Below are 47,714 nucleotides of genomic sequence, written 5' to 3'. Positions count from 1 at the left end.
GTGTTTTGTTTTTTAGTTCTTGGTTGTCTTCCACAATTTTTTGAGAACGTTTCAAAACCTCCAAAATCTCATCGATGCTTACGACTTCTTCTTTGGTGATAGAAGCCACCAACATCCTAGCCGTAGAAGTACCAATTATGCTGCTAATGGTATTTTCCACATAACTCACCAATTTAGGATCGGCAATAGAATCTTTGAGGTCGATGTGGTTTTTTCGTGCAAAGTCCTCCAGTTCTTCTTTGGCCTGCATACTGCCAATAAAACTCACCAAAAGCTCTATCAAATGCTCATTTCGTGCTTTTCCTTTCCAAAGCAGAGATTGACCGTCTTTGTTAGAATATTTGAAAACATCAACAAACAACAAGGCCTGTTTGGCCTCCGCCGGGGTGACTTCTGTGCACATAGAAACCACAAAAAACATGATTGAATTGATCAGTAAGCTCCAAAAAGTGGTATTGGAAATGTCATCAAAGCCCTGAATTTTAAAATGTGCAAAAAACTCAAAAAAAGCAGAAACGGAGCTATTAAGGTAATTACCCGTTGCGTCGGTTAGTAAAGAGGGTAAAATAAGCGAAAACAACCAAATAATGAAACCCGATAATAGCCCAACCAAAGCACCAGTTTTGGTGGCCCCTTTCCAAAAAATACCACCCAAAATTATTGGGCCAAATTGACCAATTGCCACAAATGCAATCAAACCAATAGATACCAATGAAAAATAACTGGCCACGGTTTTGTAATAAAAAAAGCCGAGAAGAACTGTCAAAATAATAGCTCCTCGACGAATCCAAACCGCAAAATTGATGATACGAAAAGTGTATTTTTCTTTAAATCTTTTGTTTTCCAATAAAGCCGGTAAAACCAAACTATTGGTGAGCATGGTGCTGATAGCAATAGTTTCTACGATAATCATACCCGTTGCAGCGGAAAAACCACCGATATAAGCAATAAGTGCAATGACATTGGCAGAAACACTCAAAGGCAGCTCAATCACGTAATTGTCAGCTAAAATACTTGGATTGCCTGCGAAAACTGAACTGCCTGTCAGTGCAATAGGTATCACAAAAATATCGATTAAAAACATATAAAGTGGTAATAACCAAATGGCCTGCTTTAAGTTATTTTCGTTTTGATTTTCGACCACCGCTACCTGAAATTGCCGAGGCAAAAACATAAATGAAAAAGCCGAAACCAAAATATGCATAAACCAGTTTCCGTATCCTGGTTGCTTCTCAAAATCGAAGGCTTTCTGGATTTCTTTTTGATAATAATGTTTCTCAAAAACATCGGCAAAACCATCATTAAGCCAAAAAGTGATGAAAATACCTACAACCAAAAAGGCCAAAAGCTTGAAAACGCTTTCAGCCGCGATGGCAAAAATCATTCCTTCATGGGTTTCGTTGGCTTGGACCTTTCTGGTACCAAAAAGTATGGTAAAAACCACCAGAAGAATAGAAATATAAAAAGCAGGCTCCTGGTAAAAATAGACTCCATGGGCCATTCCAGACAATATCTCAAAGCTCTTGGAAATGGCCTTGATCTGCAAACCGATATACGGAATACCTGCCAACAGCGAAATAATAGTAACCCAAACTCCCAAAGAACGATATTTGCCATATCTGGCAGAAATGAAGTCAGCGACACTTGTGATATTGTGCACATGTGAAATACGTACGATTTTACGTAAAACACTCCAGCCCAGCAACATCACCAAAGTCGGACCTATGTAAACCGAAAGGAACTCGAGGCCGGTTTGATTTACCCTACCTACACTTCCGTAAAAAGTCCAGGCAGTGCAATAAACCGAAAGCGACAAAGCATAGACATAGGGATTGTCTATCAGGCTTCTTTTTTTACTTTTGAAACGCTCGGCCACAAATGCCAAGTAAAATAAAAAACCCAAATACAAAACAGATACTACCGAAATCAGAAATCCATTCATTTATTTCGATTCACGAAAAACGCCGCTAACAATATTATTATAAACCAAATAATAAAAACTATTACTATTTTCAAAGGAAAACCAACTATATATTGGTCATTTTGAATAATCGAAATGATCGGAAAATTCAATAAAACTAATAAAAGTATGAAAAGTAAAAATAGCTTTTGTTCCTTGGTTTTATTTCCCATTTTTTTTAAAATCGGTTTTGGTGAAGAATATATGCCAACGGACAATCGTCTCAATTGGCATATATTGCTGTATTTAACCCTAACACAATTTGATTTTCAGACTCTGAAAATTCAGATTGAATTTCAAATAGAATTAATCTTTTTTGAGTCTTTCAAGTCACTACTTGTTTTGCTCAAAATATTATCTTTCGTCTGTTCCGTTGTACTCTCCCTGAAGGCAGTACATTCCAAAAAATCCCAAAGCACCGGCAATCATTGGGCAAAGCACCACCGTATAAATCACAGCAGGGATTACATTTTCACCACCTTTATTCCAGAGTGTTACGGCCTGGTTTACAATAAGATAGTAGACTGCAAAAGCTCCCAATGCTATCCACACAATTCCTAAGATTTTCTTTATAACATTCATTTTATTTAAAGTTTTTGGTTCAAAAATATTAATCGTTCACCTTATTGTCGTTTCCATCTAAGTAGATAGTACCAATTACAAAACACACCCCTGCAATAATAATGGGATACCACAGACCCTCTAGATATGGCTTATCCACAGGCATTATTTCTAGGCCAGCTTCTTTAGCCTTGTCGTTGATAGATTTGGCATTGGTTACCAAGAAAGTAGCTATGGCAGGCAGTAGACCTCCAAAGATTCCATTGCCGATATGGTATGGAAGTGACATGGACGTGTACCTGATTTTAACAGGAAACATTTCTACCAAAAATGCAGCTACTGGACCGTAAACCATCGTAACGAAGAGCATCTGAATAAATACCATCAGCACCAAAAACCACTTGTCCGAATCATTTATCGTTACGGTTTTCTTGGTGTCTACCAAAGGTTTACCATCTTTCATATCCATTGCACCGTTGTTGAGCGTCACTGTCTTCACTTCTTTATAAGTGGTGCCGTCTTCAAAAGCCTTGGTAATTGTGTACACTGAATCCACTCCACCATTTTTATTTTTAGCATTTTCTTTCAATTCTGCAACAGAAGTACCTTTTTCTACAATTTCCGACTTCAGCTTAATATCTGCTGTTTCGTACATTTTAGAATAGATGGTTCTATAGGATAGAATTGCCACCAACATTCCGGCCATCATGATCCATTTACGGCCAATTTTGTCAGACAACCAACCAAAAAACACAAAGAAAGGTGTACCCAAGCATAATCCCCAAATCAGAATGCTATCCACCTGCTCTTTAGGTACGTTCATTACTTTTTCGATAAAAGACATGGCGTAAAACTGGCCAGTGTACCATACTACACCCTGGCCCATCGTTACACCCAAAAGTGCCAAAAGAACAAACTTGAAATTTAATTTATTTCCAAAAGATTCTTTCAGAGGATTAGTAGAAATTTTTCCTTCTGATTTTACTTTGGCAAAAAGAGGAGACTCATGCATATTTCTACGAATCAAATACGAAACGCCAACCATCAAAACCGAAGCAAGGAAAGGAATTCTCCACCCGTAGTCATCAAATGCCTCCTTTGAAAGCGATGCTTTGGTGATAGCAATTACAATTAATGAAATAATTAAACCAGCAGTGGCAGTAATCTGAATCCATGAAGTCATATAGCCTCTTTCTTTGTCAGGAGAATGCTCTGCCACATAAGTAGCAGCACCGCCATACTCGCCACCGAGTGCGAGACCTTGTAATAATCTTAGCAATAAAACCAACAATGGAGCGGCCATACCGATGGTTTCGTAAGATGGAATAAGGCCAATGAGGAATGTAGCACCACCCATTAAAAGTAGCGTAACCATGAAAGTATATTTTCTACCAATCAGGTCACCCAAGCGACCAAAAAACAAGGCACCGAAAGGTCTAACTATGAATCCTGCCGCAAATGTTGCTAATGTTGAAAGGAAAGAAAGGGTTTCATTTCCTGGCCCCGAAGGGAAAAACTTTGTGGAAATGATAGTGGCAAGACTTCCAAAAATATAGAAATCGTACCATTCTATCATTGTTCCTACAGATGATGCCCCAATTATAGAGAACATCGAACTTTTCTTAGTAGATGACATAATGTTAAATTTTAGAGTTTAATAAATTTTTTAAAGGTTGATAATTATAAATACACTTGTAATTGCATAATGAATTCGCCCAAGGACTTTTTATTGCCTGAAGTCACCTCTACACCTGGCCTAATGGCATATTGCGTGGTAATTTTAGCATGATGTCCATCTATTAGCCAATTGGCACCAATGTCAAAATTTGAAACTGCGGTAGGCAATGCTTCGAAGTTTTTCATGGTATATGCTGTGAACGGTTGAACTCTCAACTTAGGTTTTTCTTTGGTTTTAGGCAGAAGTAAGCCCGCTTGTGTATAGAAAATAGAGCCTGTACCAATCATTGGCTGAGCATTGCCAGCTCCCGACAAAAGCTTATCGCTGCCTTTATAGTTGGCATCTGCAACTCCTACGTTCATAATTCCAACATTTCGAAGGTAATTTGGTCCGAAGTTATAGTTAAATAAGCCAGTATACGCAGTGAAGGCCATGTTTCTTTCTTTTTTACCTACAGGAAGATCCAAAAATGCATCTACCGCAACCAAATTTATATCATGACTACTGAGTGTACCATTAAGTTGAGACTTTGTTCCTTTTGGTTGACTATAAAAACCTGCACCTAAGTTAAATACTTTTTTTGTACCTAAATATGTCCCAACTTTGAAAGGCAACAAATTAGACTCCGTATCCCAGAATTGATACTCTAGATAACCTGTTTTCACCCATTTGCTGTTACCGCTATTATCCACTGCCGTTGCTTTACTAGCATCCGTTGCGTTTACGGGTGGTGTATTTGTTGAAAAAGGCTTGTTAATAGCCAATCGATATTCAAATTTATTCAATTTACCTTTCGCAAATATTCCAAATTGCCTAACAAATTGGTCCGCCACATCTACAGTGGCCCAGTTAAAAATAGGCGAATCTATGGTCATAAAATTCAAGGTTGAGGCCTGCGTCATTCTTGAAATACCCATAAAATAATGTAAACCAGCACCAACAGATAGGCTTGAATTCTTGTTTTCTTTGCTGGGTAATACCAAATGATACTCATTCCAGGCATCATGAAAAAATATTTGGGGTTTCTTACCAGCACCATAAGGGCCTGTTCCTGTTGTACCTGAGCCACCACCATTCACAAAAGTTTGGTTGTTGATTCCCCAGTGAGCTATTACCATATACCGTTTACTCAATTGGGCATAGGCTAAAAAACGTAGTCGGCGAGCACCAATATCAACACTATTCGTGGCAGCCTCACCACCGACTGTGGTACCTGGATTCATCTGAGAAGATCTGAACCAAATCTGGTTCCAGGTTATAAATCGGATGAACTTGGATCCGTCTTGGTTTACATTAATTTTCATCCCAGAACCATATTCAGGTGCCCCCTGCCCAAAGGAGGAAATTACCGTGGTGACGAGCACCGAAAATAGGATAATTAATTTTTTCATAGAGTTTAAATTTATTGGGGTTTTGTTGTACTTTTCGATGACAAAGATTAGCGTTCTATTTCTAGAATCGAAATTTCTATATAGCTAAGCTAAATTGATATAGAAAACAACAAAAGTGGACTTACAGTAGCATTTGAGCGAAAAAACAAGATTATAAATTACAGCAAAAGAGAAACTACGAATTATATTTGGCAATTTTATAAATACCCCAAATTAGTAGAGTATGAGGGTACAAAATAAATGCACCAATTTAGAAGAGTGATATAGATTAGTTAAAAGTAATCCTATTCCATTGAATGACCATAAACTTATCACCCAGTTCAGTTATAAGCATACCTTTGCCTTCCACATTCTGAGGTCGTGACACAAACTCTCCTAACTCCTTGTGATTCAGGATTCTATAAGTAGGAGTAGCTAAGTTTTGTTTCGGTACCTTTATTTGATATTTCTTAACCCAATTCATCACCGAAACATGACTTATGCCTAACAATCGTTCTATTTCCCTATAACTTACACCTTCTATGTAGAGCTGAAGAGCCTTAACCACATAGTAGCTGTCGATACTTTTACCCATCTTTTCGACGGTAAAGTTATAAAGACAAGTCCTACATTTGTAACGCTGTTTACCTTTAATAACACCATTTTTGGAGATATCGTCGGAGTCACATTTGGGGCAAGGAGGGAAAATACTGGCCATCTATACTTTTTTAGCAAATATATATCTTTTTAGCAAAATTTAAACTATTTATATATAAAATATAATTTTTCAGCGAAATGATTACCCTTGTGAATTTATAAAATGCACAAACATTGTTCTATTTTAGAGCTTAGGAATTTTAATATTTCAAAATGTGTTAGTTAATCTTAATCCGAAAATTTTCTCCAAGCCCTTATGAAACTACTTTTCCAGTATTTATCAAAATATAAATTAGGTGTAATTCTGGCATTTTTATTGGCCGCCATCAACCAGAGTTTTTCGTTAATGGATCCGTTTTTCTTTGGAAAACTGATTGATGGCTTCGCTAAAAACCCAAATCAATACTCGCAAAGTGAGTTCTTAAAAGGCTCAGGTCTAATCATCTTGGCCATTATAGGCGTTGCTATGGTAAGTAGAATAGCCAAAACACTTCAAGATTATGTCATGAACAGCGTCATCCAAAAATTCGGAGCGGATGTATTTATTGATGGCTTAAAACATACGCTGAAGCTTCCATTTCAACAATTCGAGGATCAACGCAGCGGCGAAACACTTTCGATATTACAAAAAGTAAGGTCTGATTCTGAGAAATTCATTACGGTATTTATCAATGTGGCCTTTACTTCTATTGTGGGAATAGTTTTCGTTATTATTTATGCCATAAATCTTAATCCAGCTTTGGTGGCGGTTTATTTTATTGGAGCATTTGCTTTAGGTACGTTAACCAATATTTTAAGCAAAAAAATCAAAGAAATACAAAAAACAATTGTTAAAGAAACTACTGCACTGGCCGGTACAACCACCGAATCCCTCAGAAATATTGAGTTGGTTAAAAGTCTTGGCCTAGCTGACCAGGAAATCAATCGTTTGAAGCTCAATACATTAAAAATCCTGAAACTTGAACTGAAGAAAGTACGAGGTGTTCGTTCGATAAACTTCGTTCAAGGTACTTTCGTTAATTTACTCCGACAGATTATTCTTTTTATATTATTGTTTCTAATTTTTAAGAACGAACTTACTGTTGGACAACTACTTACACTACAGTTTTATTCCTTCTTTATCTTTGGACCATTACAAGAACTTGGCAATGTAATACTGGCCTACCGAGAGGCAGAGGCCTCTTTAAATAATTTTCAGAAATTACTGAATACGCCCGTGGAAATGAATCCTGAAAATCCAAAACCATTGGGAATTGTACAGAAATTGACCTTCGAAAATGTGAGTTTTAAACACTCAAGTGCCGAAAATCACGCCTTGGAGGAAGTAAATTTCGAAGTCAAAAAAGGTGAAACGATCGCCTTTGTAGGGCCATCAGGATCGGGAAAGACTACTTTGGTAAAATTGTTAGTTGGGCTATACAAACCAAACGAGGGAAAAGTTTTCTACAACAATATAGACTCCGACCAATTGAACATTGATGAGCTCAGAAATCAAATTGGCTTTGTAACCCAAGATACACAGTTATTTTCAGGCACAATTCGGGAAAATTTACTCTTTGTAAATCCAACTGCCACAGACGAATTGATGTTGGATAAAATGCAAAAAGCTGCCTGCCATAACCTTCTAAAAAGAGCCGATAATGGACTCGATACGGTCATTGGTGAGGGCGGAATGAAGATTTCGGGAGGAGAGAAACAAAGACTTTCTATAGCCAGAGCCTTGTTACGCGACCCAAAAATATTTGTATTTGATGAAGCGACCTCGGCGTTAGACTCTTTGACGGAACAAGAAATTACCACTACCGTGAGAGAAGTAACTGAAAACGGTGATTACATAACGGTAATGATTGCCCACCGATTAAGCACCATTATGCATGCCGATAGAATTTATGTTTTGGAAAAAGGCAAAATTATCGAAGTGGGTAAACATGAAGATTTGCTCCTAGAAAAAGGGCTATACTATGCTATGTGGCGTCAACAAATAGGTGAAAGACAAGACCTTAGAAAACAACCAGCAATGGCATGAGCAAACCAGTAACCATTCTGACAGGCTTTCTTGGGTCAGGAAAAACCACATTTCTGAACCAAGTTTTAGAACAAAAACCGTCAATAAGATTCGCCATTGTTGAGAATGAATTTGGCGAGGCGGGAATTGATGGCGAACTCATTATTAAGCCTGATAATGAGATATTTGAATTGAGCAACGGTTGTCTTTGCTGCTCATTAAACGAAGGTATTTATGACATTCTGAACGAACTCAGCCATAAAACAGAGCAGTTTGACGAACTCATTATCGAAACCACGGGCATAGCTGATCCAGCCAATGTAGCGAGCCCGTTTTTCTCCCATTCTGAAATCAAGAAGGATTTTCCTGTAAAAAGAATCGTCTGTTTGGTGGATGTAGAACTTATAGAAGACCAACTTACTGAAACAGAAGAAGCTATCAAGCAATTGGCTTTCAGTGATATTATTTTGTTGAACAAAACAGCCAAAGTTTCTAAGGTTTATTTGGAGGAGGTAAAATATAAGTTACTGTCTATCAATCCATTCATAAAGTTTTTCGAAGAGAACGGCATGGTCTTTCCTGTGGCCGAAATATTTGAAACAGTTAGGGATGCAGATTTGAAAATCGAAGAAAACGAAAACAAACCTCACTCTCACGAACACAAACATGGAAAAATTAAATCATTCACTTTCAGATTTCCAGAGCCCTTCAACGACAAAGAACTGCAAATGAGACTATTCGGATATTTAGTATTCGAAGCCAAAGGATTGTATAGGATAAAAGGCATTATCAATGCTAAAGATGTGAATCACAGATTGATTTTGCAATCTGTAGGCCAAAGTCTCAACATTTCTGGCGGAAAAGCATGGCAAAATGATGAAATCCGAGAAAGCAAAATTGTGTTTATTGGGAAAGATTTGGACAAGGCATTTTTTGAGGAAATGCTTAGAGGCTGTATGGCGGAAAAATACTAAATGATTCAAAATCCAACAAACATTCTCATAAGACTGAAAATATAATCTGACACAACGAATGATATTTACATTTAGACTTTCAAACCATTTCTAATATAATTTGACCCCGCTGGGGTCATTTTTATTTATTCATCTTTCCTTTTTTAACATAATATGACCCCACTGGGGTCATTTTTCTAATGTAATGAACCCTCTGGGCTTCGGTATTTGCCTGAAAAATTTAAAAATAGAATTGTTAAAAACTGACCCCAGCGGGGTCATATTTTGTTAGCACAGATTGAGATGGAAGCATTTTTGACCCCAAAGGGGTCAGATTATTTATGAATCATGTTTTTCCATTTATTAAAAATTCACAAGATTTTATATTTTTGGATATCTAAAAATATAATCTACATGGCAGATACCTATAGCAGAGTTTATTTACACATAGTTTTCGCTGTCAAAAACAGAAAAGCACTTTTAGACAAACTTTGGAGAAATGAGCTTTTCGCTTACATGGCATCCTCACTAAACAATAGAGGACATTTTTCATTAGCAGTAAATGGCTATAATGACCATGTTCATCTATTTTTTGACTATAATTGCAAAGAACTCATTTCAGACCTAGTTCGAGAAATTAAGAAATCTTCAAACGAGTTTATCAATACAAATGGTTTTTGTTCCGTAAAATTTGAATGGCAAAATGGATACGGGGTCTTCTCGAATGGTTACCGTGAAAAAGATATCATCATTAAATACATCATTAATCAAGAAAAACATCATTCTAAGAGAAGCTTTAAAGACGAATACTTCTCCCTACTCAATACCTACGAGGTGGAATATAAAAACGAATACGTTTTTGAGTTTTTTGATGAAATTGACTTGAAGAATTAATATTTCATTTGCCGACAAACAAATCTAAAAATGTTTTTGCGAATTCTGATTTAACCACATCGCCTTTACCCAAATCAAAATCATGACTCAGGCGGTCGCTATTGGCAAGGATTATTAATGTTAAATTTTTCTCTAAAACCTTTAAATAAAGGGCGGAAAATGAGCCTGGGTGGTGGCCATAATGCCAGACGAGCGTCTGGTCTTTATATTTCTGTGTAAACCAACCATAGCCATAAGGTGAGAGACTTCCGCTGCTTAATTTATATGGCTGAAATTGTAAATTCTTGGCTTTTTCCGAAACCAAAAAGTTGTTATTGATGGCTTTATCAAAAATCAATAAATCATTTACCGATGATATTATTCCAGCACCAGCGTTTAGTTTTGGATTGGGAAACTCGGCTCTTACAAAACCCGATTCTGTAGGATTATACGGCAAAGCAATTTTATTTAACATTCCCTTTTTCGATTTGTCCAACTGAGAGGATGCGGTGTTCTTCAGATTTAGTCTATCGATGATCATGCTATCTACCAAATCGTCAAATTTAGATCCAGTTGCGGTTTCAATAGCTACCGAAAGCATTCCAAACAAAAAACCATTGTATTTGTATTGGTCGCCGGGCATATTTTCAGAAGTATGCGTCAAGTGATGCCTTAGAGTAATATCGTTTCTTTCGGGATGGTAATTTTCTAACATAAAGGTATATTCGGGCATTTCTTCTCTAAAATAGCCTAAAATCCGTTTGCACCGTTCCTCATATCCTGGATACAAATCCTTTATTTTTGCGTCTAAACTCAGCTTATTCTCCTCTACCAAACGCATCATTACAGCTGCTGCGAAAGGCTTTGTGATGGAAGCTATGCTATAAGGCGTGTTTCCATCTGGCTGAATTTCCTTTTCAATATTAGCAAACCCGAAGCCTTTAGAGTAAACAACAGAATCATTGTGCGATATACCGACAGACATACCTGGAATCTTGTATTTATCCATCAATGGCAGAATCTGATGCTCATAATCTGAAAGATTCTTGACTAATTTTTGATTCTGAGAAAAGCAAGAATTGAAAATTACCCAAAGTACAAGTATCCCTTTTTTCATGTACTATGAAAATTATTTCTTCCCCAAGTATTCGTCTGTGAAATGACCTTTCTGCTTTTCCTTTGAAAATTTTTCAGCGTTATAGGTTGAGCTTTTGCCTCTGGCTATCGAGAGCGTTTGCCAATTTTCGTCCAAAAGCATTTTGCCAATAAAAACTATTTGCCCAACATGATAGGGATAATGTGCCAATTGGCGATTGATGGCCTCCATTACTGTGTGACCCTGATTTCTGATGTAAATAATTTTGTCTAAATCTTCATCAGAAATACTATCTAATGCGTAAAAAAGGCAATTCCAGCCTTTGTTCCAAACCTCAAGTAATTGCGTTTTGGATTCTATTTCACCTTCGAATTCTCCTTCTCGGTTTCTCCATTCTTTTTCTCCGTCAGTAGTCAAAAAATCGGTCCAACGAGAGAGCATATTCCCAGTTAAATGCTTGACAATAATGGCGATAGAATTTGATTCCGCATTATACTGCCAATTGATTTGAATGTCAGAAATCTGATCAAAAGTCTTTTCTCCGAGCAGTTTGTAATACTCAAATTGCTTTTTTGTTGAATCCAAAAATCCGTTATTCATACTTTATAAATTTACCTCCCGGTCCCAAAGACGCTAGGCCATTAATTTCAAGAGCACACTTTGAATTATTCAGTTCAAAATACCTTTTTCATTCTGAAGTTTTTCAAATGAACTCCTTTTCTAATATTTCTATTGGTCTTCACTACGTGATAGCCACTTTTTTCAAAGAAACCTCTCCCAGACACACTTACGTCTGCATATAGTTCCGACAAATCATTCAATTTTGCCTCATTTTCAATGTTTTCTAACATTTGCTTCGCTATTCCCTTCCCAAATTCATCTTTCTGAACAAACATCAAATCTACATAATCCATGGGCCCGAGCGAACTAAAACCCACCAATTTGGTATCCCGATGTGCCAATAAAAAATATTCGCCCTTTATTTTGTTCAACCACATCGTTCTATTTTCTGTCGATGAGGCCCAAACTTCCTTTTGTTCTTCATTATAGTCCTCATTTGCCAAAACATTCGCTTTAAACAAACTCAAAATATTCTCTAAATCCCCTACCTCAGCCCTTCTAAATTTCATATTTATGATTTTGTGTACTTCCCACCTTAAAATAAGTGATAAAACACAAAAATGATTCATTAATTTTGCATTATCGTTCAGATTGGAAATTAATCGCTTAGAAATTCTGTTTCAAAACAGATGAATAAAGAAATGCAAAAAAATACGAAGTTTGAGGTGATGGCTCCGGCGGGTTCGTGGGAAGCCATGATGGCCGCTATAAAAGCAGGTGCCGACTCGGTATATTTTGGTGTGGAGCAGTTGAATATGCGAGCTCGCCAAACCAATAATTTTTTGGTGGACGATTTGCCCGAAGTGGCTCGAGTATGCGGCGAAGCTGGAGTAAAGAGTTACATCACCATGAACACCATCATCTACGATCATGACATTTCTTTGATGCGAAGGATTGTAGATAAAGCCAAGGACGCGGGCATAACAGCCGTAATAGCCTCAGACCTGTCGGTGATGAATTATTGCCGCAAAAAAGGTATGGAAGTGCATATTTCTACGCAATCCAACGTAACTAATATCGAAACAGTTGAGTTTTTTGCCGACTACGCCGACGTCATCGTGATGGCCCGTGAGCTTACGCTCAAGCAGGTGGGTGACATGGTGAAAGCCATAGAGAGGAATAAAATAACAGGACCATCGGGCAATTTAGTACAAATAGAAATCTTCGCTCACGGAGCACTTTGTATGGCGGTTTCGGGTAAGTGCTACTTGAGCTTACACTCTCACAATGCCTCGGCCAATCGTGGTGCTTGTATTCAAAACTGCCGCCGAGAATATACTGTAACCGACGAGGAAGGAATAGAGCTACAAATTGATAATGAGTACATTATGTCAGCCAAAGATCTTTGTACAATAGATTTTCTTGATAAAATACTTGAAGCCGGTGTAAGAGTTTTGAAAATAGAAGGCCGTGGACGTGCTGCTGACTATGTTTACACCACTACCCAATGCTACAGAGAGGCCGTAGATGCTTTTGAAGAAGGTACTTACACCCAAGAAAAAATAGAAGTTTGGAAAGAGAAACTTAGCTCAGTTTATAACCGTGGATTCTGGGACGGTTACTATTTAGGCCGTAAAATGGGCGAATGGAGTAATGTACATGGATCTGTGGCCACCACAAAGAAAATTTACATCGGCAAAGGCGTTAAATACTTTGAAAAAATAGGTGTAGGTGAGTTTTTGATGGAAAGTCACGACATCAATATTGGTGATAAATTGATAGTAACAGGTCCAACGACTGGCTTGATAGAAACTACGGTAGAAGAAATCAGGTTGGGTTCTGGAGAATCCGTAGAGAAAGCCATGAAAGGCAATACCATTTCGTTGGCGATAGGCGAGAAAATACGCCCTTCAGACAAACTGTACAAGATTGTAGCTGCCGATGCCTAAGATGTTTCATTACCGCCAACGCTGCATAGGTTGCAATGCATGCGTAGAAATAGCCTACAACCGTTGGCGGATGTCTAAAAAAGACGGAAAAGCAGTTCTCCTTGGCGGAAAAGACAAAAAAGGCATCTACCAAGTGGAGCTTGATTATGATGAAGTTGACGAAAATAAGCGGGCTGCTGAGGCTTGTCCTGTGAAGGTTATTCAGGTTTTGGAGTGAGAAGCCTGATTTTTATTCAATTCTTTAAAAATCGGTGGTGAAGATATTTTGGCTAAAGCCAAATATGCTAATTCCAAAAATGAGAATGGGCTAAAGCCCATTCCAATTGAAATTCCCCAGATGAATGGCTAGGAATTGCATCGGGCTTTAGCCCGATGGCAGAAATGATTTTTCAAATGACTGGCTTTAGCCAAAATTCCATTTTAAAATATATCCTACACCCCAAACTGCCTCAAATGGTGATCTAAGTGTTTATAAAACATATTGTTCCATTCTGTACTGGTAAGTGGCCCAAAAGAATGTGATTCTTTTCCTTCAAAATGTTCAGCACCCAGTTCTTGGGTTTTAGTGATATAGGCTTTTAATCTAGCTTTTTCAGCTTCAAAATTTTTCTCGTCTTTTATCAAAAAAGCTGGGGCCGTTGAAGAGTTTTTCCTAAAGGGGGTTTCATTCACCACAGCATTTTTGATTATCAATTTCATGATAAAACGCATAAATGCATTCGGTTTTGGATGAATGTTTTCGAAGGCCATTTCGTAAGAAACATTGCAGTGGGCCAGCATCTTGTCTACTGACATTTTGCCCCATAGTGGTTGGGTAGAGGGTGTAAGCTTGTCTATTCGTGCAAATAATTCGTCAGTAGCAGTTTTGTCGAAGATGTTTTTGAGCATTGGAGTTTATTTTTTTATAAAGTTAAGAAAAATCACTAAATCCTCCACCGAAAAGACTTATTATCAATGGCCCGCATCGTGCAGAGTATACCTTTCAAATGGTCGAATTCATGTTGAAAAAGTTCAGAAAGGTCATTTTCGAATAGAGCGGTTTGCTTTTCCCAGTTTTCATCTAAATACTCAATCTCAATGGATTTGTGCCTTAAAACCTTCACAAAAAGATTGGGAAAACACATACAATCATCCCAAACTTCAAACATTTCCGGGCTCTTATTGGTAATTTTTGGATTAATGAAAACCATTGGTTTATCAATGTTCATATAAATCAAACGTTTCATTATACCCAGCTGTGGTGCTGCGATTGCCCTGCCAAAATTATACTTAGCTCTAATATCCTCCATCACATCGTGTAAATCTCGCACCCACTCATTTACCAAAGGTAATTCATGCGGTTCTACTTCCTCAGAAATCTCGTAAAGTAGCGGATTTCCTAAAACCAACAAATCGTTGACAGTTTTCATATTTTATTTCTAACTTTAAACTTTCGCAATCTATAAATTAGTGGCAAAATGTCTTTAAAAAAACTCAAGTTTCTCTTTACCCTTGTTTCCTTCTTTGTGCTTCAGGATGCCAATTCTCAAAGTAAGAATATCCTGATTTACAATGCCAATGTGATAGATGTAAAGACTGGAGCAATCAAACACAACAAAGCCATATTGATTGAAAATCAAACAATTAAAGGAATTGACACTTTCAAAAAATATAAAAAACTGGCCTCAGAAAAAATAGATGCCAAAGGCAAATTTGTGATTCCCGGCCTTTGGGATATGCACATACATATCGAAGGGCAAGACTTGGTGGAAGACAACAAAGCACTATTTCCAGTTTTTATAGCCCATGGCATCACGACTGTGAGAGATGCCGCGAGCGACTTGGGTCTTCAGGTTTTAAAATGGCGAGATGAAATAAACGATGATAAACTTCTTGGTCCAACCATTTATACCGCAGGCCGAAAACTAGAAGGTTTGAACTCTATTTGGAAAGGCGATTTGGAGATAGAAAATGAAGCACAATTAACCCAAATGCTGGATTATTTAGACAGCCTTAAAGTAGATTTTGTAAAAATTACAGAGAATACGTTGAAAGGTGACCTGTTCCTTAAAAGTGTAATTGAGGCCAAAAAACGAGGCTATTTGGTAACGGGACATGTACCTTACGACCTTACTATAAATGACTTGGCTAACGAAGGTTTTTCTGCCATTGAACATGCCAGCTATTTATTAAGGCTTGGAAATGATGAAATTACCGCGAAAACAAGTATCCTGAAAGGAACCCTAACAAAAGCCCAAGCTGAAAAAGACTTTCTGATTAAATTTAACCAAGAAAAAGCAACCCGAGCCTATGCAGAATTGGCAAAGAAAAACGTGGCCGTTTGCCCTACATTGATTGGTGGCAAACAGTTGGCTTATCTAGACGAAAACAATCATAAAAATGATGATTTCCAGAAATATCTAACTAAGCGATTCATGTCTAACTATCAATGGCGAATAGACCGTATGGCAAACGAAACAGCAGAACAAAAGCAACAACGAAAAGAACGTTATCAATTGATTGCGAAGCAATTGCCTTATGTACAAAAGTCTGGCATGTTGATAATAGCTGGTAGCGATTGTGCGGCATTGAATACCTTTGTATATCCTGCTGCTAGTTTGCTAGAAGAATTAGACTTGTTCCAAAAAAGTGGTATGAGGCCTTTGGAAATTCTACAATCAGCCACTATGAACGGGGCAAAGTTTATGGGCAAATTTGAAAAATCTGGAAGCATAGACATTGGAAAAGTAGCAGATTTAGTGATTTTAGACGAAAACCCCTTGAATGACATCAATGCGGTCAACAAAACCTTTGGAGTTTTTACGAAAGGACAATATTTCGATAAAAATGCACTTAATGAAATGCTCAATCAAGCCGCCAAAAAGAAAACAGAATTGGATAAAAGCAGGGAATAATTTATCCTAAATTTGTGCTGATGATAGACGAATTCAAAACCCTAAAATCTAATTCAGAAGGCCTTTTTAAAGACAAAGGAAGTAAGTTTTTTGCTTATGCCTTTCCAATTCAAAGTGAGGAAGACGTTCGATTTTATTTAGAAACCGTTAAAGCTGAACATCCTAAAGCCCGACATGCCTGCTATGCCTACAAACTTGGCATAGACGAGACCAATTTCCGAGCCAACGACGATGGAGAGCCTTCGGGATCGGCCGGAAAACCGATTTTGAACACCATCACTTCATTCGAACTAACAGATACTTTAGTGATCGTCATTCGGTATTTTGGCGGAACACTTTTGGGCGTACCTGGCTTGATAAATGCCTATAAAGAAGCTACCAAAGAGGCTCTTTCGATAGCAGAAATAGAAACCAAAACCATCAATAGCTTAGTGAAAATCAGCTATGATTTTGACCAAACCAATGCCGTCATGCAAATGGTGAGAAAACTTGAACTTACGGTAAAAGAACAAACCTACGACAATCGTTGTGGAATAATTCTAGATGTCAGAAATTCTTATATCGACAAAATCAGAGAAGAACTCAAAGAATATTGGAGTTTGGAGATAGAGGTGCTTTAGCTCTAAAATTTTCGTTAAAAACCTTCATGCTCCTAAATTAATTCACACTTTTTCGTACGAATAAATGTAATCTGTAACACTTTATCGTACGAATAAATGTAATATACGACACTTTTTCGTTCGAAAAAGTGTATTTATTGAAAATAATTTCTAATTTTACAGCATTAAAATACTGTAAATCAGCATGAAAAGAGATCTAAGTCAAAAGCTCATTGAATGGAAAAATTCTCCGGCAAGAAAACCATTAATAATTCAAGGTGCAAGGCAGGTAGGAAAGACTTGGTTGATGAAGAATTTTGGAGAACACAACTTCGAAAAATACGTGTATTTAAACTTTGAAAGCAGCACAAGACTGAAAGATTTATTCTTGCCAGATTACAGTATTCAAAGAATCATAGCTGCTATCGAAATTGAAACTAATCAACAAATTGATCCAGGCAATACGCTATTAATTTTTGACGAAATCCAAGAAGCCGAAAAAGGATTAACCGCACTCAAATATTTCTGCGAAAACGCTCCTGAATACTATATTGTGGCCGCTGGGTCATTACTGGGCGTTTCAATACAAAAAAAACATTCTTTTCCAGTAGGGAAAGTTGATTTCTTGAATTTATATCCTATGTCATTTACAGAGTTCCTGGCATCGAATAATGAAGAACGCATAGCAACAGAAATTAAAAATGCCAATTGGGACTTATTGAATAGTTTTCATGATAGACTTGTGGAGCAATTACGTTTGTATTATTACATTGGCGGTATGCCAGAGGCCGTTTATGCCTATCAACAAAATAAAAACTTAGAAGTGGTAAGAGAAATTCAGAACAAAATTTTGGTCGGATATGCCAATGATTTTGCGAAATATGCACCGAATGAAATCGTACCCAAAATCAAATTGGTTTGGAATTCAATTATTAGCCAGCTTTCGAAAGAAAACAAAAAATTCATTTATGGTCAAATAAAAAAAGGCGGTAGAGCAAAAGAATTTGAATTGGCAATCGCTTGGCTAGTAGATGCTGGCCTTATTCTTAAAGTACACAACCTCAGCAAGCCAGAATTACCACTAAACGCTTATGCTGAAATTGATAATTTTAAACTTTACTTCTTAGACATAGGGCTTTTGAATGCCATGGGAGGACTTGACAAGCAAATTCTATTGGAGAAAAATACTATCCTAACCGAGTTTAAGGGAGCACTGACTGAGCAATTTGTTTGTCAACAATTGTTCCCGAAAATTAAGCTTTATTATTGGTCAGCACCTTTGGGAAACGCCGAAATAGACTTTGTGTTCCAAAAAGAAAATCAAGTTATACCTTTAGAAGTAAAAGCCGAAGAAAACCTCAAAGCCAAAAGCCTAAAGGTGTTTGTGGAAAAATTTGAAAATCCAAATGCCATTAGAACTTCAATGAGTAAGTTTAGAAAAGAAGATTGGCTTACTAATATTCCACTATATGCTGTAGCAATTACTGTCTAAAATATCTAAAAACTTGACATTCGTGTTAAGGTTTCATAAATAGATAAACACCACGAACTCACAAAAAACTTCATTAATTCGTGGTGATTTTAAACCTTTTAAGCCAAAGATTTCCTGGCTTCACCATCGGGATTATTGGCTAAAACAGAAGTATCGTCCAATATCATCGTTTCACCATTTTGGGTAGTATATGGTTTCCAATTTGGCAAACCGCCACCATTTGGATTTGACGTTTTTATAAAACTTAAAAGTGATTTCGACATTTTTTCCGACAATGCTCTTGGTCGCTTGCCTCCACCTGTATGCGTAAGCATGAGATCGGTATTGTAAAACCAAAAACAAATGTCGTCACAATGGAAGGCTCTCATACGTCCATCAAAAAGCGGTGGCTGCCAGCCAAACCATGCCAAATAAACAGGAGACTTCTTTTGCGAAAACTTGGCATCGGCAATGGCCACGGCATTTTTTCTGTTCGAAATTATCATCGACCAAAGCTCAATAGGCTTGGCTTTCGGGAAGTTCTTTGCGTAGGCTTCCACTATTTCTGATGATTTATTACCAAATCTTGGTTTTATTTTCTCTTCAACTTCAGCCAGCGTAATTCCCTCTAACCTAGCATCCGTCCGGCTCGGGCTTTGTTCATTGAATGTAGAACAAATAATTACAGGGATATCTGCTGAAAAATGATTGGAATCGGCAAAAAACGTACCTCCATTTAGATATTCGCCATCAGCCACAGGCGAAAAACCACCTCGCATAAGATTTAACCTTTTGGCTTCATCAGCCATTTTTACTACAGCTCTATCAGCTATATCAATGTATTCTCTCCACGGAATCTGCTGTAGTTTCTCTACTTCACCATTTTTAAGACCAGCTTCTTCCATTACTTTCTGTCCCAATTTCTCTGCATATTCCTTATTAACTCCAGCCAAAGAACCTCCACTCAATACCACTGCTTTGTGAAAAAGCCCTTTTGCTGCCGGCATGTTCATCAAAGTAGTCACTTTCGAACCACCTCCCGACTGACCCATAATGGTGACATTGTTGGGGTCGCCACCGAAATTTGCGATATTGTTTTTTACCCATTCTAGTGCCAAAACCATATCCAAATTTCCAACATTCCCTGATGCCGGATGCCCTCCTGCGGCTTTCAAATGGCTATAACCCAATGCCCCCAATCTGTGATTTAGTGAGCAATAAACGATATTTCCGAGTCGAGAAATATTTTCGCCATGATAGCCGTCTTGCTCAATAGCGTTTCCGTTGACAAAACCGCCGCCGTGAAGCCATACTAAAACTGGACGTTTTTGGGTATCAATTGCTGGCGTCCAAACATTGATTTTTAAACAATCCTCAGAAACATCGTCGTAATTCCAATGATCTACAAATGAGGCATAAGTATTGGCGTAGCGTTTCTCCATAATCTGTGGAGCAGAATTCCCCCACCAAAGTGTTGGTCGAATATCTGCCCAAGGAGCTGGTTTTTGTGGTGGCATAAAACGGTTTTTACCCGAAGTGTCCGCTCCATATGGTACACCCAAGTATGTAATAATGCCTCTAAGAATAAAGCCACGTACTTTACCATGCTCTGTATTGGCTATGGCAATATTGTCACCAACAAACAGTTGTTGGTCGTCTCCGTTGGGTTTTGAAGCAGCCGAAACTTTGGAGGTATGGCCAAAGGTCTCGGTGGAAATTCCGATTCCAGCTCCTACCATACCGAGCGATTGGATAAAATTACGTCTTGATGATTTCATATTCTTTGATTTTATAAAAGGCTGAAAATAAATATTTAAGCTAAAAATATAAATATTTCAGGATATTTCTTCACAAAATCCACAGCTTAGGAGAATCAACCCACAAAATGTTATTTTTCTTCGACAATCGCTTGAGAAAACTTGAAGAAATCACAAATACAGATTCTGAAAAAAATTGGTGCAAATAAAAAAACCTTCTATATTCTCAACTTTCCTAATACTTACAAGCACTCCTATCCATTTCTAAGTAATGGCTCTTGTAATTCTTGGCTTTTTTGTCCATACAGCCCTTGAGATTCAACAATTTAATATCCTTAAAGTCAATCGGATGACTTTCGGCTTGAAGAGCTATATAACCTTCCTTTAGCGGCTCTCCGTTTCGTTTTTCCCAAAAAGCTGCGGCTTCATCACTAAAACCCCACTGTTTCCAGTTGAAATTCTTGGTGTTTCCCTCCCCCACTTTGGTATTTTGGTAACTCAAAACGGTATCGCCTTCTATAATTTGGTGCACCATAGAATCGCCCAAAACTATTAATCGAGCCCTTATCCATTGATCTCCATCATAGGTTTTCGAGTCAGAATCTATACAGTGTTCCATTCTAAGTTTATTGTTCATGTACACGTGTGTACCTGGTGTGCACAGATTGGCCGTATGCCTTGGGCCATTGCCTAATCCTCCCAAGAGTTGCATTTCGAGCGAAACTGGAAAATCTTGGTCATAACTCAAACTTTGAGCCGACTGAGAGTGAAACATCACACCGCTGTTTCTTACATTCCAAGTGGCTCCGCCTGGTGTTTGATTTCCTGTGAATCGGTAGGTGTAGTCTAGAATATAATGGGAATAAGGGGTTTTGTAATACAAATGACCATAGTTATCCCCGAAAGTTTCATACTCTTTATAGCTAATTCTGAGCATTTTATCTTCAACCAAAAAAGTATTTTTGTGGTTATCGTTGACATTATGACCGGAAATTTTGATATCCCATCCATCAAGATTTTTACCATTAAAGAGACTTTGCCAGTCAGATTTTTTTTGTGCAAAAACCACAGAGATACTCAAGAAAAAGCAGATAATTATTTTCATTTTTAAAAGAATGGTTGAAGGTCAAATTTACGGTAATTTTAAGTTAGTTTTACTTTTAACTAAAAAAAATGACCTCATGGAGGCCATTTTTAAATTGACGATATTTATTACTTTTTGATTATTTTTTCCAAGAAAGAGCGTTGATATTTCCTCCAATTTTCTTTCCTTCGGCTAAACCTACTTCGTTGTCTTGACTGGTGTGAATTCCTCCGTACAATCGTGATATTCCACATTCTATGGCAGTTTGAGATATTGAAGTGAAGCTTCGTTTTTTATACTCTACATTTCTGAATATATCCTTTGGCCTACCCACGTGAGTCATGTCGTCAAAAGCCACGTTATCACCATAAACACTAATCAGAGCTTCCGCGGCTGACGAGGCTTGGGTAGCATGACCTGAGGCAAAAGCTGGGAAAGGCGGTTCAGGCCAAAATTGTTCAAAAGAACCTTTAATGTTTTTACGGATATATGCCGCTGGTCTGATAGAGTGATAAGTGTATTTACATTTCCAACAATTGATAAATGCATCAGCCACTGACATGCCCACTTTAGCGAATGACTCTGCCGCCGTGAAAAGATTTGGCTTCTTTACTCTCAATATTTGCAGTGCCAAGCTATAAGAGTGGCCAGGAGGAGCATAAGTCTCTGATGGGTCATCTCCCCACCAGTTGGCAATTTCCTTTTGAGTTTGAGTCAGTGACAGCTGAATATCATAAACCTCTTTAAACTCCTTATAAAAAGCAGAGTTTTTATCGTCAGAGTATGGAATCATTTCCGGAATAGATAACTGAGAATTAGTAGAGGTAAAAGTCCTATTTTTACCCCAGTGTGGGTGAAGAGGCATTAATACGGAGGATTGACCGTTCATTGGCGGTGTCCAGTTCATAGTAGTTCTAGGAAATACATACTTCGGGTCAAAGTTTGTCAAATAGCCCAAATGCCCCCCGTCTGTTTTTGACCATTCATATATAGCCTTGGCAACACTCAATCCATATCTTTTTGAACGACCAATTGTTGCGGTATCGGTTACTACTAAATTTCTCTCGGCATAAATGGCATTTTCCAGTGAGTCCAATCTCTTATTATCAGTTGCCATGGCATGTTGCCACATTTGTTTAATAATATATGCCTGGCCCGCATTCAGAGAAGTTTCCCAGTCATAGGCCTTATCTTTTTCCGGTTTTGGAAGTGTACCGAGTCCGTTTAATTGTGGAGCCACAGATTGATAAACAATACTGCCATTGACCACGGACTCGTACATCGTAAGACCGATATAGCCCAAAGACCGAGAAACATATGTTGGAGTTTTTAGCTGCTGAGCTTTCAGATGCCTAAGCGTCATTTCCGCCCATTTATCAGCAACTACATTAGATATTTCAAGCTCAACGGGATCTGGAACTTTCTCGGTGTCTTTACAACCAACAAAAGAAAAGACGACTACCAGAAATAAAATATAAATATTACTTTTCATAAAATACAAATTAAGTTGAAAGTAAGGAAATCAAAAATGAGACCAGAATTTATATTTCCTAAACTTTTACTTAATAAAAGGCTTAAAACTATCAATCGACCTTGAAATTCACTAAAATAAGCAATTAAAATCTATACGAATAAGTTGCCGAAACAAAATAATCAGCAAAAGCCGCATCCCCATGCCTTAAACCAGCGGGATCTTGGCGATCACTCCACGATTTGATTCTGTTACGCACAATAGCATAAGGAGTAGAAACCGCAACAGTATGTCTGCTATTCATCCAGACCACACCAGGCTCGATAGAAACTATATAACCAGGCCTACGAGAACCCTCACTACTACCGATTGCATCAATTGCCGGCAATCCTTCCACTCTTCCGCCCAGACTTAGAGCTACTCCTTTTTTGGGCAAAATATTATAATTCATTCCAAGCCTACCAGCAAATTGATCTGGCACAGAAAGGCCCGTTTGCTCGTTAACACCTTTCGGACTAAATAGATAAAATCCGTTGTAATAGACGGTTGCATTCTTAAAAACAGACTGATATCCTTGAATTTCGATACTCGCTCCCCAACCACTATCACCCAATTGGATAGATTGATCAACAGCTTTACTAAGAATGTACTCTTTCTTGTTTTTATCTAATTTATAAAAGTCACCCTGTACGTTGGCATCGCCAGTGGGAGCTTTAACACCCAAACCAACCGCAAAGTTACCTTTCACATGGGTATTTGGATCTAATACCCAATACGTAGAGGTTAGCCTTAAGTCCCCAATTCCTCTGGAATAAGTAAAAAATCTTTTCCTCTCTGGATTAGCTTCTACTGAGTTTCCATAATGCTCATACAATGAAGACCTTGAATTGTCATTATAGGGCATATTAATTGCAATATTGAGTCTGTCATTTACAGCATAAGAAAGGCCAAAGTCAAACGAATGTGACCAGTTTCTTACATCTGTACCTTCCTTAACGCGATGAGTTTGCTCCTCTGTACCTACAAAATGCTTGTATGAATGCAGATATCTATATCCAGTTGTAAATTGCCATTGACCGTCTAACATTGTCGAAGTGCCATTGTTTACTCTGCCCGAAGCACAAGCCATGTGTCTAACCGCTATACAACCTTGAGAGTAAGCTTGACTTATTGAAAAAACGAGACCAACTAAAAGTAATATTCTTTTCATTTCTTAATTATTTAATTTTCTTGGTTAAAGACCTGATCCATCTGCTTTACCTCTGGCAATAGCATATTCCCCAATTTTTTTACCATGAGCTAATCCCATCTCACAATCTATCCTGTAGTGAATCAGGCCAAAAACTCTCGAATTTGATGCCTCTAATGCCTTAGCATCAAACTCAGCTGATTTTGCAGGAAATATTGAACCCAAAACAGTAGCTGCTGCAGAGGAAAAAGTAGAGTGACCTGATGTATATGATGGGAAATTGGGCAAACCTACAGAGGTTTTTAACCCAAATTGTTGAGGACGAGGGGTGTAATAGTAATATTTTGTATCCCAACAGGCTATTCCCGCATCCATAAGTGCAGTTCCAACCAAGGCCAAGGTTCTGGCCATTCTAACTTCGCTAAACTTGGCATCAAAGGCGGCATTGGCAGCAGTTCTGTGCCAATGACCAGGTGGTGTGTAACTGCCAGGACCGTCTGCCCAAAAATTGGCAATTCGAGATTGTTCTCGTGTTTGGTTTTTATTGATTTTATTGAGTTCTGCTAAATCATCTTTAAATTCCTTAGTATCTTCTAAATAAGGAATAGATGGTCTGATTTTAATCATTGTGGCTTTGTCAAAATTCCAAGTGGCTACAGCTCCAAAATTAGGCAACATCGGTGGTCTTGCTGGCGTTTCTTGACTTACCCAAGGAGTTTTTACACCCAATTTCTTAGCATTTTCTATCATTGACGCAGTAACAGCCTGATTGTTAGAAGCAGCCATTCCATCCGTTTTGGCCTTTGCCATTACTTTGGCCGCAACCGCTTTTCCAAGAGCATCACCAGCGGAAATATCACTCGGAACGTTCATTCCAGCCCATAATCTGGTATTTTTTGCCTCAGCAAGTTTTCCATCTAGATATGGAACTTCGCCTGGAAACATGGCCACCAAAATAGTATAAGAAGCTGCCGCAACAACGGCATCCTCAGATGGATAGCTTGGCAAATCAGAAACTGGCAAAAGAACAGAAACCGATGGGTCATTCTTTGATGGAGCTTTTCTATTATATTTTGTTTTATAATTCCATGCACTTACCAAAGCGTCGTATTGTGCTACACTCAAATAGGCCAGAGCACGAGAAACGTAAGGCGGATTGGCAAAAGGAAAACGAGGATCGGCAAGTGGATTGGCTGCATCTGGCACAGGATATTTACCCTCGGCATTTGAGGCTGGAGGTTGATTATACTTTGCCGACAATTCTCTAGCTATTTCGTTCCATCTGTAAGTGGCTCCCGCACCCCAATAATTAATGGCTTTTTTATTTTCAGGTGTAATAGTGGAAATTGTAGTCTTCAATGCTGCAATTTCGGCCAAATACTCCGCCGAAGAGGCCGCCTTTGGTTCGGCTACAGTTACCTCTGTTGGTGAAGATAAAACATACGTTTTCCAAGAACCCGCACCTAAGTCTAATGAGGCTGGAATATAAGCATCCGTTGCGGGCTCGTCCACGGTTTTGTCGCATGATGAAAAAGCTACACAAAAAGCAATGCACAATATTATAGATTTGAAAATATTTTTCATTTTAGAATATTCTTTAAAAATTAAAACTTGATGTTATTGATCTGATACAATAATCCGACGCTGTAGCCCAATGACTGACCTACATTGAGTCCATTCGTAACGTAATTCACGCGGGCATTCAAACCAATATTTTTAGGCTGAAATTTGGCATAAGCCCCCACCATGGTCATATTCATCTTGTTAGTTGGAAAAGGCATATCATTTCTTCGAATGTTATCTCCACTCACACAAGCATTTCTTTCAATAAATGCTTCCGCTTGAATAGTCTTTTTCAAATAACCAATCCTCAAGGCCGCATCAGTCGTGTTTGGTAGAGCTACCTCATCTGTATTATACATCTTGCCGTAAGCCAAATAGGCGTCTCTGTCAACTTTTATATTTGAGCGACCTGAATAACTTCCGTGAGCGGTAAGGTATAATCCAGACTTATGTTGATAGTTGGCCAATAATCTTCCAGTGGCGGTTTTGCTTTTCAAACCGATGGACATGGGCAAAAAGTCAGGGACATAATCCGAAATGGGAGTAGAAGCACCTCCAATTGCATGCAAGGACAAACCTTCACCATCAAACATTTTGTATTTAACCCAAAGTGAGAGATCTTGAAGACCTTTTTGCCCCATCAAATTTCCCGCACTGGCCTTTGTAGAAACATAGGGTAAACCCACAATAACATTCAGCTTATCGGTAATTCCGGCAGCTACCATTGGCATTACATTTTGAGTAGTATGTGTTCCAATGTTTAGATTTTCTCTTTTGAGGGTATTTTCCCAATATTCTTTCCAACTGCTGCTGCCATAGCTTACCGCCAAACAGGCTGTGCCTTTGGGCATATAAATAGCATCATGAGGCATTTGTGCCTTGGTTAATTGACTAAACAAAAAACTACAAACTAAAACGAGATAAAATTTCAACTTCATAAATTAAGAGGTTTTTAAATTTCCAGAATTCTGTAATTCAATACACAAAAACTAGTATTTTTACATCAATTGGCTTGCACAATATTAAAAAGGCAAAAGATAAAATCCAATATTTTGGAATAAAGAAAATCGATATAATGACAAAAAGTTACTTTTCTCAAAATTTAAAAAACTTAAGAAAATATCATAAAATCACCTTAGAAGAGCTTTCAGAGGCCGTCAATGTGAGTAAAAGTGCTCTTTCTGATTATGAAAATGACAAATTTTCGCCATCTCTCATTATATGCCGAAAGATTGCCGACTTCTTTAAAACAAGTATCGATATTTTAGAATTTTCCGAGATATTGGAAAAAAATAAGGATGGCGAACTAATCTTAGCAAACCAAGAGTCTCACCCAAAGCAGATTTTAGAAGCCAAAGAATATGCCGAGGTTTTGGAAAAACAAAAAAATGAGTTGTTACTAGAGCTGCGATTACAAAAACAAAAAGTAGAATCGCTAACATTACAAATGCGATTACAAGAACAGCTAAAAGCCAGTAAACTTTCGGAGATTGAACTACTGAGGAGTCAGATTATACTTCTACAAGAAAAAATCGGTCTTATTCAGAAATAACTACAACTCTCCAATCGGATTTTCAAAGCCTTTAGAAATCTCAATCTGAGCATTTTCAAAAAACATATTAATTTCATTTGATATTTCCTCCTTTGGCCTATTGGTCAACAAAGTAAGAATCTCCACCTGTGCAAACAGAAAAGTTTTGAGATAAGCTTGGTTCTTAACAATTTTAGACTGGTTGTGTATAATAGCCGTTTGGTTGTGAATAATTATACCTAAATTCTGAATTATGGTGTTCTGATTGGCTATAACCAAGTCATGATTATCCGCCACGTGAGTTTGATTTTGAAGCAAATAATCATAATTCTCTACCATACTTGCCATATGAGAGGACACATCCGTGAGACGTTTGGTTATATCGCTTACTTGATCAGCTACGTTTTCAATTAAATCATTAGATTTTGCCATAAAGAATTGCGTCGGTTTTCTAGAAATTCGGTTTATAATTCAGAAACATTACGAAATTAATATATTTCCAAGACAAATTTCCAAAATTCTGCAATACCAAGCTATATTTGAAATTGATAAAAAACTAAAGATTCAAAGTATTTGAAAAAACTACCCAAACTGTATATCGTTTTTTACCTCTTGGTTATTTCGGCATGGTTAATCTATGTAACGCAAAATCAGCTATTTTACTACATAGAAAAGCATATTTGGGCGGTAGTTACGATGATATTTGGCTCATTTATAGCTGGTTCCAGTCCAGAAGGCAGTGCTGCTGTGGCATATCCTGTGTTTACCTTGCTTCTGGATATAAAACCAGCCGTTGCGAGAAACTTTGCATTTGCTATCCAAAGTATAGGCATGACCGCAGCCTCGCTTCTCATACTCGGCCTAAGAATCAAGGTGGACTGGAATTACATTAAATATGTTACGATTGGTGGTATTTTCGGCCTCGTATTTGGCACCTATTACGTAGTTCCTTTAATTTCGCCTCCCATGGCCAAGCTTTTCTTTGTTTCGCTGTGGCTGAGTTTTGGAATAGTACTCTGGCGAGAAAATCTAATACCAACTAGAATGGTGCACGATTTGATAGAAAATTTCCAAAAATCAGACATGCTTAAACTGCTATTCTTCGGTCTGATTGGCGGCATCATATCGTCTATTTTCGGAACTGGCATCAATATTTTCACTTTCTGTTTAATGACCATTTACTACGGTATTAACGAAAAAGTAGCGGTTCCTTCGTCCATTATCATCATGAGCATAGAAACCCTTCTAGGTTTTTTTATGCATGCCGGAGTTATAAACGACTTTCAGCCGGAAGCCTTCGAAATGTGGATTGCCTGCATACCCTTCGTGATTGTATTTGCACCGCTAGGTTCATTTGTAGTATCGAAACTGCCTCGTACAGCGATTGCAAACTTCCTGAATATCATACTTTTTGTTCAGTTTGCAGGAGCCATGTGGGTGATAAAACCCAATGCTTTTCAATTAACGATCTGCGGATTAACACTTCTGAGTGGACTAATTTTGTTCTTTTTTCTATCCAAAAACGCCCGAAGTTAATCAATGCTCGTGTTTTCGTTTCACAGGATCCCAACCATGTCCTCCCCATGGGTGACAGCGAGCCATTCTTTTGAAGCCGAGCCATGTGCCTTTCAAAATCCCCCACTCCTTTATACTATCAATCATATATTGTGAGCAAGTTGGCTGAAACCGACAAGCATCAGGAAAATAGGGCGAAATACCTATCTGATACAGGCGTACGACCAATATCAGTAAACCACCGAAGATTTTGTTGATTATTTTCATAAAAAAAGACAGGCCAAAGACCTGTCTTAAAAACACCATATTTTTTTATTAGGTTCTATTTGTTATCCCTGAGTTCACGTCTCAATATTTTGCCCACGTTGGTTTTTGGCAAATCTTCTCTAAACTCCACATGCTTAGGGCATTTGTACCCGGTCAAATTCTCCTTACAAAAATCACGAACGGCTTCTTCAGTAAGACTAGGGTCCTTTTTAACCACAAAAATCTTAACGGCCTCGGTAGATTTATCATCCGGAACACCAATACAGGCCACCTCAAGAACACCAGGACACTGCGAAACTACTTCTTCTATTTCATTTGGAAAAACATTAAATCCTGAAACCAAAATCATATCCTTTTTCCTATCTACGATTTTGAAGAAACCATCAGGTTGCATTAAGCCAATATCGCCTGTTTTGAAAAACGGCCTACCATTTTCATCGTTAATAAACACGTTGGCCGTTTCCTCGGCTCGCAAATAATACCCGGCCATTACCTGCGGACCATGGGCACATATCTCACCCACTTCGCCAACCTCACCCCATGTGTTATCTTCTTTGAGAATTCTCATTTCGGTAGAAGGGAAAGGCAAGCCAATAGTACCCACCTGCTGGGTTCCGTCCACTGGATTACATGATAGCACTGGGGCAGTTTCTGACAAGCCATAACCTTCTGTCACCCTGCAACCCGTGGCCTTTTCCCACGCATCGGCAACTGTTTTTTGTAAAGCCATTCCTCCCGAAATAGTAATTTTTAAATGACTAAAATCTAAAGCTAAAAACTCCGGATTGTTGAGCAATGCATTAAATAATGTATTCAAACCTGGAAAAACAAACAATTTGTGTTTCTTGAGGTCCTTCAACAATGCTTTTTGGTCTCTTGGGTTCGGTATCATCAAATTATGGAAACCCAGTTTGAAAGTAGAAAAAGCATTGACCGTAAGTGCGAAAATATGATAGAAAGGTAAGGCACCGAGTATGGTTCTTTCATAATCAAACTTCATCATAGGCCCAAACCATGCGGCAATGCCTTCTGTATTTGCCACCATGTTTCGGTGACTCAAAACCGCACCCTTAGAAACACCCGTAGTTCCTCCCGTATACTGAATAAAGGCAGTGTCACTGCTCACCATCGCTGGTCTGCTGTAATTTAATGAAGCCCCTTTTGAAAGTGCATCTCCAAACTTCACAACACCTGAAATCGAATAATCAGGCACCATTTTTTTAACACTTTTCACCACAAAATTCACGATTTGTTTTTTTGGAAAACCCAACAAATCGCCCAATTCTGTAATAACAACATGCTCAATATCAGTCTCTTCTATTACCTTTTCCAAATTAAAGGCAAAATTAGCCACCATCACTATAGCCTTGGCACCGGAATCGGTAAACTGGTGCTTCATCTCTCGGGGTGTGTAGAGCGGATTGGTATTGACCACCGTCAATCCAGCACGCAAAGCCCCATAAAGTGCAATGGGATACTGCGAACAATTGGGCATTTGAATGGCTATTTTGTCACCCTTCTGAAGACCCAAACTTTGCAAATAAGCCGCAAAATCTCTGGACATTTTATCCACCTGTGCATAGCTCAGGGTTTTGTCCATAAACGTGTATGCAGGTTGTGAGCTATATTTTTTAAAACCCTCCTCCATGAGTTCCACCAAAGATGGATAGGCATCGGGATTAAGTTCTGGTGAAATTCCGCTCGGATATTGGGCCACCCACGGAAAGTTTTTATCTGCGACAGACATATAATTTGATTTTTAGGTTGATTATTATGAACGATTAAGTGATATACAAATATAGTAAACAGAGTTATTGGTAACAATAATAAACAATTTATTGTTTAAAAAATACAATTATAGATCAACTACTTCTTTCTCATTTTTTACGCTCATTAAGCCGATCATCATCAAGACAGCTGTTACTAATATCACGAAAAACAAAATACCCGTATTAAAATGCTCCAACTCTCTTGAAGACGGAATGCTATAAAACAGCAAAATGGTTATTAATCCTCTAGGCATTAAAAAAAGTTCAGGCAGCGGATTTTCTTTGGGATTGAGATACCGAAGAAACAACAACCTCACAACCAATAAGATAACCACTATTATACTTCCTAAAATCTGTACCTCTTGCACAGCCAGCTTAGCTATATCAATAGAATACCCAAACAGTATAAAGAAAAACGTCCTTACCAAAAAAGCGGTTTCGGCGGTTACAGACTTTAGCTGCCCCTCTAACTCTTTGAAACTTTCTTCGTCGGGAATATTCTTGTTAACCCATGGTATGTCCTGAAAAAACTGGCGGTTGTTGATAATCAAACCGAAGAATAAAATGATCAACAAGGATGGCAAATGGGTTATTTTACCTAGGGCATATAATGCCGACAATACCGCAAAAATCAAGAAAAACTTAATGTGCAGTTTGATTTTGCCAAGATAATAAACCAATACAAAGGCAAAGGCGATGGACAAAACTATGCTTAGACCCATCTGACCAAGATAAAAAACAGCATTCAAAGGCTGTGTAGATCCTTCACTGATGAGATAATTAAAAAATAATATCCCAAGAATATCAGAAAACGAAGACTCGTATATCAGAAATTCCTTTTTCTCGGGTGTTAATTGCCCAAGACTTGGAATAAGAATAGCACTACTCACAATCGAGAGCGGGGTGGCATATATCAGGCATTCAATAAAAGGCTCATTTAGCCAATGGTTCAGTAAATAGGCAATAGCAAAAGAGGAAGCCAAAAGGATAATTAAGCCCGACACAAAAGCTTTTACAATCATTAATTTCTTGTCCTTTGTGATATGTAGGTCCAATGATGCCTCCAGAATGATCATAATTAAACCCATAATGCCCAACACCTCAACCAACTTATTAATAGCTTGTGCGGATACCAATGTATTTCTCTCAAAAAAAGCAAACAACATACCTGACCCCATGAGGAGCAACACCGAAGGAATTCGAGTTTTGTTACTAACAATATTAAAAAAATAGGACAAAATAACCACTGACGCAAAAATCAAAACGAGGACACTACTTTGCATATATTTGCTTTTTTGTTTACAAAAGAACGAAAACAAACCACTTTTAGCACCTTTTCTGAAATCATTTCGACAAAAAACAAGAATAGGAAGACACAAAAAAGTCCATTTCAGACTATTTTGGAAAACAAAAACTGGTATTAGCCTAAAACAATCCTTGCCTTTTGATAAATCACAAAACCTTCGACTGCCTCTTATATAAAGGTTATTAATCTTTAAAAATCAAGACCTCATGACTTCCAAGCTATTTTTACTATTCAACAGAAAAAAAATATAGAAAATTAATAACAGTCAATCTTCGGCTTTTGAAACTTTCCAATAGCTTAAGGTACCAAACAAGGTGTTCTGAGAAGGAACGTTTGAATGTTTAACAAATCCTGCCCGAAGCAAAAGCTTCGCAATAGAGCCATTTCTATTGTCATTGGTAGTTTTAAAATTATCAACTACTTGAAGTATTAAAAACAGAAATGACATTATAAAATTCTTTTGCTTACCCCAATCCGCAATTACCAGAGTCCCACCTGGCTTCAACATACGGTATAAGTGGCTCATAGATTCTAATTTTTCGTCATAAGTCAAATGATGAAACACCCAAGTGGAGAAAATCTTATCCATGGAATTTCCGGATATAACTTCTAGGTTTTCTGAAAATACCGTAACCTCAACATTTTCATTATCAAACTTTTTCCTTGCTATTTTCATTATTTTTTCATCAAGATCATACCCAAAAAGCCTAGCTTGGGGATAACTTTTAGCTATCATTACCAATGAAGTACCAGTGCCAAATCCGAAATCTAGAACTTTCTCAGATGAATTGATTGCTAACAATTCAATAACTTTGGACTTAACCTTGTGTTCTGGCATGGTTAATTTTATGAAACTGTCATAAAACGGAGTTGCCCAGTGCCATTTGAGGGCAGGTATAAAGCTTGAATTTTTCATGGTCAATAAAAAAGGCGAACCGTTACCGATTCGCCCCAGTTTATGGTCAAAGGAATATTATGCGTCTACGTTAGCGTATTTGGCATTACGCTCAATGAAATCTCTGCGAGGTGGTACTTCGTCGCCCATCAACATAGAGAATAACATATCAGCCTCTGTTGCAGACTCAATCGTCACTTGTTTCAAGGTTCTGAACTCAGGATTCATGGTGGTTGTCCACAACTGCTCAGGGTTCATTTCTCCAAGACCTTTGTAACGTTGTTGTCCTACACTGTCTTCTTTTCCAGAACCAGCCAAACGCTTAACTGCTGCTTGTCTTTGTTCTTCTGTCCAACAGTATTCTTCTTCTTTACCTTTTTTAATCAAATACAAAGGCGGCTGAGCAATGTACAAGTACCCTTTCTCGATGATTTCTTTCATAAAACGATAGAAAAACGTCAAAATAAGGGTACGAATATGGCTACCGTCAATATCAGCATCGGTCATGATGATGATCTTGTGATAACGCAATTTGTCCAAATTCAAGGCTCTATCATCTCCGTCTTTACCCATCTGTACACCCAAAGCAGTGAAGATGTTTTTGATCTCGTCGTTTTCGTAAATTCTATACTCTTGAGCCTTTTCTACGTTCAAAATTTTACCTCTCAAAGGCAAAATAGCCTGAACGCTACGGTCTCTACCTTGCTTGGCAGAACCACCAGCAGAGTCTCCCTCCACCAAGTAAACTTCGCAAAGAGCAGGATCAGATTCAGCACAGTCGGCAAGTTTTCCTGGTAGACCTGAGCCTATCAAAACGTTCTTACGCTGTACCATTTCACGGGCTTTCTTGGCAGCAATACGTGCTTTAGCAGCCAGTACTACCTTGTCAACTATCGTTCTTGCGTCCTTAGGGTTTTCCTCCAAATAGTTCTCTAACATTGACTGCACACAGTTACTTACTGCGGCTGTCACTTCTGAGTTTCCTAATTTTGATTTGGTTTGTCCCTCAAACTGTGGCTCTTGAACTTTAACAGAAATAACAGCCGTAAGACCCTCTCTAAAGTCATCGCCCGAAATTTCAATTTTTTCTTTTAACAAAATCCCCGACTTGTCCGCATAGGCTTTCAAAGTACGCGTTAAAGCCATTCTAAAGCCCGAGACGTGGGTTCCACCCTCTGGTGTATTGATGTTGTTCACAAAAGACGAAACGTTCTCTGAATAAGATGAGTTGTAAATCATCGAAACTTCAACTGGAACACCATCTTTTTCACCTTCCATCCACATTGGAGCAGGAATCAAACGCTCACGGCTTTGGTCAAGATATTCTACGAATTCTATTAGTCCTCCTTCTGAATGAAAAACTTCGTGTTTTGGCTCGTTATTTTCATCCAAATCACGCATATCCGTCAATGTCAGGGTAATTCCTTTATTTAAGAAAGAAAGCTCTCTCAGACGATTTGCAACCGTTTCATACTTGAATTCAGTTACCTGAAAAATGGTATCATCTGGTTTAAAAGTCACCTGAGTACCTCTTTTTTCAGTTGTACCTATTTCACGAACAGGATATTGTGGCTTACCTATTTTGTATTCTTGCTCGTATAGTTTACCTTCTCTGTGTACCTCTACTCTGAGGTCTGTAGAAAGGGCGTTCACACATGAAACCCCCACACCGTGCAAACCACCAGAAACTTTGTAAGTGTCTTTGTCGAATTTACCACCTGCGTGAAGAACGGTCATTACCACCTCTAGTGCCGACTTTTGCTCTTTGTCGTGCCATCCGGTAGGAATACCTCTACCGTTGTCTTTTACGGTTACTGAGTTGTCGATATTGATAATGGTATCAATGGTATCGCAGTAACCCGCCATGGCTTCGTCGATGGAGTTATCGACAACTTCCCAAATTAAGTGGTGGAGACCTTTGAAACCAATATCGCCAATATACATGGCTGGCCTCTTTCTCACTGCTTCTAAACCTTCTAAAACTTGTATATTGTTGGCGGAGTAATCTGCCCTATTCTCTAAATCTTTTTCTGCCATAAATTTTATTTCAAATAGTATAAATTCCGAATCTTCAGAACTGTTTTTATATTGCTTTTATTGTAGAATTTTAACACACAAATATAGTGAAAATTATTGAATTATTTGCCAAAAAAATAGAGGTAAAAGTTTGTTCTATAACGAACAAGCAAGCTCTTCAACTTTAACCTTGAGAAAGCCAAATTTTGAAGAAATTAAGAATAAAGAATTCGAATTAAAATCAAATAAAAATCAACTGACCTCCAGTTTTGCTAAAATTTCAGCCAGCTCTTCGGCGTTCGAAAACTTAATGGCAACATTGCCTTTATTAAGGTCTTGGATTTGAATTTTTATGGGTACTAGTGTTTTACCCTTGAGGGTTATTTCTTCTATTCGCATGTCTTCGCGGTGTAAGTCTAGTTCATTAGCCCCAGCTTCAAAAGCATTTCCCTTTTTCACCAAAGTCTCTATTTCTCTGGCACTAAGATCATTTTCAAGAATGCGTTGGTAAATGTCCAACTGCAGATTATTGTCTTGGATAGGTATAAGTGGACGTGCTTGACCCATAGATATTACGCCCAAAATCAAACCTGATTGCACTTCAGTGGGAAGATTCAGCAATCTCAGGTAATTAGTCACCGCAGAACGGCTTTTCCCCACTCTTTTGCCCAGTTCCTCCTGACTTACCTGACATTCGGTTACCATTCTTTGGTAGGAAAGTGCTATTTCAATAGGATTGAGATTTTCTCTTTGGATGTTCTCAATTAGAGCCATCTCGATAGAGCGGTGGTCATCCACATCTCTTATAAAGGCGGGCATTTTGTCCAATCCAGCTAACTTGGCTGCTCTGAAGCGTCTTTCACCCGATATAATCTCGAATTTCCCGTCTTCTTTTTCACGAACCGTGATGGGCTGAATCAATCCATGCACTCGAATGGACTCCGCTAATTCTTCAATAGATTTTACATCGAAATGACTCCTCGGTTGTTGTGTTCCAACCTCTAGTTTGTCTATTTCTACTTCACTAACTCCTCTAAAAGCCGCCACTTTTCGCTGCACCACCAAGTCAGAATCCGACAGCAGCGAATTTAGACCTTTGTTCTTATTTTGTTCCATCTACTTCTTTTATCTCAGGCAGATTATTGCGTTTTAATAGTTCTTTGGCCAAGTCTATATAGCTAATGGCTCCTTTATTTTCCAAAAATTTAATATCAAACTCACCGTCTTTGTCTCCTGAAAACATCAACAAAGCAGGCACGCCATAACTTGGAGCTTCGGCCAATTTTACGTTTCGAGGAACGATAGTTTCAAAACAAACTGTATCAAAATATTTCCTCACATCGTCCACTACCATTTTCGAGAGGTTGGTACGGGCATCGTACATGGTTAACACATAACCTTCCATGACCAAACTCGGATTCAACCTTTTCTTAATGATGTCGATAGTATTTTGGAGTTTTGCAATACCTTCCAAAGCAAAATATTCACATTGAACGGGTATCAACACCGAGTCAGAAGCTACAATGGAGTTAATAACCATCAAACCAAGAGAAGGCGAGCAGTCAATGAGAATAAAATCGTAATCCTCTTTGATTTCGTGAATGATTTCCTTCAAAATATACTCACGAGCCACTTGGTTGACTATTTCCAACTCAAAACCAGCCAAGTCAATGTGACTAGAAATAAGATGCAGATTGGGTATTTGGGTTTCGATGATGCAGTCTTTGATTTTAGAATGCCCCACCAAGGCAGAATAAATGTTATTTTTTTGGTCTTTGCTATCAATGCCAATACCAGAGCCAGCGTTGGCTTGTGGGTCAGTGTCGACAATTAAAACCTTGTAGTCCAATACCGCCAAACTTGCTGAAAGATTGATGGCAGTGGTGGTTTTTCCTACTCCACCCTTCTGATTTACTATCGATATAATTTTTCCCATTTATTGTCTGCTGTTAAAGAGGTGCAAAGATAGTTAAATTTGAAAAAACTACACCGACACTGTTAGAATATGTAGATAAGTAGCCGTAATGTGGAAAAGTTTTCAGAACAAAAGAGATTTACACAATTGCCTTGTGTAATCTACTAATACATAAGCTTTCTTTTAGATGGATTTGATGCAAAATACAAGGTAAATATGGAGGCGAGAATTACCAGATTTTTGATTATATATTGCCCAACTAAACTAGGCGTAAGAAATTGGTTCCAAGCGGCTTCGGGCAAGAAAAATGTGGGCAAAAAAGTAGTAATCAAATGAAAAACTGTCAACCAGAAGGCTATTTTAGCCAACTTGGGCCAAAGCCACATGATACCAACCAAGCACTCAAATATACCGAACAACACAATGAATTTATCGGCTTCAAAAAACGGCAAAGTCACATGAGCCAAGTCGGTCACCAAGCCTGTAGCAGGAGAAAGGCCTATTACTTTTAACACGCCAAACCAAAAATACACCACAAACAGAGCTACTCTATTGGCAACTAAAACCATTCTGAAATTCATGTTATTTGATCATTTTGAGACAAAACAAAACCTTTTAAAGCAGTTAAGGAGTTTGTCTTGGTAAAGATTTTTTTTGCAAAATTTGACAAAAACAAAAAGACAAAAAATGCTTTTGGTCAGGTTATAGCCAAAAAAACATTTGGATAATCCTAGTTTGTCCGTTATAACATTCAGAATCTCGACTTTAAAACTTTTTTGGAAAGAAAAATAAAGATAATTTTACAGAATGATACCTCAGGATACCGTTCAGCAAATTATTCAAGCCGCCGACATTGTAGAAGTGGTAGGCGAGTTTGTGAGCCTCAAAAAACGCGGGGCCAGCATGATAGCTTGCTGTCCGTTTCACAACGAAAAGACCCCTTCCTTCAATGTTTCGCCGTCGAAAGGTATCTACAAATGCTTCGGTTGTGGCAAAGGTGGTGATTCTCTGAGATTTGTAATGGATTTGGAAGGTCTCTCCTACCCAGATGCATTGCGATGGTTGGCAAAAAAGTATAATATCGAAGTCAAAGAACGTGAGTTTACAGACCAAGATCTCATCAGCCAAAACGAAAAAGAGAGTCTTTTTATAGTGCTGGAATATGCTCAGCAGTATTTTGCCGAAACCATGGCCAATACGGAAGAGGGTCAAAGTGTGGGGCAATCCTATTTTATAGAAAGGGGATTCTCCAAAGCAGCAATTGAAAAGTTTCAACTCGGCTATGCCCTTGACTCCAGAAATGAGTTTGTCAAAAAAGCCGAAAAGGCGGGTTTTAGCAGCGATATTCTTGAAAAAGCAGGTCTGATAAGTGTAAAAGAGGGTGATGTAAAAATAGATAGGTTTAGAGGCAGGGTGATATTTCCCATACACAACGTGGCCGGTAAACCCATAGCTTTTGGTGCCAGAATACTCAAAACCGACCCAAAAGCTCCCAAATACATCAACTCTCCTGAGACCGAAATCTATCACAAAAGCCAGATAGTTTACGGAATTTACCAGGCCAAAAACGCTATTCGCCAAGCTGACAATTGTTATTTGGTGGAAGGTTATACCGACGTGGTATCCCTGCACCAGGCGGGTATAGAAAACGTAGTGGCTTCATCTGGCACCTCATTAACCCCTGAACAAGTGCGACTTATCAGGCGTTTTAGTGATAACATAACTGTGCTATATGATGGTGATGCCGCTGGTATTAAGGCGTCATTAAGAGGTATAGACATCATTCTGGAAGAAGACATGAACGTGAAGTCGGTGGTTTTTCCCGACGGCGACGACCCCGACAGTTACATCCGAAAAGTAGGCGGTGCGGCGTTTTCAGAATATGTCAAAAACCACCAGAAGAACTTCATTAACTTCAAAACGGAACTTTCGCTAGCTGATGTAGGTGACGACGCCATAAAAAAAGCCGAACTGATAGCTGACTTGGTGAGTTCGATAACCAAGATTCCAAATCCAATAAAAAGATCAGTGTTTTATCAGGAAGTAGCCAAAATGCTCCAGATTGATGAAAACATTTTGATAAATGAAGGCAACAAAATTGTCAAAACTAAAATTACTGATAACAACAAACGAATAGAAAAAGGCGATGGCGGAATAATAAGTCCAGCACCACCAATTCGAAATCAGGAGTTAGAGATCATTAATACCCTCAAAAAACACAATGTTCAAGAAGAGGCTTTGGTAAGAGACTTGGTGCTCTATGGGCATTTTGTTATTGAGAAAGACGAAGAAACTGGGCAAGACCATACACTAGCAGATTATCTTTTGCACGAAACCAACGATCTGAGGATAGAAACACCACTTTTTTATGAAATCTACCAACTGTATAAAACAGAGTATCTCAACGGCAACGCACCCACGAGCCAAATGTTTTCGTCGAACCCTAACCCACAAATACAGGATGTGGCCGTAAGTTGGCTAAGTCCGAAACACGAGCTGAGTGAGAGATGGGATAAATTCGAGATTTTCATACCGAAATATGAGGAGATGCTCAATGAATTTTCCTACCGCATGGTATTAAGAATCAGAAAAGAGAAAATTCAAAAAGAAATTGACGCCCTAATAGAAGAAGTGGATACTGCCTCCGACGAAGACCTGGAAATAATCATGAACCAAGTCGGCAAAAAAAGAGGAATTCTCAAACTAATAGCCGAAGAACTTGGTTCTGTAATTTAAAGTACTTGCATAGTATTTACGCCTAAAACTACCCATTTTTGCATTTTTTTGTGCAAATTGCGACTTAATTCAGTTTTCAGTAATTATAAGATATATGTCTAACGAAGTTTTGTTTTTTGGGGCTTTTGCCATATTTGTAATATTTGTAATGCTCCTCGACCTCGGGGCTTTTAGCCCAAAAAAGGCCGGAATTGTCAAGTTTAAAGAAGCCGCATTTTGGAGTGCCATTTGGGTGGGACTTTCAATTGGCTTTTACTTTTTCCTTAGAAACTATGGATATTTTATACATGACATCAGCGATGCGAGTCATTTGGATACTATTCAACAATTGTACTATAAAAACCTAAAGCTTGGCTCAGACTATGCTGAAAATCTTAAGATTTTCCAGAACAACATGGCCTTGGAGTACATCACAGGTTATTTGGTAGAGTACTCGCTTTCAGTAGATAATATTTTTGTGTTTATCCTGATTTTCAATTCTTTCGGAGTCAGAAAGAAAAACTATAAAGACGTTTTGGTGTGGGGAATTCTCGGATCTATTGTTTTGCGTTTCATCTTTATATTCTTGGGAGCTGCCCTTATTCAGAAATTCGAGTGGATCCTTTTGGTTTTCGGGGCGTTTTTGGTTTATACAGGTATCAAAATTCTCTTCTCTAAAGATGAGGAAGAAGACATAGACACCAAAAACCATCCAGCGGTAAAAGTCACCTCAAGATTTTTCAATGTTTATGAAAAATTCGTCTCTGACAGGTTCTTTTTTAGACACAAATACAGAGCCAACAAACTGTATATCACGCCCTTGTTTGTGGTTATAGTCGTAATTGCTTTCACCGATGTTATATTTGCGGTGGACTCCATTCCTGCCATTTTTAGTATCACCAAAGACCCTTACATTGTATTTTTCTCTAATGTATTCGCCATTATGGGTTTACGTTCGATGTTCTTTTTCTTGGTGAATATCATTGATATGTTTGCTTATTTGAAATACGGCTTGGGTGTTCTTTTAACGTTTATTGGAGTAAAAATGCTCGCTCACCATTGGTTAGAGGGTATTGGCTTCACCAATTTACATTCATTGATTGTAATCGTTTTGATTTTGGGAGTGAGCATAGGTGCTTCACTGTTGTTCCCTCCGAAAGAAGAAAAACCTGCCAATTAAGATAGGCTAATAATAGAAAAAAGCACTTGAGAAAACCCTCAAGTGCTTTTTTTATATCTTTAAGAAGTATATACTCTTAAATATTATCCGTTTACAATTAAATATTATCCGTTTACAATATAACTTTCAAGATATTTAATGTGTTCTTTTTGCTCGTCAAGAATAGCACCTACAATATCCCCAACGCTTAGTACACCAACTACATTACCGTCGTCAACCACAGGCAAGTGTCTGAATTTCCGTGCGTTCATTATTTCCATACAATCCTTTGAAGTCATTTTAGATTCCACAGTGTACACGTTAGGGGTCATCACGTCGGCTATCACAGTAGTTTTAGCACTTCTTCCCTGTACAATTCCTTTTCGAGCATAATCTCTCTCTGAAAAAATACCTACTAGTTTGTCGTTTTCCATTACCAACAAAGCACCAATATTATGCTGGCTCATCACCTCCAGAGCCTCAAAAACAGTGGCTGATGGAAGAACCGAAAGAATAGACTTTATCTTTTTGTTATTCAAAATAGTTTTTACAGACGTAGGCATGATGTTTAGGTTTTTTAGATAACCAAAGTATGTAAAACTATTAGAAAAATCAAGTAAAATGTATAAAAAATGATGAATTAGCCCATCATATTTTCATTTCGATTCATCTTTAACCATACAATCACCATAGACTCTCTACCTCCAAAGTAATATAAACCTCGTTCGCCCAATTAAATTTAGAACCTCGATACATCGAAAAAGTAAACCAAAAAGCTCTATTTGGGAATATAAAAATGCCTTCTCGAGGCTTAAACCTATCTATAAAAGCCATTTGGCAAGGTTTTTGAGTAAATAACATTAAAAAAGCTTAATTTAATGAAAGCCAAATTTGTCCTTTTCACTATGCTTGCCTTTATCTCCTTCGTATCTTGTAAAAAAGGTGCAGAAGATGTTGACCCCGTGATCGTAAATCCATCACCTCTGGCATCAACATTTGATGGAGACTTGGCCTCTGATTGGTTAAAAATACATCTAGATTTAATAAAAACGACTCCCGGGTTTACCCCACCCGTGGCCTCGAGGTCATTGGGTTATGCCTCATTAGCACTTTACGAAAGTGTGGTGGCCGGCATACCCGGACACAATTCCTTGAAAGGACAATTAAATGGATTGGTCATGCTTCCAATTGCCGACACAACCAAAATCTATAACTGGGGCTTGGTTGCGAGTGTAGCACAATATACCCTACTGACACAATTATTTCTGACCACAAGCGACAAAAACAAAAGCAAGCTCGACTCGGTAAGAAGCGTATATGAAACAAAGCTTAAAATAGGTTCGACAGATGAAGTAATTGATAGATCTGTGCGTTACGGGGCACTTTTGGCTACTGCCATCCACGAATATTCGAAAACCGACGGCGGTGCTAATGGTCACCTTACAAACTTCCCTCAGAATTATGTATTACCATCAGGCATAGGTTATTGGAGACCTACAGGTACTCAACTTATTCCTTTACTTCCTTCTTGGGGTCAAAACCGTACATTGGTAAAAGCCAATACAGAAGATAAACTGAAGATTCCGATTCCTTTCTCATTCGAAAAAAACACCACTTTTTTTGCAGAAGCCAAAAAAGTATATGACGTTTCAAAAAATTTGAGTGCGGAGGAAAAAGCGATTGCCAACTTTTTCGCAGACGGCACAGGTACCATAACCCCACCAGGGCACCATTTCAATGTTGCTCGAGATATCTTTCTTAAGAAAAAAGCAAAACTAGATGAAACAGCACTGGCCTATGTAAAATTGGGATTAGCCCTCAACGATGCGTTCATAGGATGCTGGCGAGGCAAATACAAGTACTATTTAATGCGTCCAAGTACTTACATCAAACAAACGATGGACAAAAACTGGGTTCCTCTTTTAGCCAATCCCCCATTTCCAGATTATGCCTCGGGCCATAGTACTGCCGCCGGTGCTTTGGTTACAATAATGGAAAGTATATTGGGCAAAACTTATGCCTTCGAAGACAACACATACGAAGGTATATTTCCGAAAAGAAAATATGAGAACTTTGAAAAATATGGCAATGAAACTTCAATGTCAAGACTTTATGGTGGTATTCACTACGAATTTTCCTGCACCAATGGATATGATAATGGCAAAGCAATAGCCCAAAATATTTTAAATTTAAAATTCAAGAAATAGTAGAATTCTTTGTAGTTTTACCATAGATGAAATTTGTCTAGAAAATTTTGCAACAAAAAATAGTCAAAATATTATCTCTTTTAATACTTTTTCTGACTTTCCAAAGCGGACACAGCCAAAAAAAAGTACCGCAGCTGAATCACGAAGTTGCTAGCCGATGGTTTGATCTACAACTAAAGTTAATTCCCCAAACACCGGGTTTTACCCCTCCAGTAGTTTCTCGGGCATTGGGTTACACGGGACTTACACTTTACGAGTCTTTGGTTCACGGCTCCCCAGATTACAAATCTTTGGTTGGCGTTTTACAAGAATTTGAAAAATTGCCACTCCCAGACAAGAACCAAGTTTATGACTGGCAAATTGTTGCTAATAATGCCCAAGCTCTTATAGTTCAGGAACTTTACGCAGCTAATCATAAAGAAAATAAGCCAAAAATTCTTGAGTTAAGAGATGCCTTAAATGCTAAGTTTAAGGATAATGAAAACACGTACAAGGCATCGGTAAAGTATGGGGAAGAAATAGCCAAAGCTATCTTTAAATACTCAAAAACAGACGGTGGTCACCATGCCGAAAAGAATAATTTCCCGAAGGATTTTAAAAGTTCACCAGGCTCTTGCATGTGGACACCCGTGGGCAACCAAATGGCCCTTCAACCCTATTGGGGTACAAATCGCACATTCATAAAAGGAAATGCTGATTTCGAACTTCCCGTACCTCCTCGATGCGAAATAGGTAACTCTTCTTTGATGTTTTCGCAAGCCCTTGAAGTTTACAGTGTGGGTAAAAACCTCAACGAGGAGCAAAAAGAAATAGCACTTTTTTGGTCCGATGATGCTGGCAAAACATTCACTCCTCCTGGTCATGGCATTTCGATAGCCTTGCAGTTGATAAAAAAAGAAAACTTTGATTTAGCCAAAACAGCAGAAACCCTTTGTAGATTGGGTATTGCTGTCAACGATGCTTTTGTGTCATGTTGGAAATGCAAGTTTCGATACAACATCCTGAGGCCAATCAGTTTCATAAACACGGCTATTGACCCAAACTGGAAACCTTTGCTCGACACCCCGCCTTTTCCTGAATACACCTCAGGCCACGGAACGGTTTCTGGAGCCACTGCGGCCGTACTATCAGACATGTTTGGTTATAACTACCGCTTTACCGACTTTTCTCACGCCGAAAGAGGCCTCAAACCTCGTTCGTTCGATACTTTTTTTGAATTTGCTCAAGAAGCAGCTCTTTCAAGACTATACGGTGGCATTCATTATCGTATGTCAAACGAAGAAGGTCTCAAAAACGGTAAACGCATAGGCAGAAGTGCCTGCGAACTAAAACTAAAAATGAAACAGTCTTAGGTTCAATAAAAATCAGAATCTCCGAAATTCTAAGCGGCCTTCAGTTTAGCTTCCAATTCTCTGGCCATTGGTGCCAATACGTGATCTTCAATAATAGCATGCTTGCGAAGCTCCATTTCAAAAAGTTCCACTTGGTTCAAAAAAACACGGTAAGGGAGAGGCGTTTCCTCGTTTAATGAATAACTATGGATAATAGAGGATACCGTTTTCAAATCGTCCTCAATCGGATCGTGGTTGTCGTCAAAAGAGGCTATTGAACATTCGCTCAAGAGAGTTTTGGTTTCTTGAGTGGTCATTTCTCCTTTTGAGGCCGATATTAAACTTTTGATATAAGGGAAAAACGTCTTTTCTTCCATTCTGATATGCTCCACCAAACGATTTTTGTAGTCATTGAAGAAGGAAGTAAGACTCGCTAGTATTTGATGTGTAGATCCATACTTATTGAAAATATGCATCATCGTTTGCTCAATTTCAGGTAGCTTTTTGGACAAATAAAACTTGTGAGAGGCTTGCAAATATGCCAGCACTTGCTCCAGCGAAAACTTCTGGAGTTTTTGAAAAGGAAAGTTATCCTCGTCGTTGTGATAAAGTTCCAAAATAACCTCCATCAACTCCGACTCCATATTAAACCTAGCGTAGATATCCTGTGCCGCTGGGTCAATTACTTCAAGTCGTTCTGTTACAAGCTGATACATTTTGTTGGTTTCAACAAGGTTCTCAAGTGTTTTAGCGTCCATATCAATTATTATGTTTTATTCCTCCACAAAGGTTCTATTTCAAAAATAAATTAAAAATGATAAAAATCATAGATAAAATATTTAATTAATTTGGGTAAAGCCTCAAAGAAGCTTATTTTTAGAAAAAATTGAAGCTGTCAGATTTGTAGCCCATATTTTCGATAAAATACGTTTTATTTCGCTAAAACGATTTTAGATAAAGAACTATTCAATCAATCTTAATAATGAAAAACAAAACCTCTAGAAGAAACGTACTCCGATCTCTCGGAACGGCCTCCGCAGTATCATTTGCAGGTATTTCAACTGTAAAAGCGGCAGAAACCAGAACCAATTTACCATTGAAAAGCAACATCAAACACTCGGTATGTCGGTGGTGTTATGGCTCCATTCCATTCGAAGAACTCTGCCAAGGAGTTAAAGACATCGGCATGGCTTCAATCGAACTAACTGGACCGAAAGAATGGCCGATACTGAAGCAATACGGCCTTACTTGTGCTATCGGTTGGGGCGAATGGCCTAAAGGCATGGGTTTGCATAATTTCTTCAACAATCCTAAAAACCATGAGGAATTGATAAAATTGTACGAAGAACTAATTCCGCACGCAGCTGCTAACGGAATAAAAAATCTGATTTGTTTCTCGGGCAATAGAAATGGAATGACCGACCTGACGGGCATGATGAATTGTGCAAAAATCATCAGAAAATTGATACCCACTTGTGAGAAAAACGGGGTTATACTGACAATGGAACTCCTGAGTTCTAAAGATAGTCATCCCGACTACATGTGTGACACCATAGAGTGGGGAGTCGCTTTGTGCGAAATGGTAAATTCAGAGAGCTTCAAGATGCTCTACGACATTTTCCACATGCAAAGTATGCATGGCGACCACATTCGAAATGTTAGAAGATACGGCAAATACATCAGTCATTATCACACGGGGGGCATGCCGGGCAGAAAAGAAATAGACAATACCCAAGAAATTTATTACCCGGCCGTGGTGAAGGCGATTATTGACTCAGGCTACAAAGGATACCTCGGTCAAGAATTTGTACCAACTCCAAAAGATAAAGAAGGTATGCTGGCATCGCTCAAACGATGTGTAGAAATATGTGACGTTTAAAACTCTCGAAGAGCCTCCGAAAAAATGAGGCTCTTTTATTTTCAGTCTAGTTTAGCTCCTTTGAACCCCTCAGAAGAGTAAGTCTGGATCTTTCCATTTTCTTCATAAATGGCAAAAAAATCTATCTTTTGCTTTTGTGCAATTAATTTGGCTTTCTCCAATCCCATAACCAAAAACGCGGTAGCATAAGCATCCGCTGTGGCACAATCATTTGCAAGAACGGTAATACTCAACAAATTATGTGAAACAGGCCTACCCAAATGGGGATCTATAGCATGTGAAAACTTTTTGCCGTCTTTCAAAAAAAACTTACGATAACTACCAGAAGTGGCCAAAGACTTATCATTTAGAGCCAAAATAGCTTGTAGTTTGTTCTCATCCGAAGGGTTTTCAACTCCTACTTTCCAAAACTCCCCTTGTTGATTTTTCCCTTTGGCTCTGACTTCGCCACCTATTTCTATCAAAAAATTTGAGATGCCCTTTTTTGTTAAATACTCAGCAATCAGGTCTACCGTATAACCTTGGGCGATGGCGTTGAAGTCCAATTGAATTTCAGGATATTTCTTGGTTATCCCCCCGTCTTTAAGGCTGACATTTTTGTAATTTACAAGCTTTCTGAGGCTATCTATTTGTAAATCAGTAGGGCTTGCAAAACCTTTGGTTTTAGAGAATCCCCAAGCCTTTACCAACGGACCAACGGTTATGTCAAAATAGCCTTTTGTATTTTTAGAGATCTGTTGGGATTTAATGAAAACCTCTTCGAAATGTGCATCGAAAGGCCCGAGGTTTTTATTGGCATTTATTCTAGATATCAAAGAATTGCTATCCCACAGGGACATACTGGCATCTATTAACTGGAACAAACTATCTATTGATTTTGAAAAATCGGCACTGGTTTTATCCTCATAAATTATTCTGTAGGTACTACCCTGAGCTTGACCTTGAAGTGTCCTGTATGGCGTGGAATCCCAACCAAAACTTGCTGACAAACACAAGAGAAGAAGTATTTTAAAAGGCATTGGGAGGAATTATTCCGTATAATTTATCAAATCATCCCTAGAGCAACTCATCGTCGTCGGCAGGTTTTAAGGCAGGTTGTGTACCTGTTTCACCCTGCGGCACAGGGAAACCTTCATTTGGATTCAGAACACAATCACCTACTATTCTGATTCCTTCAGGAATTACAAACTTCGTCTTCTTAAATTCTATGCCTTTGTCTGCATATACTTTTTGCATAAACATACCCCAAGCCGGCATGGCTACGCGTGCACCTTGGCCTTGCTCAATACTCTGGAAGTGAATGGCACGGTCTTCTCCACCTACCCAAACTCCACCAATAAGGTCTTGGGTCATACCCATAAACCAGCCGTCAGAGAAATTAGAAGTAGTACCTGTTTTGGCGGCCACCTCGTTGCCATCCAAAACCCCAAAACGACCCAAGCCCACTGCAGGACCGCCTGGAGCCGTGGCTCCTCGCATCAGGTGAATCATTTTATAAGCGGTTTCTTTGCTAAGAAC

43 protein-coding genes and 1 pseudogene are annotated in these 47,714 nt (G+C 38.4%); 15 read left to right on the top strand and 29 right to left on the bottom strand.

Features of this window, described 5'->3' with window-relative positions:
- The 5 genes from EGI31_RS18765 to EGI31_RS18745 all read right to left on the bottom strand — a co-directional run.
- Positions 1–1,942: sodium:solute symporter family protein (locus EGI31_RS18765; protein ID WP_255038690.1), on the bottom strand; the 1,942-nt coding region annotated here is incomplete at its 3' end.
- A gap of 372 nt (positions 1,943–2,314) precedes the next feature.
- Positions 2,315–2,542: a DUF6814 family protein gene (locus tag EGI31_RS18760; RefSeq protein ID WP_255038689.1), complete on the bottom strand. Its 228-nt coding sequence runs from the start codon at positions 2,540–2,542 to the stop codon at positions 2,315–2,317.
- A gap of 28 nt (positions 2,543–2,570) precedes the next feature.
- Entirely contained in the window at positions 2,571–4,157 is a 1,587-nt protein-coding gene (locus EGI31_RS18755; RefSeq protein WP_255038688.1) for an MFS transporter, read from the bottom strand.
- Between the two features lie 44 nt (positions 4,158–4,201).
- A complete protein-coding gene (locus EGI31_RS18750; RefSeq protein WP_255038687.1) occupies positions 4,202–5,590 on the bottom strand; it encodes a porin in 1,389 nt (462 codons plus the stop codon).
- 268 nt (positions 5,591–5,858) lie between these two features.
- Positions 5,859–6,287 carry an IS1/IS1595 family N-terminal zinc-binding domain-containing protein gene (locus EGI31_RS18745; protein WP_255038686.1) on the bottom strand — a complete coding sequence of 143 codons (429 nt, stop codon included), beginning with the start codon at positions 6,285–6,287 and terminating at the stop codon, positions 5,859–5,861.
- A gap of 195 nt (positions 6,288–6,482) precedes the next feature.
- On the opposite strand from EGI31_RS18745, the gene EGI31_RS18740 reads away from it, so the two are divergent.
- The 3 genes from EGI31_RS18740 to tnpA all read left to right on the top strand — a co-directional run bounded on the left by EGI31_RS18740 (position 6,483) and on the right by tnpA (position 10,078).
- The gene (locus EGI31_RS18740) at positions 6,483–8,252 is read left to right on the top strand and encodes an ABC transporter ATP-binding protein (protein ID WP_255038685.1); all 1,770 of its coding nucleotides are present in this window, start codon (positions 6,483–6,485) and stop codon (positions 8,250–8,252) included.
- On the top strand, positions 8,249–9,205 hold the full coding sequence (locus EGI31_RS18735) for a CobW family GTP-binding protein (protein ID WP_255038684.1): 957 nt from the start codon (positions 8,249–8,251) through the stop codon (positions 9,203–9,205). Before EGI31_RS18740 ends, EGI31_RS18735 begins: the two co-directional genes overlap by 4 nt.
- A gap of 393 nt (positions 9,206–9,598) precedes the next feature.
- Positions 9,599–10,078 (top strand): IS200/IS605 family transposase, encoded by a 480-nt coding sequence (gene tnpA, locus EGI31_RS18730; RefSeq protein WP_255038683.1) that lies wholly within the window; start codon positions 9,599–9,601, stop codon positions 10,076–10,078.
- A 4-nt stretch (positions 10,079–10,082) separates the two neighbouring features.
- Here tnpA and EGI31_RS18725 read toward each other — a convergent pair whose 3' ends face one another.
- From EGI31_RS18725 to EGI31_RS18715, 3 genes are all read right to left on the bottom strand, one after another.
- The gene (locus EGI31_RS18725) at positions 10,083–11,174 is read right to left on the bottom strand and encodes a serine hydrolase domain-containing protein (protein WP_255038682.1); all 1,092 of its coding nucleotides are present in this window, start codon (positions 11,172–11,174) and stop codon (positions 10,083–10,085) included.
- A gap of 12 nt (positions 11,175–11,186) precedes the next feature.
- Positions 11,187–11,753: a DUF1572 family protein gene (locus tag EGI31_RS18720; protein WP_255038681.1), complete on the bottom strand. Its 567-nt coding sequence runs from the start codon at positions 11,751–11,753 to the stop codon at positions 11,187–11,189.
- Positions 11,754–11,827: 74 nt separating this feature from the next.
- Positions 11,828–12,283 (bottom strand): GNAT family N-acetyltransferase, encoded by a 456-nt coding sequence (locus tag EGI31_RS18715; protein WP_255038680.1) that lies wholly within the window; start codon positions 12,281–12,283, stop codon positions 11,828–11,830.
- A gap of 132 nt (positions 12,284–12,415) precedes the next feature.
- Between EGI31_RS18715 and EGI31_RS18710 the strand changes: the two genes are divergently transcribed.
- Complete coding sequence (locus EGI31_RS18710; protein ID WP_255038679.1) at positions 12,416–13,663, top strand: peptidase U32 family protein; 1,248 nt, start codon at positions 12,416–12,418, stop codon at positions 13,661–13,663.
- A complete protein-coding gene (locus EGI31_RS18705; RefSeq protein ID WP_255038678.1) occupies positions 13,656–13,880 on the top strand; it encodes a ferredoxin in 225 nt (74 codons plus the stop codon). The genes EGI31_RS18710 and EGI31_RS18705 overlap by 8 nt, the downstream gene beginning before the upstream one ends.
- A gap of 215 nt (positions 13,881–14,095) precedes the next feature.
- Here the strand turns inward: EGI31_RS18705 and EGI31_RS18700 are convergent, their stop codons facing one another.
- Positions 14,096–14,551: a DUF1569 domain-containing protein gene (locus tag EGI31_RS18700; RefSeq protein ID WP_255038677.1), complete on the bottom strand. Its 456-nt coding sequence runs from the start codon at positions 14,549–14,551 to the stop codon at positions 14,096–14,098.
- A gap of 35 nt (positions 14,552–14,586) precedes the next feature.
- The gene (locus tag EGI31_RS18695; RefSeq protein ID WP_255038676.1) at positions 14,587–15,072 is read right to left on the bottom strand and encodes a peptide deformylase; all 486 of its coding nucleotides are present in this window, start codon (positions 15,070–15,072) and stop codon (positions 14,587–14,589) included.
- 48 nt (positions 15,073–15,120) lie between these two features.
- Here EGI31_RS18695 and EGI31_RS18690 point away from each other — a divergent pair, with 48 nt between their 5' ends.
- The 3 genes from EGI31_RS18690 (at position 15,121) to EGI31_RS18680 (ending at position 18,648) form a co-directional block, all read left to right on the top strand.
- A complete protein-coding gene (locus EGI31_RS18690) occupies positions 15,121–16,557 on the top strand; it encodes an amidohydrolase family protein (RefSeq protein ID WP_255038675.1) in 1,437 nt (478 codons plus the stop codon).
- Positions 16,558–16,577: 20 nt separating this feature from the next.
- Positions 16,578–17,177, top strand: coding sequence for an IMPACT family protein (locus tag EGI31_RS18685; RefSeq protein ID WP_255038674.1), 600 nt, complete (start codon positions 16,578–16,580; stop codon positions 17,175–17,177).
- Positions 17,178–17,361: 184 nt separating this feature from the next.
- The gene (locus EGI31_RS18680) at positions 17,362–18,648 is read left to right on the top strand and encodes an ATP-binding protein (protein WP_255038673.1); all 1,287 of its coding nucleotides are present in this window, start codon (positions 17,362–17,364) and stop codon (positions 18,646–18,648) included.
- 98 nt (positions 18,649–18,746) lie between these two features.
- Here EGI31_RS18680 and EGI31_RS18675 read toward each other — a convergent pair whose 3' ends face one another.
- The 6 genes from EGI31_RS18675 to EGI31_RS18650 all read right to left on the bottom strand — a co-directional run bounded on the left by EGI31_RS18675 (position 18,747) and on the right by EGI31_RS18650 (position 26,629).
- The gene (locus EGI31_RS18675) at positions 18,747–20,405 is read right to left on the bottom strand and encodes a carboxylesterase/lipase family protein (protein WP_255038672.1); all 1,659 of its coding nucleotides are present in this window, start codon (positions 20,403–20,405) and stop codon (positions 18,747–18,749) included.
- Between the two features lie 214 nt (positions 20,406–20,619).
- Complete coding sequence (locus EGI31_RS18670; protein ID WP_255038671.1) at positions 20,620–21,489, bottom strand: 3-keto-disaccharide hydrolase; 870 nt, start codon at positions 21,487–21,489, stop codon at positions 20,620–20,622.
- Positions 21,490–21,607: 118 nt separating this feature from the next.
- Positions 21,608–22,960 carry a vanadium-dependent haloperoxidase gene (locus EGI31_RS18665; RefSeq protein ID WP_255038670.1) on the bottom strand — a complete coding sequence of 451 codons (1,353 nt, stop codon included), beginning with the start codon at positions 22,958–22,960 and terminating at the stop codon, positions 21,608–21,610.
- Between the two features lie 124 nt (positions 22,961–23,084).
- Positions 23,085–24,149 carry a hypothetical protein gene (locus tag EGI31_RS18660; RefSeq protein ID WP_255038669.1) on the bottom strand — a complete coding sequence of 355 codons (1,065 nt, stop codon included), beginning with the start codon at positions 24,147–24,149 and terminating at the stop codon, positions 23,085–23,087.
- Positions 24,150–24,173: 24 nt separating this feature from the next.
- Positions 24,174–25,712 carry a vanadium-dependent haloperoxidase gene (locus tag EGI31_RS18655; RefSeq protein WP_255038668.1) on the bottom strand — a complete coding sequence of 513 codons (1,539 nt, stop codon included), beginning with the start codon at positions 25,710–25,712 and terminating at the stop codon, positions 24,174–24,176.
- 20 nt (positions 25,713–25,732) lie between these two features.
- Positions 25,733–26,629, bottom strand: coding sequence for a transporter (locus EGI31_RS18650; protein ID WP_255038667.1), 897 nt, complete (start codon positions 26,627–26,629; stop codon positions 25,733–25,735).
- Positions 26,630–26,766: 137 nt separating this feature from the next.
- Between EGI31_RS18650 and EGI31_RS18645 the strand changes: the two genes are divergently transcribed.
- Positions 26,767–27,243 carry a helix-turn-helix transcriptional regulator gene (locus EGI31_RS18645; RefSeq protein WP_255038666.1) on the top strand — a complete coding sequence of 159 codons (477 nt, stop codon included), beginning with the start codon at positions 26,767–26,769 and terminating at the stop codon, positions 27,241–27,243.
- Here the strand turns inward: EGI31_RS18645 and EGI31_RS18640 are convergent, their stop codons facing one another.
- Positions 27,244–27,654: a hypothetical protein gene (locus EGI31_RS18640; RefSeq protein WP_255038665.1), complete on the bottom strand. Its 411-nt coding sequence runs from the start codon at positions 27,652–27,654 to the stop codon at positions 27,244–27,246.
- A 141-nt stretch (positions 27,655–27,795) separates the two neighbouring features.
- Here EGI31_RS18640 and EGI31_RS18635 point away from each other — a divergent pair, with 141 nt between their 5' ends.
- Positions 27,796–28,758, top strand: a complete 963-nt coding sequence (locus EGI31_RS18635; protein WP_255038664.1) for a sulfite exporter TauE/SafE family protein — start codon at positions 27,796–27,798, stop codon at positions 28,756–28,758.
- On the opposite strand, the gene yidD is transcribed toward EGI31_RS18635, so the two are convergent.
- The 8 genes from yidD to EGI31_RS18595 all read right to left on the bottom strand — a co-directional run bounded on the left by yidD (position 28,759) and on the right by EGI31_RS18595 (position 37,486).
- Positions 28,759–29,004 (bottom strand): membrane protein insertion efficiency factor YidD, encoded by a 246-nt coding sequence (gene yidD / locus EGI31_RS18630; RefSeq protein WP_255038663.1) that lies wholly within the window; start codon positions 29,002–29,004, stop codon positions 28,759–28,761.
- A gap of 55 nt (positions 29,005–29,059) precedes the next feature.
- Positions 29,060–30,751: an AMP-binding protein gene (locus EGI31_RS18625; protein WP_255038662.1), complete on the bottom strand. Its 1,692-nt coding sequence runs from the start codon at positions 30,749–30,751 to the stop codon at positions 29,060–29,062.
- A gap of 108 nt (positions 30,752–30,859) precedes the next feature.
- Entirely contained in the window at positions 30,860–32,056 is a 1,197-nt protein-coding gene (locus EGI31_RS18620; RefSeq protein ID WP_255038661.1) for a cation:proton antiporter domain-containing protein, read from the bottom strand.
- A gap of 288 nt (positions 32,057–32,344) precedes the next feature.
- A complete protein-coding gene (locus tag EGI31_RS18615) occupies positions 32,345–32,995 on the bottom strand; it encodes a class I SAM-dependent methyltransferase (protein ID WP_255038660.1) in 651 nt (216 codons plus the stop codon).
- A gap of 57 nt (positions 32,996–33,052) precedes the next feature.
- On the bottom strand, positions 33,053–35,011 hold the full coding sequence (gene gyrB / locus EGI31_RS18610) for a DNA topoisomerase (ATP-hydrolyzing) subunit B (protein ID WP_255038659.1): 1,959 nt from the start codon (positions 35,009–35,011) through the stop codon (positions 33,053–33,055).
- Between the two features lie 231 nt (positions 35,012–35,242).
- A complete protein-coding gene (locus EGI31_RS18605) occupies positions 35,243–36,106 on the bottom strand; it encodes a ParB/RepB/Spo0J family partition protein (protein ID WP_255038658.1) in 864 nt (287 codons plus the stop codon).
- The gene (locus EGI31_RS18600; protein WP_255038657.1) at positions 36,093–36,926 is read right to left on the bottom strand and encodes a ParA family protein; all 834 of its coding nucleotides are present in this window, start codon (positions 36,924–36,926) and stop codon (positions 36,093–36,095) included. Before EGI31_RS18600 ends, EGI31_RS18605 begins: the two co-directional genes overlap by 14 nt.
- A 143-nt stretch (positions 36,927–37,069) precedes the next feature.
- Positions 37,070–37,486, bottom strand: a complete 417-nt coding sequence (locus EGI31_RS18595; protein ID WP_255038656.1) for a hypothetical protein — start codon at positions 37,484–37,486, stop codon at positions 37,070–37,072.
- A gap of 226 nt (positions 37,487–37,712) precedes the next feature.
- Here EGI31_RS18595 and dnaG point away from each other — a divergent pair, with 226 nt between their 5' ends.
- Together dnaG and EGI31_RS18585 are read left to right on the top strand one after the other, a co-directional pair.
- Positions 37,713–39,641 carry a DNA primase gene (gene dnaG / locus EGI31_RS18590; protein WP_255038655.1) on the top strand — a complete coding sequence of 643 codons (1,929 nt, stop codon included), beginning with the start codon at positions 37,713–37,715 and terminating at the stop codon, positions 39,639–39,641.
- 94 nt (positions 39,642–39,735) lie between these two features.
- On the top strand, positions 39,736–40,800 hold the full coding sequence (locus EGI31_RS18585; RefSeq protein WP_255038654.1) for a TerC/Alx family metal homeostasis membrane protein: 1,065 nt from the start codon (positions 39,736–39,738) through the stop codon (positions 40,798–40,800).
- 104 nt (positions 40,801–40,904) lie between these two features.
- On the opposite strand, the gene EGI31_RS18580 is transcribed toward EGI31_RS18585, so the two are convergent.
- Positions 40,905–41,342 carry a CBS domain-containing protein gene (locus EGI31_RS18580; protein ID WP_255038653.1) on the bottom strand — a complete coding sequence of 146 codons (438 nt, stop codon included), beginning with the start codon at positions 41,340–41,342 and terminating at the stop codon, positions 40,905–40,907.
- 315 nt (positions 41,343–41,657) lie between these two features.
- On the opposite strand from EGI31_RS18580, the gene EGI31_RS18575 reads away from it, so the two are divergent.
- Together EGI31_RS18575 and EGI31_RS18570 are read left to right on the top strand one after the other, a co-directional pair.
- Positions 41,658–42,986 carry a vanadium-dependent haloperoxidase gene (locus EGI31_RS18575; RefSeq protein ID WP_255038652.1) on the top strand — a complete coding sequence of 443 codons (1,329 nt, stop codon included), beginning with the start codon at positions 41,658–41,660 and terminating at the stop codon, positions 42,984–42,986.
- A gap of 47 nt (positions 42,987–43,033) precedes the next feature.
- Positions 43,034–44,338 (top strand): vanadium-dependent haloperoxidase, encoded by a 1,305-nt coding sequence (locus EGI31_RS18570; RefSeq protein ID WP_255038651.1) that lies wholly within the window; start codon positions 43,034–43,036, stop codon positions 44,336–44,338.
- A gap of 29 nt (positions 44,339–44,367) precedes the next feature.
- Here the strand turns inward: EGI31_RS18570 and EGI31_RS18565 are convergent, their stop codons facing one another.
- Positions 44,368–45,075, bottom strand: a complete 708-nt coding sequence (locus EGI31_RS18565; protein WP_255038650.1) for a hemerythrin — start codon at positions 45,073–45,075, stop codon at positions 44,368–44,370.
- A 224-nt stretch (positions 45,076–45,299) separates the two neighbouring features.
- Here EGI31_RS18565 and EGI31_RS18560 point away from each other — a divergent pair, with 224 nt between their 5' ends.
- Complete coding sequence (locus tag EGI31_RS18560; RefSeq protein ID WP_255038649.1) at positions 45,300–46,196, top strand: hydroxypyruvate isomerase family protein; 897 nt, start codon at positions 45,300–45,302, stop codon at positions 46,194–46,196.
- Between the two features lie 41 nt (positions 46,197–46,237).
- On the opposite strand, the gene EGI31_RS18555 is transcribed toward EGI31_RS18560, so the two are convergent.
- Together EGI31_RS18555 and EGI31_RS18550 are read right to left on the bottom strand one after the other, a co-directional pair.
- Entirely contained in the window at positions 46,238–47,215 is a 978-nt protein-coding gene (locus tag EGI31_RS18555; protein WP_255038648.1) for an FAD:protein FMN transferase, read from the bottom strand.
- A 37-nt stretch (positions 47,216–47,252) separates the two neighbouring features.
- A pseudogene (locus EGI31_RS18550) lies at positions 47,253–47,714 on the bottom strand (penicillin-binding protein); the annotation flags it as partial.

The sequence above is a fragment of the Lacihabitans soyangensis genome (assembly GCF_024343775.1).
GTDB lineage: Bacteria > Bacteroidota > Bacteroidia > Cytophagales > Spirosomataceae > Leadbetterella > Leadbetterella soyangensis.
This window is presented reverse-complemented; position numbering and strand designations above follow the sequence as displayed.

Coding starts and splice junctions, on each gene's coding strand:
- EGI31_RS18760 (WP_255038689.1), bottom strand. CDS start 2,542: ATGAATGTTATAAAGAAAATCTTAGGAATTGTGTGGATAGCATTGGGA.
- EGI31_RS18755 (WP_255038688.1), bottom strand. CDS start 4,157: ATGTCATCTACTAAGAAAAGTTCGATGTTCTCTATAATTGGGGCATCA.
- EGI31_RS18750 (WP_255038687.1), bottom strand. CDS start 5,590: ATGAAAAAATTAATTATCCTATTTTCGGTGCTCGTCACCACGGTAATT.
- EGI31_RS18745 (WP_255038686.1), bottom strand. CDS start 6,287: ATGGCCAGTATTTTCCCTCCTTGCCCCAAATGTGACTCCGACGATATC.
- EGI31_RS18740 (WP_255038685.1), top strand. CDS start 6,483: ATGAAACTACTTTTCCAGTATTTATCAAAATATAAATTAGGTGTAATT.
- EGI31_RS18735 (WP_255038684.1), top strand. CDS start 8,249: ATGAGCAAACCAGTAACCATTCTGACAGGCTTTCTTGGGTCAGGAAAA.
- tnpA (WP_255038683.1), top strand. CDS start 9,599: ATGGCAGATACCTATAGCAGAGTTTATTTACACATAGTTTTCGCTGTC.
- EGI31_RS18725 (WP_255038682.1), bottom strand. CDS start 11,174: ATGAAAAAAGGGATACTTGTACTTTGGGTAATTTTCAATTCTTGCTTT.
- EGI31_RS18720 (WP_255038681.1), bottom strand. CDS start 11,753: ATGAATAACGGATTTTTGGATTCAACAAAAAAGCAATTTGAGTATTAC.
- EGI31_RS18715 (WP_255038680.1), bottom strand. CDS start 12,283: ATGAAATTTAGAAGGGCTGAGGTAGGGGATTTAGAGAATATTTTGAGT.
- EGI31_RS18710 (WP_255038679.1), top strand. CDS start 12,416: ATGCAAAAAAATACGAAGTTTGAGGTGATGGCTCCGGCGGGTTCGTGG.
- EGI31_RS18705 (WP_255038678.1), top strand. CDS start 13,656: ATGCCTAAGATGTTTCATTACCGCCAACGCTGCATAGGTTGCAATGCA.
- EGI31_RS18700 (WP_255038677.1), bottom strand. CDS start 14,551: ATGCTCAAAAACATCTTCGACAAAACTGCTACTGACGAATTATTTGCA.
- EGI31_RS18695 (WP_255038676.1), bottom strand. CDS start 15,072: ATGAAAACTGTCAACGATTTGTTGGTTTTAGGAAATCCGCTACTTTAC.
- EGI31_RS18690 (WP_255038675.1), top strand. CDS start 15,121: ATGTCTTTAAAAAAACTCAAGTTTCTCTTTACCCTTGTTTCCTTCTTT.
- EGI31_RS18685 (WP_255038674.1), top strand. CDS start 16,578: ATGATAGACGAATTCAAAACCCTAAAATCTAATTCAGAAGGCCTTTTT.
- EGI31_RS18680 (WP_255038673.1), top strand. CDS start 17,362: ATGAAAAGAGATCTAAGTCAAAAGCTCATTGAATGGAAAAATTCTCCG.
- EGI31_RS18675 (WP_255038672.1), bottom strand. CDS start 20,405: ATGAAATCATCAAGACGTAATTTTATCCAATCGCTCGGTATGGTAGGA.
- EGI31_RS18670 (WP_255038671.1), bottom strand. CDS start 21,489: ATGAAAATAATTATCTGCTTTTTCTTGAGTATCTCTGTGGTTTTTGCA.
- EGI31_RS18665 (WP_255038670.1), bottom strand. CDS start 22,960: ATGAAAAGTAATATTTATATTTTATTTCTGGTAGTCGTCTTTTCTTTT.
- EGI31_RS18660 (WP_255038669.1), bottom strand. CDS start 24,149: ATGAAAAGAATATTACTTTTAGTTGGTCTCGTTTTTTCAATAAGTCAA.
- EGI31_RS18655 (WP_255038668.1), bottom strand. CDS start 25,712: ATGAAAAATATTTTCAAATCTATAATATTGTGCATTGCTTTTTGTGTA.
- EGI31_RS18650 (WP_255038667.1), bottom strand. CDS start 26,629: ATGAAGTTGAAATTTTATCTCGTTTTAGTTTGTAGTTTTTTGTTTAGT.
- EGI31_RS18645 (WP_255038666.1), top strand. CDS start 26,767: ATGACAAAAAGTTACTTTTCTCAAAATTTAAAAAACTTAAGAAAATAT.
- EGI31_RS18640 (WP_255038665.1), bottom strand. CDS start 27,654: ATGGCAAAATCTAATGATTTAATTGAAAACGTAGCTGATCAAGTAAGC.
- yidD (WP_255038663.1), bottom strand. CDS start 29,004: ATGAAAATAATCAACAAAATCTTCGGTGGTTTACTGATATTGGTCGTA.
- EGI31_RS18625 (WP_255038662.1), bottom strand. CDS start 30,751: ATGTCTGTCGCAGATAAAAACTTTCCGTGGGTGGCCCAATATCCGAGC.
- EGI31_RS18620 (WP_255038661.1), bottom strand. CDS start 32,056: ATGCAAAGTAGTGTCCTCGTTTTGATTTTTGCGTCAGTGGTTATTTTG.
- EGI31_RS18615 (WP_255038660.1), bottom strand. CDS start 32,995: ATGAAAAATTCAAGCTTTATACCTGCCCTCAAATGGCACTGGGCAACT.
- gyrB (WP_255038659.1), bottom strand. CDS start 35,011: ATGGCAGAAAAAGATTTAGAGAATAGGGCAGATTACTCCGCCAACAAT.
- EGI31_RS18605 (WP_255038658.1), bottom strand. CDS start 36,106: ATGGAACAAAATAAGAACAAAGGTCTAAATTCGCTGCTGTCGGATTCT.
- EGI31_RS18600 (WP_255038657.1), bottom strand. CDS start 36,926: ATGGGAAAAATTATATCGATAGTAAATCAGAAGGGTGGAGTAGGAAAA.
- EGI31_RS18595 (WP_255038656.1), bottom strand. CDS start 37,486: ATGAATTTCAGAATGGTTTTAGTTGCCAATAGAGTAGCTCTGTTTGTG.
- dnaG (WP_255038655.1), top strand. CDS start 37,713: ATGATACCTCAGGATACCGTTCAGCAAATTATTCAAGCCGCCGACATT.
- EGI31_RS18585 (WP_255038654.1), top strand. CDS start 39,736: ATGTCTAACGAAGTTTTGTTTTTTGGGGCTTTTGCCATATTTGTAATA.
- EGI31_RS18580 (WP_255038653.1), bottom strand. CDS start 41,342: ATGCCTACGTCTGTAAAAACTATTTTGAATAACAAAAAGATAAAGTCT.
- EGI31_RS18575 (WP_255038652.1), top strand. CDS start 41,658: ATGAAAGCCAAATTTGTCCTTTTCACTATGCTTGCCTTTATCTCCTTC.
- EGI31_RS18565 (WP_255038650.1), bottom strand. CDS start 45,075: ATGGACGCTAAAACACTTGAGAACCTTGTTGAAACCAACAAAATGTAT.
- EGI31_RS18560 (WP_255038649.1), top strand. CDS start 45,300: ATGAAAAACAAAACCTCTAGAAGAAACGTACTCCGATCTCTCGGAACG.
- EGI31_RS18555 (WP_255038648.1), bottom strand. CDS start 47,215: ATGCCTTTTAAAATACTTCTTCTCTTGTGTTTGTCAGCAAGTTTTGGT.